The 48,430-nt window shown below is 56.3% G+C and carries 39 protein-coding genes and 1 pseudogene; 32 read left to right on the top strand and 8 right to left on the bottom strand.

What is annotated here, in order from left to right; all coding sequences use genetic code 11:
- Positions 1 to 837: 837 nt before the first annotated feature.
- Complete coding sequence (locus B5E84_RS15505; RefSeq protein WP_143469255.1) at positions 838 to 1,821, bottom strand: radical SAM protein; 984 nt, start codon at positions 1,819 to 1,821, stop codon at positions 838 to 840.
- Between the two features lie 113 nt (positions 1,822 to 1,934).
- On the opposite strand from B5E84_RS15505, the gene B5E84_RS15500 reads away from it, so the two are divergent.
- A complete protein-coding gene (locus tag B5E84_RS15500; protein WP_087224376.1) occupies positions 1,935 to 2,657 on the top strand; it encodes an AzlC family ABC transporter permease in 723 nt (240 codons plus the stop codon).
- Positions 2,638 to 3,006 carry a branched-chain amino acid transporter permease gene (locus tag B5E84_RS15495; protein WP_087224374.1) on the top strand — a complete coding sequence of 123 codons (369 nt, stop codon included), beginning with the start codon at positions 2,638 to 2,640 and terminating at the stop codon, positions 3,004 to 3,006. The genes B5E84_RS15500 and B5E84_RS15495 overlap by 20 nt, the downstream gene beginning before the upstream one ends.
- Positions 3,007 to 3,184: 178 nt before the next feature.
- Here the strand turns inward: B5E84_RS15495 and B5E84_RS15490 are convergent, their stop codons facing one another.
- Both B5E84_RS15490 and B5E84_RS20875 read right to left on the bottom strand, forming a co-directional pair.
- The gene (locus tag B5E84_RS15490) at positions 3,185 to 4,543 is read right to left on the bottom strand and encodes an MATE family efflux transporter (protein WP_087224372.1); all 1,359 of its coding nucleotides are present in this window, start codon (positions 4,541 to 4,543) and stop codon (positions 3,185 to 3,187) included.
- A gap of 223 nt (positions 4,544 to 4,766) precedes the next feature.
- Complete coding sequence (locus B5E84_RS20875; RefSeq protein ID WP_204248600.1) at positions 4,767 to 4,943, bottom strand: hypothetical protein; 177 nt, start codon at positions 4,941 to 4,943, stop codon at positions 4,767 to 4,769.
- A gap of 145 nt (positions 4,944 to 5,088) precedes the next feature.
- Here B5E84_RS20875 and ftsH point away from each other — a divergent pair, with 145 nt between their 5' ends.
- Positions 5,089 to 7,206: an ATP-dependent zinc metalloprotease FtsH gene (gene ftsH, locus B5E84_RS15485; protein ID WP_087224370.1), complete on the top strand. Its 2,118-nt coding sequence runs from the start codon at positions 5,089 to 5,091 to the stop codon at positions 7,204 to 7,206.
- A 177-nt stretch (positions 7,207 to 7,383) separates the two neighbouring features.
- Complete coding sequence (locus B5E84_RS15480; RefSeq protein WP_087224368.1) at positions 7,384 to 8,478, top strand: DUF362 domain-containing protein; 1,095 nt, start codon at positions 7,384 to 7,386, stop codon at positions 8,476 to 8,478.
- A 281-nt stretch (positions 8,479 to 8,759) separates the two neighbouring features.
- Here the strand turns inward: B5E84_RS15480 and B5E84_RS15475 are convergent, their stop codons facing one another.
- A complete protein-coding gene (locus B5E84_RS15475; protein WP_087224366.1) occupies positions 8,760 to 10,238 on the bottom strand; it encodes a DUF1846 domain-containing protein in 1,479 nt (492 codons plus the stop codon).
- A 331-nt stretch (positions 10,239 to 10,569) separates the two neighbouring features.
- Between B5E84_RS15475 and B5E84_RS15470 the strand changes: the two genes are divergently transcribed.
- The 10 genes from B5E84_RS15470 (at position 10,570) to B5E84_RS15425 (ending at position 20,976) form a co-directional block, all read left to right on the top strand.
- Positions 10,570 to 11,256 carry a DNA alkylation repair protein gene (locus B5E84_RS15470; protein WP_087224384.1) on the top strand — a complete coding sequence of 229 codons (687 nt, stop codon included), beginning with the start codon at positions 10,570 to 10,572 and terminating at the stop codon, positions 11,254 to 11,256.
- A gap of 19 nt (positions 11,257 to 11,275) precedes the next feature.
- A complete protein-coding gene (gene map / locus B5E84_RS15465; protein WP_087224364.1) occupies positions 11,276 to 12,028 on the top strand; it encodes a type I methionyl aminopeptidase in 753 nt (250 codons plus the stop codon).
- 146 nt (positions 12,029 to 12,174) lie between these two features.
- Positions 12,175 to 13,920 (top strand): putative glycoside hydrolase, encoded by a 1,746-nt coding sequence (locus B5E84_RS21240; RefSeq protein WP_087224382.1) that lies wholly within the window; start codon positions 12,175 to 12,177, stop codon positions 13,918 to 13,920.
- Between the two features lie 60 nt (positions 13,921 to 13,980).
- A complete protein-coding gene (locus B5E84_RS15455; RefSeq protein WP_087224380.1) occupies positions 13,981 to 14,661 on the top strand; it encodes a DUF1653 domain-containing protein in 681 nt (226 codons plus the stop codon).
- 3 nt (positions 14,662 to 14,664) lie between these two features.
- The gene (uvrC, locus tag B5E84_RS15450; RefSeq protein WP_087224362.1) at positions 14,665 to 16,521 is read left to right on the top strand and encodes an excinuclease ABC subunit UvrC; all 1,857 of its coding nucleotides are present in this window, start codon (positions 14,665 to 14,667) and stop codon (positions 16,519 to 16,521) included.
- A gap of 79 nt (positions 16,522 to 16,600) precedes the next feature.
- A complete protein-coding gene (gene hprK, locus B5E84_RS15445; RefSeq protein ID WP_087224360.1) occupies positions 16,601 to 17,527 on the top strand; it encodes an HPr(Ser) kinase/phosphatase in 927 nt (308 codons plus the stop codon).
- Between the two features lie 21 nt (positions 17,528 to 17,548).
- A complete protein-coding gene (murB, locus tag B5E84_RS15440) occupies positions 17,549 to 18,520 on the top strand; it encodes a UDP-N-acetylmuramate dehydrogenase (RefSeq protein ID WP_087224358.1) in 972 nt (323 codons plus the stop codon).
- 331 nt (positions 18,521 to 18,851) lie between these two features.
- On the top strand, positions 18,852 to 19,727 hold the full coding sequence (gene rapZ / locus B5E84_RS15435) for an RNase adapter RapZ (protein ID WP_087224356.1): 876 nt from the start codon (positions 18,852 to 18,854) through the stop codon (positions 19,725 to 19,727).
- An 8-nt stretch (positions 19,728 to 19,735) separates the two neighbouring features.
- Positions 19,736 to 20,695, top strand: a complete 960-nt coding sequence (gene whiA / locus B5E84_RS15430) for a DNA-binding protein WhiA (RefSeq protein ID WP_087224354.1) — start codon at positions 19,736 to 19,738, stop codon at positions 20,693 to 20,695.
- Between the two features lie 26 nt (positions 20,696 to 20,721).
- Positions 20,722 to 20,976: an HPr family phosphocarrier protein gene (locus tag B5E84_RS15425; protein WP_087224352.1), complete on the top strand. Its 255-nt coding sequence runs from the start codon at positions 20,722 to 20,724 to the stop codon at positions 20,974 to 20,976.
- Positions 20,977 to 21,143: 167 nt separating this feature from the next.
- On the opposite strand, the gene B5E84_RS15420 is transcribed toward B5E84_RS15425, so the two are convergent.
- Entirely contained in the window at positions 21,144 to 21,851 is a 708-nt protein-coding gene (locus tag B5E84_RS15420) for a response regulator transcription factor (RefSeq protein WP_087224350.1), read from the bottom strand.
- A gap of 189 nt (positions 21,852 to 22,040) precedes the next feature.
- On the opposite strand from B5E84_RS15420, the gene B5E84_RS15415 reads away from it, so the two are divergent.
- The 18 genes from B5E84_RS15415 (at position 22,041) to B5E84_RS15330 (ending at position 43,619) form a co-directional block, all read left to right on the top strand.
- On the top strand, positions 22,041 to 23,102 hold the full coding sequence (locus B5E84_RS15415) for a Bug family tripartite tricarboxylate transporter substrate binding protein (protein WP_143469254.1): 1,062 nt from the start codon (positions 22,041 to 22,043) through the stop codon (positions 23,100 to 23,102).
- Positions 23,103 to 23,115: 13 nt separating this feature from the next.
- On the top strand, positions 23,116 to 23,637 hold the full coding sequence (locus tag B5E84_RS15410) for a tripartite tricarboxylate transporter TctB family protein (RefSeq protein ID WP_087224346.1): 522 nt from the start codon (positions 23,116 to 23,118) through the stop codon (positions 23,635 to 23,637).
- A 12-nt stretch (positions 23,638 to 23,649) separates the two neighbouring features.
- Positions 23,650 to 25,155: a tripartite tricarboxylate transporter permease gene (locus tag B5E84_RS15405; protein WP_087224344.1), complete on the top strand. Its 1,506-nt coding sequence runs from the start codon at positions 23,650 to 23,652 to the stop codon at positions 25,153 to 25,155.
- A gap of 96 nt (positions 25,156 to 25,251) precedes the next feature.
- Complete coding sequence (locus B5E84_RS15400) at positions 25,252 to 25,515, top strand: hypothetical protein (protein ID WP_087224342.1); 264 nt, start codon at positions 25,252 to 25,254, stop codon at positions 25,513 to 25,515.
- Positions 25,516 to 25,531: 16 nt separating this feature from the next.
- Positions 25,532 to 27,745 carry a sensor histidine kinase gene (locus B5E84_RS15395; RefSeq protein WP_087224340.1) on the top strand — a complete coding sequence of 738 codons (2,214 nt, stop codon included), beginning with the start codon at positions 25,532 to 25,534 and terminating at the stop codon, positions 27,743 to 27,745.
- Positions 27,742 to 28,779 carry a Bug family tripartite tricarboxylate transporter substrate binding protein gene (locus tag B5E84_RS15390; protein ID WP_242963406.1) on the top strand — a complete coding sequence of 346 codons (1,038 nt, stop codon included), beginning with the start codon at positions 27,742 to 27,744 and terminating at the stop codon, positions 28,777 to 28,779. Before B5E84_RS15395 ends, B5E84_RS15390 begins: the two co-directional genes overlap by 4 nt.
- Before the next feature lie 135 nt (positions 28,780 to 28,914).
- Complete coding sequence (locus B5E84_RS15385) at positions 28,915 to 32,397, top strand: DNA polymerase III subunit alpha (protein ID WP_087224338.1); 3,483 nt, start codon at positions 28,915 to 28,917, stop codon at positions 32,395 to 32,397.
- A gap of 50 nt (positions 32,398 to 32,447) precedes the next feature.
- Positions 32,448 to 33,422 carry a 6-phosphofructokinase gene (pfkA, locus tag B5E84_RS15380; RefSeq protein WP_087224336.1) on the top strand — a complete coding sequence of 325 codons (975 nt, stop codon included), beginning with the start codon at positions 32,448 to 32,450 and terminating at the stop codon, positions 33,420 to 33,422.
- A gap of 180 nt (positions 33,423 to 33,602) precedes the next feature.
- Positions 33,603 to 34,046: a transcription antitermination factor NusB gene (gene nusB, locus B5E84_RS15375; RefSeq protein WP_087224334.1), complete on the top strand. Its 444-nt coding sequence runs from the start codon at positions 33,603 to 33,605 to the stop codon at positions 34,044 to 34,046.
- A gap of 4 nt (positions 34,047 to 34,050) precedes the next feature.
- Entirely contained in the window at positions 34,051 to 35,256 is a 1,206-nt protein-coding gene (gene xseA / locus B5E84_RS15370; RefSeq protein WP_087224332.1) for an exodeoxyribonuclease VII large subunit, read from the top strand.
- Between the two features lie 118 nt (positions 35,257 to 35,374).
- Complete coding sequence (gene xseB, locus B5E84_RS15365; RefSeq protein WP_087224330.1) at positions 35,375 to 35,611, top strand: exodeoxyribonuclease VII small subunit; 237 nt, start codon at positions 35,375 to 35,377, stop codon at positions 35,609 to 35,611.
- Positions 35,611 to 36,495 carry a polyprenyl synthetase family protein gene (locus tag B5E84_RS15360; protein WP_442911401.1) on the top strand — a complete coding sequence of 295 codons (885 nt, stop codon included), beginning with the start codon at positions 35,611 to 35,613 and terminating at the stop codon, positions 36,493 to 36,495. Before xseB ends, B5E84_RS15360 begins: the two co-directional genes overlap by 1 nt.
- A 32-nt stretch (positions 36,496 to 36,527) precedes the next feature.
- Positions 36,528 to 38,390: a 1-deoxy-D-xylulose-5-phosphate synthase gene (gene dxs / locus B5E84_RS15355; RefSeq protein ID WP_087224326.1), complete on the top strand. Its 1,863-nt coding sequence runs from the start codon at positions 36,528 to 36,530 to the stop codon at positions 38,388 to 38,390.
- 78 nt (positions 38,391 to 38,468) lie between these two features.
- Positions 38,469 to 39,374 (top strand): TlyA family RNA methyltransferase, encoded by a 906-nt coding sequence (locus B5E84_RS15350; RefSeq protein ID WP_087224324.1) that lies wholly within the window; start codon positions 38,469 to 38,471, stop codon positions 39,372 to 39,374.
- 7 nt (positions 39,375 to 39,381) lie between these two features.
- Positions 39,382 to 40,248 (top strand): NAD(+)/NADH kinase, encoded by an 867-nt coding sequence (locus B5E84_RS15345; RefSeq protein WP_087224322.1) that lies wholly within the window; start codon positions 39,382 to 39,384, stop codon positions 40,246 to 40,248.
- A 15-nt stretch (positions 40,249 to 40,263) separates the two neighbouring features.
- Positions 40,264 to 40,710, top strand: a complete 447-nt coding sequence (locus B5E84_RS15340) for an arginine repressor (RefSeq protein WP_087224320.1) — start codon at positions 40,264 to 40,266, stop codon at positions 40,708 to 40,710.
- A gap of 20 nt (positions 40,711 to 40,730) precedes the next feature.
- On the top strand, positions 40,731 to 42,395 hold the full coding sequence (recN, locus tag B5E84_RS15335) for a DNA repair protein RecN (RefSeq protein WP_087224318.1): 1,665 nt from the start codon (positions 40,731 to 40,733) through the stop codon (positions 42,393 to 42,395).
- 330 nt (positions 42,396 to 42,725) lie between these two features.
- Complete coding sequence (locus B5E84_RS15330) at positions 42,726 to 43,619, top strand: helix-turn-helix transcriptional regulator (protein ID WP_087224316.1); 894 nt, start codon at positions 42,726 to 42,728, stop codon at positions 43,617 to 43,619.
- Positions 43,620 to 44,526: 907 nt separating this feature from the next.
- On the opposite strand, the pseudogene B5E84_RS21425 reads toward B5E84_RS15330, so the two are convergent.
- The 3 genes and pseudogenes from B5E84_RS21425 to B5E84_RS15315 all read right to left on the bottom strand — a co-directional run.
- Positions 44,527 to 45,075: pseudogene (locus B5E84_RS21425) on the bottom strand (manganese catalase family protein); the annotation flags it as partial.
- Between the two features lie 22 nt (positions 45,076 to 45,097).
- Entirely contained in the window at positions 45,098 to 46,555 is a 1,458-nt protein-coding gene (locus B5E84_RS15320; protein WP_087224314.1) for a recombinase family protein, read from the bottom strand.
- 523 nt (positions 46,556 to 47,078) lie between these two features.
- Positions 47,079 to 48,116, bottom strand: a complete 1,038-nt coding sequence (locus tag B5E84_RS15315) for an Abi family protein (protein WP_162612875.1) — start codon at positions 48,114 to 48,116, stop codon at positions 47,079 to 47,081.
- Positions 48,117 to 48,430 lie beyond the last annotated feature (314 nt).

The following is a 48,430-nucleotide window of genomic DNA, read 5'->3' as shown; positions in this document are numbered from 1 at the left end:
CCCATATCATTACCCCCCAACATCCCCTCATTTTCCCAGTCAATACCTCGGTAAATTATCAAAATATTCAAACAAAAACCAAGAATATATCCATAAAAATAGAGCATAAATTTAAAAAATACAAACAAAAATATACAAATCAATCTTAATATCAAAAAAGAATAAAAATATAGCGAAAAAGTGTTGACAAATATCGTTTACAGCGTTATACTAAAACCATCAAAAGAGAGAGAGATTAGAAGATGAGAGAAAGAAATGACAAAAAATAAAAGAAGGAGGTACAAACCACCGGAGACTTAAATGAAGTTTCACTTCCATAGAAGAAGTTGGAACATAGGAAAACTCGGAATCCGGAGATAGATAAGAACATAACTGACAGGATCCTATAGGAATTGTAAACCTACCATTTATTATATGACGAGAAAGTATAGTAGATTCGTAATTTGCAATCCATAGGCAAGAGAATGAAAGGAATGTCAAAAAGGAACTTAAAAGCCCGGAGAAAGAGAAAAGTGAATATGGATGAAAAATAGAATAAAGAAAGGAAAGCAGTCCAATGGATGAGATAGCTTGAAGGCGGATGTCGAAAGTCGTAAAAAGATTCGATATCCGCCTTATTCGTTGTGTTATGAAAAACGCTGTTCCGCCGATTTACGAATCGTGGTGGAAACCGCAACAAAAACGTCTTTCTAGCATTTCTCTTTCATACTGGCTTTTGTTTCTTGGATACAAATGCCTTCTAACGGACGGATATACGTATTCCCATGGGAAACAGGCTGCCGTTGCTGCCATAGCCATATTCCGGCAAGAGTATGAACGGGAAACCCACCCGCCGTGTCAAGTTGAGGCAGTTTCTGAGGGGGCAGCGTTGGGATAGGTTTCATGAGAGGTTTGGGTTTCCGTGTTCTTCATCTGGGAGGGAGAGAGGCCCTGCAGCTGGAAGGGAGGGGTGTACTCCTCTCGGGCGCTGCTTTTTTTCTGCATATATCCATCTGTAAGGTTTCGGGAAATAGCGTAGTCCAGCACCTGATTGTACTCATAGGTGGTGATCCTCCGGTTGATTTCCGGAAACTCCTGGCTGCGGTAAAAAGGAGTGTACTGGCTCATCAGGCTGATGAGAAACTGCCCCTTCGGCAGGGTATCGGCGATCCAATCCAGGAGCGCTTTGGAGTCTTCCTTCTGACCAGGCAGTATCATGTGGCGGAGGATGACTCCCTTTTTCAGCAGCTGGCAGCCGTCTTCCTGAGAAAATACCGGAACTCCCGTCTGGCGGATCATAGCCGGAATCGCCTGGGAGGCCCAGTAAAAATAATCGGGAGCCTGGGAGTAACGGGCGGAGAGGACGGTACTTTTATATTTCAGGTCCGGGAGATAGATGTCCACATATCCATTTAAGGCGTCGATGGTTTCCGGCCGCTCGTAGCCGCCGCAGTTGTAGACCACAGGGATGGAAAGGCGGTGTTTGACCAGATCCAGAGCCTTCAGAATGGAGGGAAGATACTGGGTGGGAGTTACCAGGTTGATGTTATGGGCACCCTGGGCCTCCAGCTCCAGAAAAATGTCTCCCAGCCGCTCCGCTGTCAGTTCCATGCCGAAACCGCCGCTGCTGATCTCGTGGTTTTGGCAGAAACAGCACCGCAGGGTGCAGCCGCTGAAGAACACGGTTCCGCTTCCACGGATGCCGCTGATACAGGGCTCCTCCCACTGGTGCAGGGCAGCCCTGGCCGCTTTGGGAACGGGCCGGCAGCGGCAGAAACCAAGGCTTTCATATCGGTTCACCCCGCACATCCTGGGGCAGAGGGTACAAGCGCTGTAGTCCATACAAAATCCCCCTTTGAATTGACAAATTCAGAAATAGTCGCTACAATAAGATACAATTTTAGGGAAAAGGGATGGATTTGTCAAGACAGATCCGGAAAAGGGAGGAAAAGAGGATGAAAGAGCGGAAAACAGAGCTGGAGTACGCCTTTCCCAAGACCGTGCCGGTGATGGCCGGCTACCTGGTGCTGGGAGCGGCTTACGGGATATTGATGGCGGACAGCGGATTTGGACCGGTGTGGTCCGTGGCCATCAGCATTGTGGTTTATGCGGGCAGCCTGCAGTATTTAGGCGTATCCCTGTTAGCCACAGCAGTAAATCCACTGTACGGGTTTCTCATGTCCTTTATGCTGAACGCCAGACATTTGTTTTATGGCATTTCCATGCTGGACAAATACAGGCCGGTAAAACGGTTTAAGCCTTATCTGATCTTTGGGCTGACGGATGAGACGTTCTCTGTGCTGTGCGCCGAGGAGCCGCCGGCGGAGATGGACCGGGACAAGGTGTATTTCTGGGTTTCGTTCCTGGATCAGTGCTACTGGGTACTGGGGACGCTTTTAGGTGCCGTGCTGGGCAGCTTTCTCACGTTTAACACGGCGGGAATGGATTTCGCGCTGACGGCCCTGTTCGTGGTGATTTTCGTGGGCCAGTGGGAGGACCGGCAGGGCCATCCCTCAGCCCTTCTGGGATTGACGGCCACAGCGATGTGTCTGCTGCTGTTTGGCCAGGACAATTTTATCATTCCGGCCATGGCAGTGATTTTGCTGGTGCTGTTCGCGGCGTATCAGAGGACTCGCACGGGAAAGGGGGAGATGGAAAATGGGAACATTAGGAATTGAAATTGGAATTGTGGCGGCAATGGTGGCGGCCACCGTTCTCAGCCGTTTTCTGCCGTTTTGGGTATTTCGAGGCGGAAGAAAGACGCCGCCCTTCGTAGATTTTCTGGGGAAAACCCTTCCTTACGCCACCATCGGCCTGCTGGTGATCTACTGCCTGAAGGCCCCCATCCTGTCGGTGAAGGCCCAGATTGCCGGCGGAGGAAACGGAGGCGCGGCCGCCTGGGGCCTTCCGGAGCTGATCGCCGTGGCTGCCGTCGCCCTTCTGCATAAATGGAAGAAAAATTCTCTGCTTTCCATTGGCGCCGGGACCGTGCTTTACATGGTGCTGGTGCAGGTGGTATTTTCCTAGGAAAGGGGAAAAACAAATGAAAAACCGCGGGACAGCCGATCCCGCGGTTTTTTCATCCTTGTAGGAAACAGCCGTTCCCTATGGCACAAAAGCCTCCAGTGGGAACCGCGCTCCGGCGCGGGAATGGCTGGCGCGCACGCTTTTTAATATAGAAGAAACAGCTCTCTCCATCTCGGTTCTACACCAGAGCCTTGGTTTTCCACGTTCCCTTCCGGTAGCGGTAGACGAAAAAGGCGGACCGCACCCACCAGTCTAAAATCATGGCCATCCACACGCCGAACACACCGAATCCCAGATACTGGCCAAAGATGTAGCTGAACACGATCCGGCAAATCCACATGGACGCGATGGAGGTGATCATGCAGAACCGCACGTCACCGGCCGCCCGCAGGGTGGATGGCAGGGAGAAGGCAATGGGCCAGATGATGGCGGCGGAAATCCCGTGCATGAAAAAGATCTTGATGGCCTCTGCCGCCGTAATGTCAGACAGGTTGTAGGCCCAGGTGATCAGGTGGGACGCGGCCAGCATCACAGACACCGTTACCAGCACGAAAAGGTATGTAAGCTTTAACAGTTTTTTTGTATAATACTGTGCCTGCTCATAGTCATGGGCCCCCACGCACTGGGAAATCACCGTGGTGATCGCCAGGTTTAAGGCCATGCCCGGCAGAATCTGGAAACTGGCGACGACGTTGGAAACCGCGTTGGCGGCGATGGCGTAGGTGCCGAAGGTGGAAACCAGGCTGAGCACGATGATCTTTCCCAGCTGGAACATACTGTTTTCCAGGCCGTTGGGAACGCCGATCTGCAGGATCTTTTTGACCATTCCCGGCTTAAAACGGTAGCGGAAGGAACGGCGGATGTGCAGCTGTTGATTCTGGTTTAAAAGCAGGATGGTGATCAGGATGCCGGCCACCATTCTGGAGACCAGGGTCGGGATGGCCACGCCCTCGGCTCCCCGGTGGAAACCGTAGATCAGGATGGCGTTCCCGCACACGTTGATCAGGTTCATCAGGATGGACACCTTCATGGATACCTTAGAGTTGCCCATGGAGCGGAAGATGGCCGCGCCCGCGTTGTAGAGGGCGATAAAGGGGATGGAGGCGGTGACGATGAGCAGGTATACGTTGGCGTGATACATGACGTCCGCGTCGATCTGTCCAAACACCACATGGAGAATAAATCGTTTCCCCAGGTACATAATGGCCATAATGGCCACCGCCAGGATGGTCACGAACCATACCAGCTGGTTGGCGGCCTCGCAGGCTCGTTTCTGGTTTTTCTGGCCCAGATACTGGCCGGCTACCACGGCTCCTCCTGTGGCCAGAGCCTGGAAGGCATTGATCAAAAGCAGCATGACGCTGTCCACCAGGGATACGCCCGATACGGCGGCCTCGCCCACGCGGGCGATCATAATGGTGTCAGCCATGCCCACCAGCACATTTAAAAGCTGCTCGATGATGAGCGGGATGATGAGGGCCGTCAGCGCCCGGTTGGAAAACAGGTAGGAGCTGCGGTCCACGGCTGTCGTTTTCATAATACAGATTCCTCTCTTTGGTTAAATTGATTCCCGGCGTGAAATCTAACTATTTATTATAGTACGGTTGTGAATGAGGAACAAGATGGAATTTCGAGAATTTAAACAGATTTTTAACGCCGTTTCCTGGTATATTTTTAGAAGTTTTCAAAAATGTTTAGAGAAAATTTGACGCGCCGCCCGGAATCCGGCTGGCTCTGGGCGGCGCGGGGCGGTGACGCGGTTATTTCGCGTTGGCGGATGCCCGCGGCAGGTAGGAGTACAGCTCATCATAAAATTCCAGCTCTGCCTCCGACGACGGGAGGGCCGGAATCAGCCCTGTGCAGTCCATAGCGGAACCAGAACGGCTTAAGTCTGAATCCGTGTGCTCCCGGTAGTCAATGGTTTCTTTATCCTTCATGTCATCACCTCTGTATTAGTGTTGCGGAAAACTGGTGAGAAATACATGGGAAAATTTTATCTTTTCTTTATTGATTTCTCTATATGATGACATTATAATAAGGTGGGATAGGAGAGGATCCTGTCCGGAATGGAGAAAAGCATATATGAACAACAACCAGCAGAACAACAATGGCAAGACGCCTAAGAGCAACCAGACGATCACCATTCTACTGATTGCGGCTCTGATCACCTTTGCCACTGTTTATTTCATGAAAAATGCTCTCGCCAGCAGCTCGCAGGAAGAACTTTCCTACAACCAGTTTATCGAGATGGTGGACAGAGGGCAGATCGAATCCGTGGCGGTGAGCAACTCGGAGATTGAGATTCACCCGAAGGCGGACGTGGACGGCTACACGCCTTTGAAACGGTACTATACTGTGCGGATGGAGGGCGATGACCAGCTGACCATGCGGCTGGAGGATCACGGGATTGAGATCCGGAAACTGGAGCAGACCAGCAGCCTGATGATTGACATTATCGGCTCTCTGCTGTGGTTCGGATTCCTGGTATTTCTGATGACTACCATGATGCGCCGGCTCGGCGGAGGCGGGATCATGGGCGTAGGCAAATCCAACGCCAAGGTTTACGTGCAGAAGGAGACCGGCGTCACCTTTAAGGACGTGGCGGGAGAGGATGAGGCGAAGGAGTCTCTGACGGAGATTGTGGATTTCCTCCACAACCCGGCGAAATATACGAAAATCGGCGCGAAACTGCCCAAGGGCGCCCTCCTTGTGGGCCCGCCCGGAACGGGAAAAACCCTTCTGGCGAAGGCTGTGGCGGGAGAGGCTCATGTGCCTTTTTACTCCCTGTCCGGTTCTGACTTTGTGGAAATGTTTGTAGGCGTGGGTGCCTCCCGTGTCCGCGACCTGTTCAAGCAGGCGCAGGAATCGGCTCCCTGCATCATTTTTATCGACGAGATTGACGCCATCGGAAAGAGCCGGGATTCCCGGTTTGGCGGCGGCAATGACGAGCGGGAGCAGACGTTAAACCAGCTGCTCTCCGAGATGGATGGTTTCGACTCCTCCAAGGGACTTCTGGTGCTGGGGGCTACGAACCGGCCGGAGATCCTGGATCCGGCGCTGCTGCGCCCGGGGCGCTTTGACCGGCGGGTAATCGTGGACAAGCCGGATTTAAAGGGCCGTGTAAATATTTTAAAGGTGCATTCCAAGGACGTGCTTTTAGACGACACGGTGGATTTTGAGGAAATCGCCCTGGCTACTTCCGGGGCCGTAGGCGCCGACCTGGCGAATATGATGAACGAGGCGGCCATTATGGCGGTAAAGAACGGCAGAAAGGCCGTTTCCCAGAAGGATCTGTTTGAGGCCGTAGAGGTGGTTCTGGTGGGTAAGGAAAAGAAGGACCGCATCCTCAGCAAGGAGGAGAGGCGGATCGTATCCTACCACGAGGTGGGCCACGCCCTGGTGGCGGCTTTGCAGAAGGACGCGGAGCCGGTGCAGAAGATCACCATCGTGCCCAGGACCATGGGCGCTCTGGGCTACGTGATGCACGTGCCGGAGGAGGAAAAATACTTAAATACGAAAAAAGAGATCGACGCCATGCTGGTGGGATTCCTGGCTGGGCGGGCGGCGGAGGAGCTGGTGTTTGACACCGTTACCACCGGCGCGGCCAACGATATTGAGCAGGCCACCAGAGTGGCCAGAGCTATGGTGACCCAGTACGGGATGTCGGAGCGGTTTGGGCTGATGGGTCTTGCCACCCAGGAAAACCAGTATCTGAGCGGGCGGGCGGTGTTAAACTGCAGCGATAAGACGGAGGCGGAAGTGGATGAGGAAGTAATGCTCATCTTAAAGAAGGCCTACGCTGAGGCGAAACGTCTGCTGTCGGAGAACCGGGAGGCCATGGACAAGATTGCCGAGTTCCTCATCGAACAGGAGACCATTACGGGAAAAGAGTTTATGAAGATTTTCCGGGAGGTGAAAGGGCTGCCGGAGCCGGAGGAAAACGGCGGCGAGACCGGAGGCCGTGTGACAGAGCGGCCGGCGGAGCGGGAGACCGGGGATGGCCAGAGCCAGGAGGCACAGCCTGAGGCGGAAACGGATACACCGGCGGCAGAGAATGTGCCGGAACCGGAGACACCGGAAAAGGAAATCCATGACGAGCAGCCGGCCGGGACGGAGACGCCGGCTGTGGAAACTCCGGATGGAGATACCGGGGCGGAGACGCCTGTGAAACTGCCGGATGCGGATACGGATCACGAATAATCTGGAGATAAAAATGAGAAGAACAGGAGCCGATGCAGCCTGACCGCGCTGCGCCGGCTCCTCTTTTCTTCCTAAGAACCGTCCCATTTTTTTCCCTCATCCCTTGCCCGTCAACCAGTCAGGTGCTATAATAGACGGGACAAAATCAGGAAAAAGGATACCGGCGGAGGAAAAGGGATGAATCGAGATGATATTATTATCATACATGGAACGAATTACAAAGAGATGGCCAAGCAGGTGCTGGATCGGGCCGGAGTGGCGGATGAGATCGGCGACCGGAAGAAACGGGTGGCGTTAAAGCCAAACCTGGTGGTAGCCAGAGACCCGTCCAGCGGCGCCACCACCCACAAGGAGCTGCTGGAGGGAGCGGTGGAATATCTGCGGGAGAACGGCTTTGAGAATGTGGCCATCATGGAAGGCTCCTGGGTGGGAGACAATACCCAGTCCGCCTTCACCGCTGCCGGATACCGGGAGATCAGCAAGAAATATGGGGTAGAGTTGGTGGATCTGCAGCGGGATTCCTTCCAGGAATACGAGGCCAGGGGAATGAAGATCAGCCTCTGCGACCGGGCGGCCAGCGTGGATTACATGATCAATATGCCGGTGCTGAAAGGCCATTGCCAGACCACCATCACCTGTGCCCTGAAAAACAACAAGGGCGTGATCCCCAACAAGGAGAAACGCCGTTTCCACACCATGGGCCTTCACAAGCCCATCGCCCACTTAAACACCATCGCCCGCAATGATTTTATTCTGGTGGATAATATCTGCGGGGATCTGGATTTTGAGGAAGGGGGAAACCCGGTGGTGATGAACCGGGTGCTGGGTTTTAAGGATCCGGTGCTCTGCGACAGCTATGTGTGCGACTGCATGGGGTATTCTGTGGACGATATTCCCTACATCCGCATGGCGGAGAGGCTGGGCGTGGGCAGTACGGACACGGCCAATGCCAACTTCATTTACCTCAACGAGGACAAGGCGGGAAGGACCAAATTCCGCATGAGCCACCGGGTACAGGGGCTGGCGAAATATACAGACGCAAAGGACGCCTGCAGCGCCTGCTACGGCTCCCTGATCTACGCTTTGGACCGGTTAAACGACGCCGGCGAGCTGCGGGGGAAGAAGACACAGATCTGCATTGGACAGGCCTATAAAGGGCAGACAGGAGAGATTGGCGTGGGGCAGTGCACCTGCGGGTTTCAAAAGAGCCTGAAGGGGTGCCCGCCGAAAGCCATTGACATGGTGCGGTTTTTGGAGGAGGAGTGGAGCTGAGACTCCCATAATAGAATTGAGGCAATAAAACAGGCACAGCGGAAATGGAAAACCGCGGTGCCTGTTTTTTGTAGTAGGAACCTGCGTTCCCTATGACACAAAAGCCTCCGGCGGGAAACGCACTTCGCGCAGAGGAATATAGCTGTTTACGCAGCCGCGCTCCGGCGCGGGTGTGCGCAGCTGCGCACACTTTTTATTTTTTTATGCTACAGGAAATGACATTTCCCATACCTTTCCCAACGCTTTTCGCCGAAACGCACTTCAATATCCCCAGTTTCAAATCAATGATAGATCTTTCTCTCCTCATAAACCGGCTCGGAGGTCAGGTCCACGCCCAGCTTTTTAAACACGTTGATGTCCACGTCGGAGAGCATCACGGAGGTGTGCACCTGGCAGCCTTTCAGCTTGGAGAGCTGGTTTAAGGCGTTCTGGGCTGTCGGATCGGTGGCGGCGCACATGGACAGGGCGATGAGCACCTCGTCGGTGTGCAGCCTGGGGTTTTTGCTGCCCAGGTAGTTGACCTTCAGTTTTTGAATGGGCTCGATGGCGGAGGGGGCGATGAGGTGAACCTCATGGCCGATATTTCCCAGGGCCTTCACCGCGTTCAGGATCAGGGCGGCGGAGGAGCCTAAGAGGTTGGAGGTCTTGCCGGTGACGATGGTGCCGTCCGGCAGCTCCATGGCGGCCGCGGGGGCTCCTGTGGCTGCCGCCAGATCGTTGGCCGCCTGCACCGTCGTTCTCATATCCACGGAGATCTTGGCCTGTTTCATCAGCAGCTCGATCTTGTAGACCTCGTTGGGATTTCCCTGCTCCTTGGCTTTGCGGTTGAGGGCCTGGTAGTAGCGGCGGATGATCTCCTGGCAGGAGGCCTCCTTGCAGGCCTCGTCGTCAACGATGCAGTTGCCTACCATGTTTACACCCATATCCGTGGGGGATTTATAGGGGCTTTCCCCGTAAATGCCCTCAAAGATGGAGTTGAGCACCGGGAAGATCTCCACGTCACGGTTGTAGTTTACGGTGGTGACGCCGTAGGCCTCCAGGTGGAAGGGGTCGATCATGTTGACATCGTTTAAGTCCGCGGTGGCCGCCTCGTAGGCCAGGTTCACCGGGTGCTTGAGGGGGATGTTCCAGATGGGGAAGGTCTCAAATTTGGCGTAGCCGGCCTTAATGCCCCGCTTGTTCTCGTGGTAGAGCTGGGAGAGGCAGGTGGCCATCTTTCCGCTGCCCGGTCCGGGGGCGGTGATGATCACCAGAGGCTTGGTGGTCTCGATGTAGTCGTTTTTGCCGTAGCCCTCGTCGCTGACAATGTGGGAGATGTTGTTGGGATAGCCCTCGATCACGTAGTGGCGGTATACCCGGATGCCCATATGCTCCAGCTTGGTCTTGAACAGGTCTGCCGCAGGCTGGCCGCTGTACTGGGTGATGACCACGCTGCCCACGTAAAGGCCCTTGTCCGTAAACGCCTGAATCAGGCGCAGCACGTCCACGTCGTAGGTGATGCCCAGATCATAGCGCACCTTGTTTTTCTCAATATCCGCCGCGTTGATGGCGATGACGATTTCCGCCTGATCCGCCAGCTGCAGAAGCATCCTCAGTTTGCTGTCGGGAGCGAAACCAGGGAGAACTCTGGACGCATGGTAGTCGTCAAACAGCTTTCCGCCGAACTCCAGGTAGAGCTTGTCCCCAAACTGGCCGATTCTCTCCTTGATGTGCTCCGACTGCATTTTCAGATACTTTTCATTGTCAAATCCAATTCGCATATCCTGCCTCCATCTATGGTAAATTAATAACAGTTCATAAATTAATAATATAGCATAACCGTGCTGGTGGAATCAATGAAAATTTGAGAAATTTGGCGAAATAGGGAAAATAGGGGGAACTGTCCAGCTATCTGTTTCCATCAGGGACGCCTGGGATGAAGGATTTGACGGCTGTTCCCGGTTTTCGCGGGCGGATTTTTGTGAAATCCGTCAAATGATGAGGGATATGGCTGAATTGCCGCAAATAGGGAAAAACGGCGGGCGTAGGTATTCCCTGGACCGGGGGGATGTGGTACAATAAGGGCATTTGATGGGAAAGGACGGACGAAATATGGACGTAAAAAAACGGCTCCTGGAGCTGGCGGAGCCGGAATACCGGGAGTTTCACGGCAAGCTGCTGCCTGGGGTAGATGATATTCTGGGCGTGCGGGTGCCGGCTCTGCGGAAACTGGCAAAGGAAATCATTTCCTCCGACTGGAGAGCCTTTCTGGAAGAAAATGCGGGGGAAACCTATGAGGAACGGCAGCTTTTGGGCCTGGTGACCGCCGGGGCCTGGAAAAAGATGGACCTGGAGGAGCTGCTTGCCCGCACGGCGGCCTTTGTGCCGAAGATTGACAACTGGGCGGTCTGCGACGTGTTCTGCGGCTCCTACAAGGCGGCGGACGGCGCTTGTTCCGCCGCGGTCTGGGAGTTTTTGCAGCCCTATTTTCAGAGTGAGCGGGAATATGAGCTTAGGTTCGCGGTGGTGATGGCTCTGTCCCACTACTGCGACGGGGAGCACGCGGATGAGGCCTTCCGCCTCTTTGACGGAATCCGGAGTGAGGCTTACTACGTGAGAATGGCGGTGGCATGGGCCGTTTCCGTTTACTTTGTGAAACTGCCGGAGCGGACCATGGAGTATCTGAACAAATGTGAGCTGGACGACTGGACGTTTAACAAGGCGCTGCAGAAAATCACGGAATCCTACCGGGTGGATCGGGAGACGAAGGACAGGATTCGCCGGATGAAACGGAAATAACGGGAAGGGGGAGCATAAAATGAAACCGATTATCAAAACGCCGGAGCAGGTGGAGAAGATCCGCCGGGCCGGGGAGATCAATACGAAGGTGTTAGACGCGGTGGAGGAAATGATCCGGGCGGGCATTTCCACGGAGAACATCAATCAGGTGGTCCACAAAAAGACTCTGGAGCTGGGCGGAATCCCCGCCCCCTTAAACTTTGAGGGCTTTCCAAAGAGCGTGTGCACCTCCTTAAACGACGTAGTCTGCCACGGAATCCCGTCGGAGGATGTGATCTTGCAGGATGGGGATATTATCAACGTGGACGTGACCACCATTGTGGACGGATATTACGGGGACGCCTCCCGGATGTACTGCATCGGCCAGGTGAGTCCTCAGGCCAGGAAACTGGTGGACGTGACGAAGGAGTGCCTGGAATTAAGCCTGAAGGCGGTGCGGCCCGGCGGCTACTTAAACGAGATCGGTGCCATCATCCAGGAGCACGCGGAGAAAAACGGCTTTTCCGTGGTGCCGGACATCTGCGGCCACGGAGTGGGTCTGGATTTCCACGAGGAGCCGCTGGTGTTCCACGTGAAACGGCGGGGCCGGGGGCCAAAGCTGGAGCCGGGGATGATTTTCACCATTGAGCCTATGATCAACGCCGGATCCCCCGACTGGTTCATCGACGCCGACGACGATTGGACGGTGTGGACGGAGGACGGCAGCCTGTCGGCTCAGTGGGAGTACACGGTGCTGGTGACGGAGGACGGATACGAGATCCTGACGAAATAGGGACGGGTCACACCTTCGCGGATTCTTTGCGGGGACAAGGACGTAAAGCGTAAAGCGCAGCCGTTTCCCCGCCCTTGTCCCTTCGCCGGAAATGTGATAAAATAATGAGGATATTCTGACGAAAAATGAACGGAAAGGTGGATAACATGAAAAAGTGGCTGTTGGTGGGACTCTGTCTGCTGACCCTGGCGGGATGCAGGCGGTACGGCGCGCCGGAGGACATTACGTCCCCGCCGGAGGAGACGACGGAGATGGATGCCGCGGAGGCGGGCCTGGGAAGTGACGGGGCCTCGCCCATAGCGGTTTCTGCCGCGGAGACGGAGGAGGAGACGGAGCCGGTTCCGGAGAAAACACCGGTGAAGGTGAAAGGGATCTATCTGAGTGCCCCGGCAGCGGGGAGCGGGGAGGTGATGGACGGGATCCTCGCCCAGCTGGCGGGCACGGAGATTAACGCGGTGGTCATCGACTTAAAGGATGACAATGGACGGGTGACCTGCGCCATGGATTCCCCTCTGGTGACGGAGACGGAGGCCAGCAAGGCCTATGTGTCCGATATGCCCGGGCTGATCAAACGGCTGAAGGAGGATTACGGCCTGTACGTGATCGCCCGCGTGGTGGCGTTCCGGGATCCCTGGCTGGCGGAGAAAAAGCCGGAATGGTGCTTAAAGCTGCCGGACGGCTCTGTGTTCCGGGACCGCTCCGGTCTGGCCTGGATCAACCCCTATAAGCAGGAGGTCTGGGACTATCTGGTAGAAATCGGGACCCAGGCGGCGGCCATGGGGTTCGACGAGGTGCAGTTTGACTACATCCGTTTCTGTACGGAGAAGGGCGTGGGAGACGTGGTATTTGACGAGGCGGACACGAGAGGCCGCTCAAAGACGGATGTGATCACGGAGTTTACGGCCTATGCCTATGACCGGCTGTCGCCCCAGGGGGTGTTTGTGGCGGCGGACGTGTTCGGCGCCATCATCGGCAGTGAGATCGACGCCCAGTCTGTGGGACAGGTCTACGGGGAAATGGCCAGCCATCTGGACTACATCTGTCCTATGATCTACCCCTCCCATTACGGGGACGGAAACTTTGGCATTGAGCATCCCGACATGGAGCCCTACCGCACCATTCTGGCGGCTCTCCAGGGATCGGCGAAGGAGCTGTCCGCCTACGGGCAGGACGGGAGAAGGCTGGCGACGGTGCGGCCCTGGCTCCAGGATTTCACCGCTTCCTATTTGAAACACTACATCAAATACGGCCCGGAGGAGATCCGGGCGCAGATTCAGGCCACCTATGACGCCGGATATGACGAATGGCTGCTGTGGTCGGCGGCCTGCCGCTATACCTGGGGCGGAATCAAGAGCCAGGAGGACGCGGCGGCGGAAGCAGAGGCCATCGCCCAGTCCAGGGCGGCCGCGGCGGAGTCAGCGGCTGCGGCGGAAGCTGCCTCACGGGCAGAGTCAGAGGCAACGGCCCAGGCGGAGCGGGAGGCAGCGGAACAGTCCGCGGCCCAGCCGGAAGGTTCCTCGGGAGAAAGCACGGGCGAAGGCCAGATCGAGGACGGCATTCAGGACGGAGCGGCCGCGGATCCGGAGGCGGCGCAGCAGGCGGACGCTCTTTCGGGAGGCGGAAAAGCGGCCCGTTTTGCGGCAGGAAGAACCGGTGGGACGGGAGAGACCGGCGGGAGCGGAGGGGAAAACTCCGCAGCCGGGGACGAGCCGGCTCTGGCATCGGAGCAGGAGGCCGGGGGGAATGACGACGGTTCCCTCTACGAGATCGACGGGCCGGCGCCGGCCCTGGAGTCTTTGCCGGAACTTCCGGCCCATATTTCCCCTGCCGGTTCCTCTGGAAAGGACGGAACCGGGGTTTCCACGGTGATTCCCCAAATGCAGATGAATTGACGGGAAAGGGCCCGGGACGGACAGGAGGATGGAACTTTGACGGAAAGCAGAAGAAAACCTATGCCGGGAGAATGTTACCGGCATTTTAAGAATAAGCTGTACCAGGTGATCGCTGTGGCGGAGCACACGGAGACGGGGGAGGAGCTGGTGGTGTATCAGGCCCTCTACGGGGATTTTCGGGTGTACGCCAGGCCTTTAACCATGTTTTTAAGCCCGGTGGACCGGGAAAAATACCCGGATGCCGGACAGACCTACCGGTTTGAGCCGGTGGACAAGGCGTCCCTGGCATCTCCGGAGGAGAGCCGGCCGGATGGGGGATACGGGAGAGGAGAGCTGTCTTGGAGAGACGGGACGCAGTCAGGCCGCGGGGAAACCGGAAGGTTCCGGGAGACGGCTCCTTGCTCTGGCTGGGAGACTCCCATGGAACCGGATTTCCTTGGCAGTTCCTCTCAGGCCAGGACGGATGGTGCGGCTGGAGAATCCCCTGTGGACGCTGTGCCAGGCGGCGGTTCCCAGCCCCCGGAATCCTTCCTCCTCCGTTTCTTCGACGAGGAGAGCTTTGAGGGAAAATGGCGGCTGCTGGACCGGGAAGGGGAACGGCTCACCAGGGAGACCCTGGAGATTATCTGCGGCGGGATGGAGATCCCCTGCGGCGGCGGAGACGCCCAGGAGCTGCTCTACAGCCTGAAACGGTGGCTGGAGACGCAGATGAAATTTGACGGCAACCGGCTGAGGAGGTAGGCCATGTTCAATATTGAGGAAGAACTGAAAAAGCTGCCGGCCCAGCCGGGCGTCTACCTGATGCACGATGACAAGGACGAGATCATCTACGTGGGAAAGGCCATCAGCCTGAAAAACCGGGTGCGCCAGTATTTCCAGAGCAGCCGGAACAAGACGGCGAAGATCGAGCAGATGGTGTCCCGGATTGCCCGGTTTGAGTACATTATCACCGATTCGGAGCTGGAGGCCCTGGTGCTGGAGTGCAACCTGATCAAGGAGCACCGTCCCCGGTACAACACCATGCTAAAGGACGACAAAACCTACCCCTACATCAAGGTGACGGTGGGGGAGGCCTTTCCCAGGGTTCTCTTTTCCCGGCAGATGAAAAAGGACAAGAGCAAATATTTCGGCCCATACACCAGCGCCGGGGCGGTGAAGGATACCATTGATTTAATCCACAAGCTGTACAAAATCCGCACCTGCAACCGCTCCCTGCCGAAGGACATCGGAAAGGAGCGGCCCTGCTTAAACTACCACATCAAGCAGTGCGACGCCCCCTGCCAGGGCTATATCAGCGAGGACGAGTACCGGGAGAACGTGGAGCAGGTGGTGGAGTTTTTGAGCGGAAAGTACGACACCATTTTAAAACGGCTGGAAAAGGATATGATGGCTGCCTCCGACGCCATGGATTTTGAGAAGGCCATCGAGTACCGCGACCTGCTAAACAGTGTGAAAAAGGTGGCCCAGAAACAGAAGATCACCAGCAGCACCACAGACGACCGGGACGTGATCGCCATGGCCAGAGACGAGGAGGACGCGGTGGTGCAGGTGTTTTTCGTCCGGGAGGGAAAGCTTATCGGACGGGAGCATTTCCACCTGCGGACGGCGGTGGAGGAGGACGTTTCCCAGGTGCTCACCTGCTTTGTGAAACAGTTTTACTCCGGCACTCCCTTCGTGCCCAGGGAGCTGTGGGTCCAGGAAAAGCTGGAGGACGAGGAGACCATCCGCCAGTGGCTTTCCACGAAAAAGGGACAGAAGGTGCGCATCGCCGTGCCCCAGAAGGGGGAGAAGGAGCGGCTAGTGGAGCTGGCCCAGAAAAACGCCGCCATGGTGCTGGAACAGGACAAGGAAAAGATCAAGAGGGAGGAGCTGCGCACCATCGGGGCCATGAACCAGATCGGGGATTGGCTGGGACTGAAATGGGTGCGCCGCATCGAGGCCTACGACATTTCCAATATCAGCGGTTTCGACTCCGTGGGCTCCATGGTGGTCTACGAGGACGGCCGTCCGAAACGGAACGATTACCGGAAATTTAAGATCAAATGGGTCAAGGGGGCCAATGACTACGCCTCCATGCGGGAGGTGCTGACCCGCCGCTTTTCCCACGGCCTGGAGGAGCACGAGCTCTTAAAGGAAAAGGGAGTGGGAGAGGAGTACGGCAGCTTTACCCGTTTTCCGGATCTGATCATGATGGACGGCGGCCGCGGCCAGGTAAACGTGGCCCTGGAGGTGTTGGGAGAGCTGGGGCTGGAGATCCCGGTCTGCGGCATGGTAAAGGACGACAACCACCGCACCAGGGGCCTTTACTACCACAACGTGGAAATCCCCATCGACCGCCACTCCGAGGGCTTTAAGCTCATCACCAGGATTCAGGACGAGGCCCACCGCTTTGCCATCGAGTACCACCGGAGCCTGCGCAGCAAAGGCCAGGTCCGCTCCATTTTAGACGACATCGAGGGCATCGGGGACACCAGGAGAAAGGCGCTGATGCGTCATTTCAAGTCCATCGAGACGGTGAAGGAGGCGGATGTGGAAACCCTCAGCCAGGTGCCGGGCATGAACCGGCGGGCGGCGGAGAGCGTCTGGAATTTTTTCCACTGACGGTTTCCGTAATGACAACGGCGGCGATTTATGATAGGATAAAACACAGGAAGAATCAAGGATAAAAGGAGGATGCCAAATGCACGGAGTTATGATCACAGAGCTGATCAACAAATTTCAGCTGAAAAATATTACCCCGGATATTGACACGGAGAAGATCGTGCTCACTCACCCGGAGGTGAACCGCCCGGCGCTGCAGCTGGCCGGATTTTTTGACCATTTTGACAATGAAAGGGTGCAGATCATCGGGTACGTGGAGCAGGCCTATATTTCCACCATGGAGCATGACGTGAAGGTGAAACGGTACGAGCAGCTGGTCTCCAGCAAGATCCCCTGCCTGCTGTACAGCCGCGGGATGATGCCGGATGACGAGATGATCACGGTCTGCAATTACTACGGCGTTCCCTGTCTGGTATCGGAGAAACCCACCTCCGACCTGATGGCGGAGGTGATTCGTTGGCTGAAGGTGAAACTGGCTCCCATGATCAGCATTCACGGCGTGCTGGTGGACGTATTCGGCGAGGGCGTGCTCATCATGGGCGAGAGCGGCATCGGAAAGAGCGAGGCTGCCCTGGAGCTGATCAAGAGAGGCCACCGTCTGGTGACGGATGACGTGGTGGAGATCCGCAAGGTGAGCGACGACACCCTGGTGGGAAATGCCCCGGATATTACAAAACATTTCATTGAGCTGAGGGGCATCGGCATCATCGACGTCAAGGCTCTGTTCGGCGTGGAGAGCGTAAAGGACAGCCAGCAGATCGACATGGTCATCAAGCTGGAGGACTGGGATAAGGACAAGGAGTACGACCGCCTGGGCCTGGAGGACCAGTACACGGAGTTTCTGGGGAACAAGGTGGTCTGCCATTCTATCCCCATCCGTCCCGGCAGAAACCTGGCCATCATCGTAGAGTCCGCCTCCGTCAACTACCGCCAGAAGAAAATGGGCTACAACGCGGCCCAGGAGCTGTACCGCAGGGTACAGGCCAATTTCGCTCACACGGACTGAGCTGGGAAATGAAGGAGAATTATGGATAGATTGTTGGAGGAGCTGATCCTGGCGGCGGGAAGGGAAAATGTGAAAACCAAGGAACCCATGGGGCCCCACGTCACCTTCCGCGCCGGGGGAACGGCGGACTATTTTGTCACCCCGGATGGGGAAACGGCCCTGTCGGCGGTGGTGCGGGCCTGCAATGCCAGCCAGGTTCCCTATTACGTCTTAGGAAACGGCAGCAACCTGCTGGTGGGGGATCTGGGCTATCACGGTGTCATCATCCGCATGGGAGAGCCCTGGGCCTTCTGCCAGTTTCAGGGGAACACGGTCCGGGCCGGAGCGGGGATCCTGCTGTCAAAGCTGGCGAGGGAGGCGTACCGGCGTTCTCTCACCGGGCTGGAGGCGGCGGGGGGGATTCCCGGCAGCCTGGGCGGAGCTCTGGTGATGAACGCCGGGGCTTACGGCTTTGAGATGAAGGACGTGGTCCTGCGGGCCAGGGTCATGGACCGGGAAGGCGAGGTAAAGGAGCTGTCCCTGGAGGAGCTGAAACTGGGCTACCGGAGAAGCTGTATCCCGGAAATGGGCTATACGGTGCTGGAGGCGGAGCTTTCCCTTTCTCCCGGAAACCAGGAGGAGATCCTGGCGAAAATGGAGGAGCTCTCCGCCCGCCGGAAGGAAAAACAGCCTCTGGAGTACCCCAGCGCCGGCAGCACCTTTAAGCGGCCGGAGGGGTATTTTGCCGGAAAGCTCATCCAGGACGCCGGTCTTCGGGGCTACCGGGTAGGCGACGCCCAGGTGTCGGAGAAACACTGCGGCTTTGTGATCAACCGCGGCCAAGCCACTCCCGGGGAGATCCTGCGCCTGTGCCGGGACGTGCAGAGGCGGGTGAAGGAACAGTTCGGCGTTTCCATGGAGCTGGAGGTGCGCACCCTGGGAGAATTTTCCCTCCCGGAGGAGGAGACGGACCGCGCGCCGGAACCGTCCGGCACGCCGGAGAACGGCGGCTAGCCGGTTTCGCCTTTCGCGGGAAACCGGGTTTCCTGTGAAACATAAGTTTTCGGCGGATGGGGCATTTGCGCAGATATATCGGCGTCATCCGGGGCATTCAAAGTAAACGGACATGACCGCTAACGCGGTCATCCCAAATCATGAAAGCCAGATGGCTCCACGCCTACGGCGTTCCCGCCATCTGCCGACGGTATTCGAAATCCGGGCTGCCGCCCTCCTTTCTCATACCGTCTTGCCCGTCTGATGCCGATATATCTGTGCGTGCGAGCACGCCCATCTATATCGTCGCCATCCGGGGCTTTCAAAGTAAATAGGAGAAAGGAACTTACAGATGAAACTGGTGATCGTAACGGGAATGTCGGGGGCGGGAAAGACTGTGGCCTTGAAAATGTTTGAGGACCTGGGCTTTTACTGTGTGGACAATATGCCCGTCCCCCTGTTGGAAAAATTCGCGGAGCTTTTGCGGGACAATCCGGGAGAGCCGGAAAACGTGGCCATGGGCGTGGACATCCGCAGCGGCGCGGAGCTGCCCCAGCTGGAGGAGATCCTGGACCGGTGGCGGGCGGGAGGAATGCCCTTTCAGATCCTGTTCTTGGACGCCGGGGACGAGGTGCTGATCAAGCGGTACAAGGAGACCCGCCGGAGCCATCCTCTGGCTGGGAACGGCCGTCTGGACCGGGGAATCGCCAGGGAGAGGGAGCAGGTGGCATTTTTAAAAAAGCAGGCGGACTACATTCTGGACACCAGCACGCTGCTTACCAGGGAGCTGCGGGAGGAGCTGGCCCGGATCTTTTCCGGCGGCCAGAAGTACGAAAACCTGTTTGTGACCATCCTCTCCTTCGGGTTTAAGTACGGGATCCCGGTGGACGCGGACCTGGTGTTTGACGTGCGCTTTCTCCCGAACCCCTACTATGTGGACGAGTTAAAGTACAAGACCGGTGAGACTGCCCAGGTGCGGGAGTACGTGATGCAGGGCGGCACCTGCGGCCTGTTTCTGGAAAAGCTCTACGATATGATGGAGTTTCTCATTCCCAACTATATAAAGGAAGGGAAAAATCAGCTGGTGATCGCCGTGGGCTGCACCGGCGGGAAACACCGCTCCGTCACAGTGGCCTCCGCCCTCTATGAAAAACTGAAAGTGCGGAGCGAGCTGGGCATTAAGCTGGAGCACCGGGATATTGAAAAGGATAATAAGCGGATGGGCTGAGGTGAGCGATGTCATTTTCTTCCAGAGTAAAAGAGGAACTTTCCAGGCAGATCAGTCCTGCCAGGCACTGTCAGATCGCGGAGATCGCGGCGATCCTCAGCCTTTGCGGACGGATCCAGATCTCGGAACAGGACCGGTATTGTATTAAAATCCATACAGAAAATGTGGCAGTTGCAAGAAAGTACTTTACATTATTGAAAAAAACATTTAATATAGTTACGGATGTCTCCATACGCCGTAACTCGTATCTGAAGAAGAACCGGGTCTACACGGTGATTGTGCAGGAACACGAGGACGCGTACCGGGTACTGAAGGCCACAAAGCTTTTGGACGCCGACGGGGAGATCCGAGAGGATCTGTCCGTGGTGCGGAGCGTGGTTACCCAGCAGGCCTGCTGCCGGAGGGCGTTCCTTCGCGGGGCGTTTTTGGCGTCTGGTTCCATCAGCGATCCGGAGCGGTTTTATCATTTTGAGATCGTGTGCGCTGCCGAGGCCAAGGCCAGACAGCTGAAGGAGATTATGGGAACCTTCGGGCTGGATGGGAAGATCGTGCTGCGAAAGCGGTACTACGTGGTGTATATCAAGGAAGGCAGCCAGATCGTGGACGTTTTAAACGTGATGGAGGCCCCCGTTTCCCTCATGGAGCTGGAAAATATCCGCATCCTGAAGGAGATGAGGAACAGCGTGAACCGCCAGGTAAACTGCGAGACTGCCAATATTAACAAGACGGTGGCTGCTTCCGTAAAGCAGATAAGGGATATTGAGTATATCCGTGATACAATGGGCTTTGAGAGTCTTCCTGAAAATCTGGAGGAGATGGCACAGGTAAGGCTGTTGAAGCCGGATGCAACACTAAAGGAGCTTGGGGAAGCTCTTGACCCGCCTGTGGGGAAGTCTGGAGTAAATCACAGACTCCGCCGCCTCAGCGAAATCGCGGAAAGGCTGAGGGAGCAGGCACCGGAAACGTAGGTTTCCATGGAATGAGGAGGATGATTATGACTAAGAAGACGATCAGGATTGAACTCGCGTCAGGACTTGAAGCAAGACCGGTAGCTATGCTGGTGCAGATCGCCAGCCAGTATGAGAGCAGCATTTATGTGGAGAACGAGGGCGCTCGTTTCAACGCAAAGAGTATCATGGGCATGATGACCCTTGGCCTGGCCAGCGGCGAGGAGATCACCGTGAGCGCGGACGGCAGGGACGAGGAAGCTGCAATCAGCGAGATTGAGAAATACCTCAGCACGAAATAAGAAAATACAGGCCGGAAAAGAGCTTGAAAAAGCCTGCGGATCCTATGAATTGTTCGGAGACAGTGTGACGCTGTCTCCTTTTTTGTGTCATAGAAGGAAACGGAAACTGTGTGTCCTATGACACAAAAGCCTCCTCCAGCCAGCATTCATCCCCCTCTGTTTTCATATCATAAGCCAGTCCCGTCCTTCACAGCCAGCTGGTAGCCGATTCCCCGAATGGTCTTTAAATACACGGGATGATTGGGATCATCCTCAATCTTCATGCGCAGGCGGCGGATGTGCACCATGATGGTATTGTCGTCGATGATGCTGTCGTTCCAGACGTTGGAGTAGATCTGTTCCTTTGTGAGAATCCGGTTGGCGTTGCTCATAAAATACTTCATGAGCAGGGCCTCTTTGCTGGACAGCGGGATTTCTTCCCCGTTTTTATACAGTTTCATCTCATCGCATACGTAGCGGAAGACACCGGCCGTGAGCTCCGTGTGTCCGCCTGGGGCGGACAAAGAGATGCGCCGCAGGCACGCTTTCACTTTGGCGCAGAGTACCATGGTGCTGAATGGCTTGGTGATGTAGTCGTCGGCTCCGATGCCTAAGGCCAGCACCTTGTCGGTTTCCGCCTGTCTGCCGCTTAAGACAAACACCGGTGTCAGGATGCCGTGGGCCCGCAGATAGTTGATTACCTGAAATCCGTCCATATCCTCCATGATCAGGTCCAGAATGATCAGGGAATAAGGCTGGCTTTCCGCCTTGTGGACGGCCTCCAGGCCGCCGCAGGCTTCCTCCGTGGAGAAACCTTCGCTGCTGAGGACGCGGCAGATGATGCGGCGGATGGCCGGATCGTCGTCTACGACCAGGATCGTTTGTAGTTCGGACATGGGGGTTCCTCCTTCTTTCGTGCAATTCTGTGCCATAGTATAGCATAAACTCCAGGGAAAATCAGCAATCTGCACGAACCTTACAAAAATTTAAGGTAAGATGAACGCTCAGTTAAGATGGATAAAGTATAATCGCCTCAAATGAAAAAATTGTGCATAATACACAATTTTAGAAAGAGAGGGTGTTATATGAAAAAGAAAATGTTGAAACTGGCATCCCTGGCAATGGCGGCAGTTATGACTCTGTCCCTGGCAGCCTGCGGAGGCGGATCCAGCTCCGGCGGTTCTGACAGCGGCAACGGCGGGGAGGCCGGCGCAGAAGGCTGGGAGTGGGAGCGCAAGGTAACCATTGTCTGCCCGTGGGGCGTAGGCGGCGGCGCGGACGGTACCTTAAGACCCCTTCAGACGGTTCTGGAGGATGAGTTAGGCGTACCGGTGGAGATCGTGAACGTGGAGGGCGCCGGCGGCGCCAACGGCGTCAACTATGCTTACAAGCAGCCGGCAGACGGCTACACCTACGTGCTGGGCACCCAGTCCCTGGTGATGCTGGATCTGCAGAAGATCCTTCCCATGGACTTTAAAGAGGAATTTATTCCCGTTTCCAAGCTGGTACATTCTATCCTGATCGTCAGCTCCTCCAAGAAGGGCATGGAAGGAAAGTACACGAACTTTGAGGAGTTTATTGAATATGCAAAGTCTCATCCCCAGGAGTTAAGCTGTGGAATGCTTACGGCGACGGGAGCGGATTCCGTAGCGATGAAACAGACCCTGGCAGGCGGCTTAGGCTGTGACGTGACCGAGGTGGAGAACTATGTGAAGATCGTCAGCTACTCCAGCGGTTCTGAGATGAGTTCTGCCATGGCAGGCGGACACATCCACATCAGCATCAGCGGCGCGGACGAGATCAAGGGCCTGATCGACTCCGGCGACATTGTTCCCCTGATCTCCCTGTCTGAGGAGAGAATGAGCTCCTATCCGGACATCGAGTGCACCGGCGAGCAGGGCATCGACTCCTACATCGGCACCTGGCGCGGAATTTTCTGCCGCACAGACACACCGGCAGCGGCTGTGGAGGCTATGGACAAGGCCATCAAAGCGGCCTGGGAGACCGACACCTACCAGGAGTTCTTAAAGAACGCTTCCTACCTGGACCGCGACGGCTATGAGACCGGAGCTGATTTCCAGACACTGATTGACGAGGAGTACGTCACCTTTGAGGAGTATTTAAAGAACGCTGGCCTGATTCAGTAAGGGGATATGAGATATGGCGATTGAACTCATTGTAAATGTATTATTGCTTGGTTTCAGTATATTTTGCTACGTCTATGTGGGCTCCACCATGCCGGAATCGGCGGTGAATGAGCTGGGGGCGGAGCAGTGGCCTCAGGGCATTCTGATTCTGCTGATTATCGCGATCCTGTACAACATTTTCAAGTTCTTCCGGAAAAATAAGATGGACGAGATCGCGGCGGCGTTTCAGGGTTTCCCGGCGGCGATTGTGGACTTTTTAAAGAGCAAGCTGTTTATCGGCATGGTTCTGGTGGTGGTGATGGCCATGGCCTACGAGCCCATCGGATTTATGCTCACCAGCTTTGTGTTCCTGATGGCCTACGGCTATCTTTTGGGACAGAGACGGATTGGATTTTTGGTGTTGACCTCTCTTTTGATCACAGTTATTCTGTATATTGGATTTTCCGTTTTCCTGGGAGTGATGCTTCCCAGAGGCCAGGTATCCTTCTTAAGAGAGTTTGCGCTGTTTGTGGAATCTCTGATTCCGGCGTTCTAAGGGAGGTGCCGTATGGAATTATTGACAAGTGGAATGGCTGTGGTATTTCAGCCGACGATGTTTCTTCTGATTATTCTGGCTGTATTCCTGGGGACCCTCTTTGGGGCGCTCCCCGGCGTGTCGGCCACGATGGCAGTTACCCTGGGAATTCCGTTCACCTATAAAATGGACGCGGTGAGCGCGATCGCGTTCCTGGTGGCAATCTACTGCGCGTCCATCACCGGCGGCGGTATGACGGCGATCTTATTTAAGATCCCCGGCGTTCCGTCCAGTGCCCCGACGACCTACGACGGCTACCCCATGGCCCAGAGAGGCGAGGCGGGAAAAGCGCTGGGAATGCAGTTAGTCTGCTCCGCTATCGGCGGAATGTTCGCGGCGATCTGTATGCTGCTTTTGAGCCCGCAGCTCACCCAGGCGGCCTTAAGCTTTGGCCCGTCTGAGCTGTTTGCCATCTCCTTCATGGGTCTGTCCATTCTGACCAGCCTGGAAACGGATAATATCTGCCGCACCATTATCTCCGGACTTTTAGGCCTGCTGCTTGCCTGCATCGGCCTGGATCCGCTGCTGGGTGTGCCCCGTCTGACCTTTGGAACGAGACTGCTCACCTCCGGCATTGAGATGATCCCGGTGATGATCGGATTCTTCGCCGTGACCGAGGTATTAAAGCAGACGTCAAAGCCGTCCAAGCTCACCGCGGTGGGCGGAAACGGCAATATGTCCGCGAAACTGCCCAGCCTGAAGGAGTTCCTTTCCGTAAAATGGATTGTGGCCAGATGCTCCGTAGTGGGAACCATCATCGGTATCCTGCCTGGCGCCGGCGCCACCATCGCCTCCTTCATGTGCTATTCCATGGAGCAGAAACTGTCCAAGCACCCGGAGAAGTTCGGAACAGGCTGTCTCGACGGTATTGCCGCTCCTGAGACGGGAAACAACGCGGCTACCGGAGGAGCCATGGTACCGCTGCTGTCCTTAGGTATTCCCGGAGGAAACGCGGCAGCCATCATGATGTCCGCCCTGGTGCTTAAGGGCGTAACCATGGGCCCGCTGCTGCTCATTGACCAGCCGCAGTTTTTATCTGCTACCTTCGCGTCCATGTTCGTGTCCAACATCATCATGGTATTCGCGGCGATCATCATCGCCAAGGTGTTCGTGCAGATCTTAAAGATCCCGTACAGCATCCTGGGACCGACCATCATCATGATGGCCACCATCGGCGCCTATGCCACGAAGAACACGGCAGTGGATGTGCTGCTGATGGCAGTGTCCGGACTGGCCGGATTCCTGTTTGTGAAATGTAAATTCAACAGCTCCGCCATGATCTTAGGGCTGGTGCTGGGAACCATCTGTGAGTCCAACCTGCGCCGCGCGGTGACCATCGTTCAGGGCGATACCCTGGCTCAGGCATTCTTGAACCTGGCGAAACGCCCGGTGACCGGAATTGTGCTGGTAGTCTGCCTGGTGGTACTGGTGTGGCCGGTGATCAAGCCTATGATCGCGAAACAGAAGGCTGAGAAATAAGACGACCAAAAAAGGGTAAATATGGAGAGGGGACGCTGCGAACGGAGGCTTACGGCCTTCCTCGCGGCCCCCTCTTTTGGAGTAGAAGGAGAAATGATGGAAAAACGCTGGTTTAAGTACAAAATGCCCCTTACCGCAGTAAAGCCGGTCTGTATCGTGGCGGTGCTCTGCGGCATTTTCTTTTTTGCGGCAGGCCGGTGGGCGGCGGCGCTCTGTATGCTTTTAGGGGCTTACCTGCTGGAGCGGGGGATGTACCGGTGTCCGTCCTGCGGAAAGAAACTGGACATGAAATATCCTCTGTTTCGCGGCTGCCGCTGCCCGTTCTGCGGCAAAGAGCTGCGGGAGAGGAAAAACGGGTAAAAGAGGACGCTTGAATATGGGAAAAAAACTGATCGTACCGCTGATCGGGTTTCTGATCGCTCTGGTGGTCTACCTGATGGAGGTGACCTATTCCGCCTACACCGGCCTGGCGATTCAGGAATGCCAGGAGAACCTGCTCCAGGTCTCCCGCGCCGTCTCCGGGAATCTCCAGACCTTTTTCTCCGAACAGATCCGGAAAGTGGACATCCTGACGCAGACGCCGGGATTTTTGGAGGGATTTGAGGAGTATTACGAGAACGGAGATACGTCGGTCATGAAGGAGTACATTTTCTCCTACATGGTATCCCATCAGCAGGGCCTGGCCAGCATTTACGTGCTGGATCAGGACGGGGAGCCGGTGTTTCACTATGACCAATACCCGTTTGTGGGCCAGTTTGACGGGGAGGAATTGAACCTGGAGCAGTACGGCAACGCCGGGGAGAGCGGAATCGGAGAGCTCATCGGCGGGCCCGGGGAAAAGTACGGGGTGACGCTGGTAAACAGCATTTACGGCGGCCAGGGGTATCTGGGCGCCGTGGTGAGCGTTCTGGATATGAAGGAGATTTATAACCAGTGCGTGGAGCTTTTAAGCCCGGAGCGGGGCGGCTATATCATGGTGCGGGACGGGGAAGGCACGGTGATCATGCACCCGGAGACGGAGCTGCTCCATTTTAACTGTGCCAGGGACCTGGAGGGGTTTGAGACCCTGGCCAGGTACGAGAGCCTGCGGTGGATCCTGGAAAAGCAGTATAGCGAGGAGGAAGGCAGCGGCATCTACACCGACTACACCAACAACATTCTGCCGGCGGAGCAGCTTTTGACCTCCTTTTCCCGGATGAATTTAAATGGGGTGTCCTGGTATGTGTCGGCGGTAATGCCCTACCAGACGGCCATCCGCATTGAGACGGACAGCCTGCGCCATCTGGGCGTGCTGGCGGTGGCCATTTTCATCCTGCTGCTGACGGGAGGCATGGTCATCTACGGGCAGCAGCGGGAGCGGCAGAAATTAAAGATTGAGACCCGGTATCTGCGGGATATGAACAGGACGCTGGAGGAGCTGCACCAGAGCCAGGAGCAGATCCGCCATTATCAGAAACTGACCACCATCGGGATGCTGGCCGGAGGCATTGTCCACGAGTTCAACAACCTGCTCACCCCCATTATGGGCTATTCCGAGTTCCTCATGGAGCGCCTGGGAAAGGACAATGAATACTACGGCGACATGGAGGAGATTTACAAAGCGGGAGCCAGAGGAAAGGAGATTGTGGAGCAGATCCTACCCTTCAGCCGGAAGGAGATGGAGACCTCCGTCTTTGCCCCGGTGAGCATTGACGCGGTGGCGAAGGACGCGCTGAAGGCGGTGGCCCTTTTAAAGCCCTCCAACGTGCAGGTGGTGGAACGGCTGGACGCGGCCGGGGTCAACGTCTACGGCAGCTCCACCCAGATCCACCAGGTGCTCCTAAACCTCTATTCCAACGGCTGCCAGGCCATGGAACAGAACGGAGGCACGCTGACGGTGGAGACAAAACGGGTGTCCAGAGACCAGATTCCCGCCCAGTATCAGGGGGTGGCGGATTCCGACTATGTGGAGGTGGTCATTTCCGACACCGGCTGCGGTATGGAAAAGGAGACGCTGCGGCAGATTTTCGAGCCCTTCTTTACCACGAAGGGGGCAGGCACCGGCCTGGGCTTGTCGGTGGTAAAAAATATCATGGTGAACCATGGAGGCTTTGTGCTGGCGGAGAGTGAGGTGGGAAAAGGGAGCCGGTTCCGGCTGTATTTTCCTGCCACAGAGCTGTCCGTGCCCGGCATTGGCCGTGGGCGGGAGGAAAAGCGGCACACGGGAAAGGGCTCTGTCCTTCTGGTGGATGACGATGAGCAGATCGTGAAGTATCTGAGGAAACGGCTGGCCCTTCGGGGCTACCGGGTGGACGCCTACACCGATGCCCGCAGGGCCATGGAGGTCCTGGGGCGGCGGGAAGGAGGCTGGCAGCTTATGATTGTGGACGACACCATGCCGGGATACCGGGGGATCACCCTGGCGAGGAAGGGCCGGCAGCGGTTTGGCATGGGGATCATTCTCATCACCGGCCTGGTGGGCCGGGATACCATCCTGATGAAGGAACAGGGGATCATTGACGAAATACTGGTAAAACCGATCCGGTTTAAAGAGCTTCTGACTCTGATGGAACGGATCACAAACGAGAAGGACGGGGGAGATACAGATTGAAATGGGTTTGGAAGGCGGGAAAGAAACTGTCTGTGCTTTTGGCCGCGGTATTCCTGGCGGTCATGCTGCTCAGCTGCGCCCAGAGGGAGGCGGGCCCGCAGACGCAGGCGGAAATGGAATATCCAAAGGAGGCGGTGGAGATGATCGCCCCGGCGGGACGGGGCGGTGGCTTTGATCTGACCATACGGGCGGTGTCCCAGTGCCTGATCAGCTCCGGCCTGGTGTTCGTGCCCCTTCCGGTGACGAACAAGCCGGGAAACGGAGGCAGCGCGGCGCTGGAATACCTGGCGAAAAAGCGGGGCTCGGATACGGTGCTGTCCATATTTTCCCCGCCCATCTGCCTGATCCATCTGAACGGGACGACGCCTTACAATTACAAGGACAATACCACTCCGGTGGCGAAGCTGCTGGTGGACTACGGCTGTTTCGCGGTGCGCAGCGACTCGCCCTATGAGAGCATCGGGGACGTGATGGAGGCGCTGAAGGCGGACCCCACCTGCCTGAAGGTGGGCGGGACCTCGTCGGTCTGGTCCATGGATCACGTGCAGTTTCTGGTGATGGCCAAGGCGGCGGGGGTGGAACGCCTGGATCAGATTCCTTACGAGGGCTATGAAAATGGCGGGGCCGCGTCCCAGCTCATGGGCGGGCGTATCGACGTGCTCTCCGCCGGGATCAGCGATGTGATGGGCCTGTTGGAGAGCGGGGACCTGCGGGTTTTGGCGGTGACCTCGGAGGAACGGATGGAAAACGGGCTGATGGCGGAGGTGCCCACCTGCAGAGAGGAGGGGATCGACCAGGTCTTTTCCAACTGGAGAGGCTTATTCGGGCCGGAGGATATGCCGGACTACGCCCTGAGCTACTGGGAAGAAACTCTGGAAAAGATGGTACACACAAAGGAGTGGCAGGAATACTGCGAGCAGTACGGCTGGACTATGGACTATCTGGGCCACGAGGAATTTGAAACCTTTCTGGACGAGACAAACGAGGAGTACCGGCAGCTTTTGGAGGAAGTGCGGGGGATGCCGGCGTACTAGGCGGGGCGGAAACGGACATGATCGCGTTAGCGGTCATGTCCGTTTTCTTGCAAGAAACCGCTTTTGCTGCGGCGGGAAGTGTGGTAAGATGAAGGTATGGCAAATTGACAGATTGACGACGGAAGGAGAGGGACGATGGCATTTACGCATCTGCACGTCCATACAGAATACAGCCTGTTAGACGGCTCCAGCAAAATTGAGGAGCTGGTGGCGCGGGCAAAGGAGCTGGGTATGAACAGCCTGGCGATCACGGATCACGGAGTGATGTACGGCGCCGTGGCCTTTTATAAGGCGGCCAAGGCAGCCGGGATCAAGCCCATCCTGGGAAGCGAGGTCTATGTGGCCCCGGGCTCCCGGTTTGACCGGGAGGCGGGAGGCGGAAAGGACAAGTATTACCACCTGGTGCTGCTGGCGGAGAACGACACCGGCTACCACAACCTGATGAAGATCGTGTCCAAGGGCTTTGTAGACGGTTTCTACTACAAGCCCAGGGTGGACTACGAGGTGCTGGAGCGGTATCACGAGGGAATTATCTGCCTGAGCGCCTGCCTGGCGGGGGAGGTGCCCCGGTATTTGGAGCGGGGGCTTTATGACAAGGCCAGGGAGGCGGCCCTGCGCTATGAAGGGATTTTTGGAAAGGGGAATTTCTTCCTGGAGCTGCAGGATCACGGCATTCCCGCCCAGAAAATGGTGAACCAGGGCCTGCTGCGCCTGAGCCGGGAGCTGGGCATCGACCTGGTGGCCACCAACGACATCCACTACACCTTCGACAGCGACGTGGACGCCCACGACATCCTGCTGTGCATCCAGACGGGCAAAAAAGTGGCGGACGAGAACCGGATGCGCTACGAGGGCGGCCAGTATTACTGCAAGTCGGAGGAGGAGATGCGCCGTCTCTTTCCCTACGCCCAGGAGGCCATTGACAACACCCAGAAGATCGCCGACCGCTGCGACGTGGAGATCGAGTTCGGCGTCACCAAGCTGCCCCGGTACGAGGTGCCGGAGGGCTACGACTCCTGGGGGTATTTAAACCACCTCTGCGACGAGGGGCTGAAAATGCGGTATCCGGAGGATGACGGCACGTTAAAGAAACGGCTGGACTACGAGCTGGACGTGATCCACACCATGGGGTACGTGGACTATTTCCTCATTGTGTGGGACTTCATCCACTTTGCCAAATCCCACGGCATCAGCGTAGGCCCCGGCCGCGGCTCCGCCGCGGGAAGCATCGTTTCCTACTGCCTGGAGATCACGGACATCGACCCCATCCGCTACAACCTGCTCTTTGAGCGGTTTTTGAATCCGGAGCGGGTGTCCATGCCGGATATTGACGTGGACTTCTGCTTTGAGAGACGGCAGGAGGTGATCGACTACGTGGTCCAGAAGTACGGCAAGGACCAGGTGGTGCAGATCGTCACCTTCGGTACCTTCGCCGCCAGGGGCGTGGTGCGGGATGTGGGGCGTGTGCTGGATCTGCCCTACGCTAAGTGCGACGCCATCGCCAAGATGATCCCCAAGGATCTGGGCATCACCCTGGACAAGGCGCTAAAGAGCAGCCCCGACCTGCGAAACGCCTATGATACAGACGACGAGGTAAAATATCTGATCGATATGTCAAAACGGCTGGAGGGCCTGCCGAGACACACCTCCATGCACGCGGCGGGCGTGGTGATCAGCCGCTTAAGCGTGGACGAGTACGTCCCCTTATCGAGAGGGGCGGACGGCACCATCACCACCCAGTTTACCATGACGGAGCTGGAGGAGCTGGGGCTTTTGAAAATGGATTTCCTGGGCCTGCGGACCCTGACGGTGATCCAGAACGCAACCAGACAGGCGGAGAAGAACCACCACATGAAACTGGACCTTCTCCACATCGACTACAACGACCCGAACGTGATGGACATGATCGGCAGCGGAAAGGACGAGGGAGTGTTCCAGTTGGAGAGCGGCGGCATGAAAAGTTTCATGAAGGAGTTAAAGCCCCGCACCCTGGAGGACATCATCGCCGGCATTTCCCTCTACCGCCCCGGCCCCATGGACTTTATCCCCAAGTACCTGAAGGGGAAGAATGACCCGGCCTCCATCACCTACGACTGTCCCCAGATGGAGGAGATTCTGGAGCCTACCTACGGCTGCATCGTCTACCAGGAACAGGTGATGCAGATCGTGCGGGAGCTGGCCGGCTACACCATGGGCCGAAGCGACCTGGTGCGCCGCGCCATGTCGAAGAAAAAGGCGTCGGTGATGGAAAAGGAGCGTCAGAACTTCGTCTACGGCAACCTGGCGGAGGACGTGAAGGGCTGTGTGGCCAACGGGATCGACGAGAAGACGGCCAACCACATTTACGACGAGATGATCGACTTCGCGAAGTACGCCTTCAACAAGTCCCACGCCGCCTGCTACGCGGTGGTTTCCTACCAGACGGCATATTTGAAATACTACTATCCCCAGGAGTTTATGGCGGCCCTGCTCACCTCGGTGCTGGACCGGGTGGACAAGATTTCCGAGTATATTCTCACCTGCCGCCAGATGGGGATCGGCATTCTGCCGCCGGACATCAACGAGGGGGAGAGCGGCTTTTCCGTTTCCGGAAACGCCATCCGCTACGGCCTTTCGGCCATCAAGAGCATCGGCCGCAACGTGGTGGACGCCATCGTGCGGGAGCGGGAGCTAAACGGATCCTTTACCTCCCTGGACGATTTCATCGGCCGGATGAGCGGCAAGGAGATCAACAAGAAAACGGTGGAAAACTTCATCAAAGCCGGAGCCATGGACAGCCTGCCGGGAAACCGCAGGCAGAAACTCCTGGTGGTGCCGGAGATGATGGATCAGAAAAACAAGGAGAGAAAGACCTCCCTGGAAGGGCAGATGAGCCTGTTTGACTTCGCTGCGGAGGAGGACAAGCAGAATTTCCAGATCACCCTTCCCAATGTGGCGGAGTTTCCCAGAGAGGAGATGCTTTCCCTGGAAAAAGAGGTGCTGGGCGTGTATGTAACCGGCCATCCCTTGGAAGAATATGAGGAAGGATGGCGGAAGAATATCACCGCCATGACCACGGACTTCATCGTAGACGAGGAGACGGACGAGGCAAAGGTGGCCGAGGGCCAGTTTGTGACCATCGGCGGCATGGTGAGCGGAAAAACCGTAAAGATCACCAAGACAGGCAAATACATGGCCTTTCTGACGCTGGAGGACCTGGTGGGCTCTGTGGAGGTTCTGGTGTTCCCGAAGGATTACGAGGTAAACCGGGACATTTTGGAGGAGAACGCTAAGCTGTTTATCCGGGGCCGTGTCTCTTTGGGGGATGAGCCTGCGGGAAAGCTGATCTGCGAGCGGATCATTCCTTTTTCCCAGATCCCCAAGGAGCTGTGGATCCAGTTCCCTGATAAGGACGCCTATCTGGCGGCGGAGCGGGAGCTTTTGGAGATCTTAAAGCCGGCGGAGGGAAACGACCAGGTGATCATCTATCTGAGGCAGGAAAAGGCGAAGAAAATTCTGCCGCCGGGGTGGCGGGTTCAGGCAGACAGGCAGCTTTTGGCAAAATTGTCTGAATTATATGGTGAAAAAAATGTCAAGGTTGTAGAAAAAACTATTGAAAAGATAGGGAAAATGAATTAGAATAGCACTGATTGATGTATATAAATTCGAACAATATGGAGGGATTGGCTATGGCAAAAGAGGTAAAAACGATTGGTGTATTAACGAGCGGCGGTGATGCACCGGGCATGAATGCAGCAATCCGCGCAGTAGTCAGAACCGCAATAAATAAAGGCTTGAAAGTAAAAGGAATCATGAGAGGCTATGCCGGCCTGCTCCAGGAGGAGATCGTGGACATGGACGGCTTAAGCGTGGCGGATACCATCAACCGCGGCGGCACCATTCTCTACACGGCAAGATGCCAGGAGTTTACCACCGCCGAGGGCCAGCAGAAGGGCGCGGAGATCTGCCGCAAGCACGGCATCGACGGCATCGTGGTCATCGGAGGCGACGGCTCCTTTAAGGGCGCCGGAAAGCTTTCCGCCCTGGGAATCAACACCATCGGCGTGCCGGGCACCATCGACCTGGACATCGCCTGCACGGATTACACCATCGGCTTTGATACCGCTGTGAACACGGCGATGGAGGCCATTGACCGGGTAAGAGATACCTCTACCTCCCATGAGCGCTGCAGCATCATCGAGGTTATGGGGCGCAACGCTGGATATATCGCACTGTGGTGCGGCATCGCAAACGGCGCGGAGGACATCCTCCTGCCGGAGAAATACGACGGGGACGAGCAGCAGCTCATCAACCGCATTATCGACAACCGCAAGAGAGGCAAGAGACACCACATCATCATCAACGCCGAGGGAATCGGGCATTCCGCGTCCATGGCAAAGAGAATTGAGGCGGCCACCGGCATTGAGACGAGAGCCACCATTCTGGGCCATATGCAGAGGGGCGGTACCCCCACCTGTAAGGACCGGATGTACGCGTCCATCATGGGCGCCAAGGCGGTAGAGCTTCTGGCGGCCGGAAAGAGCAACCGTGTGGTAGCCTACAAGGGCGGCGAGTATGTGGATTTCGACATCCAGGAGGCGCTGTCCATGACAAAGGAGATCCCGGAGGATCAGTACGAGATCAGCAAGATCCTGGTGAGATAATAGGCGGAAGGAGAGAGCGTTTCCCAGAAAGGGCTGGGGGACGCTCTCGTTGTCTTTTTGGGCTGCGAAAACGCGCCGCGGCCCACACTTTTTTGCATAAACCTTGCATAATACCCGCTGAAATGGTATAATGTGAGAACTTCAAACAACAGATTGAGAACACATTCAGGAGGAAAAAGCATGACCAGACGAGAGCTGAGGGAGCATTGTTTTAAAATGCTGTTCTGTGCTAATTTTTACGATACAAAAGAGGCGGAGCAGCAGCTGGAAAGCTATTTTGACGCTCCTGCGGAGGACGAGACGGATGAGGAGGGAAAACTCCAGGTCATCCATCAGGTCGGACTGGAGGAGAAGGATAAGGAGTATCTCCACGGCCGTGTGGAGAGCATCATGGAGACCATTCCGGAGCTGGACGAGTGCCTGAACCAGGTGGCAGAGGGGTGGAAGACCCGCCGTATGGGAAAGGTGGAGCTGACCATTCTGCGTCTGGCCCTCTATGAGATGAAACATGACGACACCGTTCCGGAGAAGGTGGCGATCAACGAGGCGGTGGAGCTGGCGAAAAAGTTTGGCGGCAGCGATTCTCCCGCCTTTGTAAACGGGATCTTGGCAAAGCTGGTGTAATCCTATGGCCAGCGTGTATTCCGTATCCCAGGTGAACGCTTACATCAAAAATATGTTTCTGCAGGACTTCGCCTTAAGCCGGATTTCCGTGCGGGGGGAGGTCTCAAACTGCAAATACCACACATCAGGTCACATCTATTTCACATTGAAGGACGGGGGCAGCGCCATTTCCGCGGTGATGTTCGCGGGAAACCGGGGCGGCCTGGATTTTAAGCTCCAGGAGGGGCAGCAGGTAGTGGCCTCCGGCTCTGTGGACGTGTACGAGAGGGACGGACGGTATCAGCTCTATGCCAGGCAGATCGCCTTAGACGGGGCGGGAGACCTCTTTCTCCGGTTCCAGAAACTGAGGGATGAGCTGGAGGAGATGGGGATGTTCGCCCAGGAGTACAAGCAGCCCATTCCCCGTTACGCCAGGACCGTGGGCATCGTCACCGCCAGCACGGGGGCAGCCATCCGGGACATCATGAATATCGCCAGACGGCGAAACCCCTACGTACAGCTTGTGCTCTGTCCGGCCCTGGTGCAGGGGGAGCAGGCAAAATACAGCATTGCAAAGGGCATTGAGACCCTGGATGCCATGGGGCTTGACGTGATCATCGTGGGCCGCGGGGGCGGCTCCATCGAGGATTTGTGGGCGTTTAACGAGGAGCTGGTGGCGCGGGCCATTTTCAACTGCCGGACGCCGGTGATCTCGGCGGTGGGCCACGAGACGGATGTGACCATCGCCGACTACGTGGCGGACCTGCGGGCGCCCACGCCCTCGGCGGCGGCGGAGCTGGCGGTCTTTGACTACTGGCAGTTTGAGGAGCAGCTGCGGCTGGATAGGGAGCGGCTGGAGCGGGCTATGGACAGGACCCTGGAGCGGAAACGGTTCCAGGTGCGGGATTTTGAGTACCGGCTGAAACTGCGCCATCCGGAGCGGCAGTTAAATGAGAAACGCCAGCTTCTGGCGGACTGGGAGGATCAGCTCCGGCTCCTGATGGAGAGCCGTCTGGAAAACCACAGGCACCGGCTGGCCCTCCTTGCGGGACGGCTTTCCGGCCTGTCCCCTCTGGATAAAATCAGCAGCGGCTATGGCTTTGTGACGGACATCCAGGGGAAACGGCTGAAGTCCGTGACCCAGCTGGAGGTGGGAGACCGGTTCCGGGTGCACCTGGCGGACGGGAGCGTCACCGCAGAGACGGTGGAGAAGATGGTTTCTATGAAATAAACCTGCCGGCTGGGACGCGTTTCCCGGGGAGAGAGCTGCCGGCTGGTACGGTTTGGGAAATCTGAGGATACAGGCGCCGTTTCCGGCGGCGGAAAGCAATGACGCAAAGGAGAGAGGTATGTCACCGAGAAAGAAAGCGGGAGAGGAGGCGGCTCCGGAGGAGGAGCTGTCCATCGAGGAGACCTTCGCCAGGCTGGAGGAGGTTCTCGCCCATATAGAAGAAGGAGAGTGCTCCCTGGAGGAGACTTTTCAATATTATGAAAAGGGAATGAAATTAGTAAAGGCGTGTCACGACAAGATCGACCGGGTGGAGAAACAGATTCAGGTGCTCGGCGGGGAAGGAGAGGAATCATGATGGGAGAGGAGCGGCTGATCCGGGAGACGGCAGAGACAGAGGCCATTGTGAAAAAGTACCTGCCCCCTGTGGAAGGGTTCCAGAAAACGGTGCTGGACGCCATGGATTACAGTGTGAACGCCGGGGGAAAACGGCTCCGTCCGCTGCTGATGCGGGAGAGCTACCGCCTCTTTGGCGGAACGGGGGAGAAGATCGAGCCGTTTATGGCGGCCATGGAGATGATCCACACCTCCTCCTTGATCCACGACGACCTGCCCTGCATGGACAATGACACCCTGCGCCGGGGAAAGCCCACCGCCTGGGTGAAATACGGCTACGACATGGCTGTGCTGGCGGGGGACGGGCTGATGATCTACGCCTTTGAGACGGCGGCGAAGGCCCTGGCCCTGGGCGGCGACCCGGCGAAGGTGGGCCGCTGTATGGGCATTCTGGCGGAAAAGACAGGCATCTACGGGATGATCGGCGGTCAGACGGTGGACGTGGAGCTGACGAACCAGCCCATTCCCAGGGAAAAGCTGGATTTTATCTACCGGCTGAAGACGGGAGCCCTTTTGGAGGCGTCCCTGATGATCGGCGCCGTGCTGGCGGGAGCCGGTGAAAAGGAGGTCAAGATCATGGAGGAGATCGCCTCCCTGGTGGGCCTGGCGTTCCAGATCCAGGACGACATCCTGGACGTGACGGGGGACGCCAAAGAGCTGGGAAAACCGGTGCTCAGCGACGAGAAGAACAATAAGACCACCTACGTCACCCTGGAGGGACTTCAGAAGGCCAGGGAGGATGTGAAGGCCATTTCCGCCCGCGCGGTGGAGCTTTTGGCATCCCTGGACAGGAGAAATGAATTCCTGGAGGAACTGATCAATATGCTGACTGACCGGAGAAAGTAACACCCGGGGACAGGGAAGAAGGGTACATTGATATGATACTGGAACAGATACAGAATCCGGAGGATATAAAGAAATTGGATTTAGAGGAGCAAAAGCTCCTGGCCCAGGAGATCCGGGACTTCCTGATCGAGAAGATCAGCGTCACCGGAGGACACCTGGCCTCAAACCTGGGGGTGGTGGAGCTGACCATCGCCATGTTTTTAAGCTTTGACCTGCCGGAGGACAAGATCATCTGGGACGTGGGCCATCAGGCCTACACCCACAAGATTTTGAGCGGCAGGCGGGAGATGTTTGACGAGCTGCGCCAGTATGGGGGAATCAGCGGATTTCCAAAGAGAAAGGAAAGCCCCTATGATGCCTTTGATACGGGGCACAGCTCCACCTCCATCTCCGCCGGCCTGGGAATGGCCCAGGGCAGGGATATTTTGGGGCAGGACCACTATGTGGTTTCCGTCATCGGAGACGGGGCCCTCACCGGCGGCATGGCCTATGAGGCGTTAAACAACGCCGCCCGCATGAACCGGAATTTCATCATTGTGCTCAATGACAACAATATGTCCATCTCCGAAAACGTGGGAGGAATGTCCCGGTATTTAAACGGCATCCGCACGGGAGAGGGCTACAATGATCTGAAACGGCTGGTGAACAACAGCCTGGAGAAGGTGCCGGTGATCGGCCGTCCCCTCATTGACAAGATCAGCCGCACGAAAAACGGCATCAAGCAGCTCCTCATTCCGGGGATGCTCTTTGAAAATATGGGGATCACCTATTTGGGGCCGGTGGACGGCCATGACATCCGGGCCCTGCGGAAGGTGTTTCGGGAGGCGAAAAAGCTGGATCACGCGGTGCTGGTGCACGTGAGGACGAAGAAGGGGAAGGGATACGCCCCGGCGGAGAGAAATCCCTCCCGTTTTCACGGAATCAGCCCCTTCGACGTGGAGACGGGAAAGCCGAAGGCGGAGAAGAAATACCCGGATTACACTGACATTTTCGCAAAAAAACTCTGCCAACTGGCGGAGAAGGACGAGCGCATCGTGGCGGTGACGGCGGCCATGCCGGACGGCACCGGGTTAAGCCATTTCGCGAAACGGTTCCCGAAACGGTTTTTCGATGTGGGAATCGCCGAGGAGCACGCGGTTACGTCGGCGGCCGGCATGGCCGCGGCGGGGCTGCGGCCGGTGGTGGCGGTGTATTCCTCCTTTTTGCAGAGAGGATATGACCAGATTGTCCACGACGTCTGCATTCAGAACCTTCCGGTGCTGTTTTGTATTGACCGGGCGGGGTTAGTGGGGAGCGACGGGGAAACCCATCAGGGGATTTTTGACTATTCCTATCTGACCTCTGTCCCCAACATGAGTGTGATGGCCCCCAAAAACCTGTGGGAGCTGCGGGCCATGCTGGACTTTGCCATGACCTACGACAGGCCGCTGGCCATCCGCTATCCCAGAGGACAGGCGTACCGCGGCCTGAAGGAGTTTGCGGCCCCTGTGGAGTACGGAAAGGGAGAGCTCCTGTACGAGGAGGAGGACTGCGCCCTGCTGGCGGTGGGCAGCATGGTGAGCACCGCGGAGCACGTGAGGGAGAAGTGGAAGGAGATGGGCTATGCCTGTTCTCTGGCAAACGGCCGGTTTGTGAAACCGGTGGACACGGACCTCATCGACCGGCTGGCTGAGAAACATGGGAAACTGGTGACGCTGGAGGAAAATGTGCTCCAGGGCGGATACGGCCTGGCGGTGACGGCCTACGTGCACCGGCATTATCCCCAGATTCAGGTGTTAAATATTGCCCTTCCCGACGCCTACGTGGAGCACGGAAACGTGTCAAAGCTGCGGGAGGGACTGGGAATCGACAGCGATTCGGTGATCCGGAGGATGAAGGAGTTTTTCCGGATGTAGTCCGGAAGGCAGGAAACCTGGGGGAGGAGGCCCCCGGGAAAACGGTTTCCGGATCAGGATGACAAGGAGAGACGAGAAATGAAGGAACGGTTAGACGTTTTGATGGTAAACCGGGGCCTGGCGGAATCCAGGGAGAAGGCGAAGGCCATTATCATGTCCGGCATCGTGTACGTGGACGGGCAGAAGGAGGACAAGGCCGGGAGCACCTTTGAGAGCACAGCTCAGGTGGAGGTGCGGGGCCACACCCTGGCTTACGTGAGCCGGGGCGGCTTAAAGCTGGAGAAGGCGATGAAGGAGTTCGGCGTAAGGCTGGACGGGAAGGTCTGCATGGACGTGGGCGCCTCCACCGGCGGTTTTACAGACTGTATGCTCCAGAACGGGGCGGTAAAGGTGTATTCCGTGGACGTGGGCCACGGCCAGCTGGCCTGGAAACTGCGCAACGATGAGCGGGTGGTCTGCATGGAAAAGACCAATATCCGCTATGTGAAACCGGAGGACATCGCCGACCGGCTGGATTTTGCGTCCATTGACGTGTCCTTTATCTCCCTGACGAAGGTGCTGGGGCCGGTAAAGGCCCTGTTAAAGGAGGATGGCCAGGTGGTCTGCCTGATCAAGCCCCAGTTTGAGGCGGGGCGGGAAAAGGTGGGAAAGAAGGGTGTGGTGCGGGAAAAAAGCACCCATCTGGAGGTGATCCGCATGGTAATGGACTTTGCCCGCAGCATTGGCTTTGAGCTGCTGAACCTGGACTTTTCCCCCATCAAGGGACCGGAGGGGAATATTGAGTATCTGCTGTATCTGCAGAACCACGGGGACGCCGGTTTGGCAAAGGACAGCCCGCAGGAGGCGGACGCAGGCGCGGCGGCTGCCGTGACAGGTGCACAGAAAGAGGAGGCAGCAGAAGTGCCCCGCGGGGATGAAACCTCGGCGGCGGGGACGATGCCGGACCCGAAAACCGTGGTGGAAATGGCGCACAGGAGCTTATAGGAGACAGATGAAAAAATTTTACTTGATAGCAAATAAGGGAAAGCAGAATACCAGGAGGGCGCTTAAGCGGATTGAGGAATACCTGACCCTGAAGGGGGCCTCCTGTCTGGTGAGCGAGAGCGAGGAGATGGAGGAGGGCCGCCGGGCGGGAAACGGGTTTAAGTACACGGACCCGGCGGGGATTCCTGGGGATACGGACTGCGTGATCACCCTGGGCGGGGATGGAACCCTGATCCAGGCGGCCAGGGACCTGGCGGGCTTAAATATCCCCATGCTGGGGATCAATCTGGGGACGTTAGGCTACCTGACCCAAGGGAGTGACGGGGAGATTCCGGAGCTACTGGACGCCCTGCTGGAGGATCGCTATGTGCTGGAGCGGAGGCTGATGCTGGAGGGCAGAATGGAAGGGCGGGACGGGACCCGTTTCCGGGACGTTGCCTTGAATGAGCTGGTGGTGACCAGAAAGGATTCCATGAAGGTGACCAAGCTGTCCATCAGCGTGAACGGCCGCTTTTTCAGCAGTTACACCGCCAACGGGGTGATTTTGTCCACCCCCACCGGCTCCACCGCCTACAACCTGTCGGCAGGCGGCCCCATTTCCGCCCCCAACTGCAGGATTATGATCCTGACTCCCATCTGTTCCCACACTCTGAATCTGCGCAGCATTGTGCTCTGCGGGGACGATACGGTGCGGATTGAGATTGTGGACGGCGAGGACGGCGAGCAGGCGGCGGTATTTGACGGAGACACGGCGGTGGATATGTCCAGGGGAGATGTGATTGAGATCAGCCGGTCGGCGGTGGAAACCACCCTGGTAAAGCTGAACGACATTTCTTTTATGGACAATCTGAGACGGAAAATGGCAGGAATTTAGGCGAGGAGGAAAAGGATGAAGCTGGAAAGACACAGCAAGATCGTGGAGCTGATCGGAAAGTATGAAATAGGGACCCAGGAGGAGCTGGCGGAGTATTTAAACAGGGCGGGATTTAACGTGACCCAGGCCACCGTCTCCAGAGACATCAGAGAGTTAAAGCTGTCCAAGATTCAGACGGAGGGCGGAAGGCAGCGCTACGCGGTGCTTCAGAGCCAGGATTCCTTCAGCGACAAGTATATCCGGATCCTGAGAGACAGCTATATGTCTATGGACATGGCCCAGAATATCCTGGTGATCAAGACGGTGGAGGGAATGGCCATGGCGGCGGCAGCGGCTCTGGACGCCATCCATTTTCACGAGATCGTGGGCTGCGTGGCCGGGGACAATACGATATTCTGCGCGGTGCGCAGCGTGGATGACACCATCATTTTGATGGACAAGCTGAAAAAGATACTGGTATAGACAGAAGAAACGGAGGGACTATGCTTTTAGAGCTGCACGTGCGCAATCTGGCCCTGATTGAGAGGGCTGACGTGGAATTCGGCGCGGGGTTAAACATCCTCACGGGAGAAACCGGATCGGGAAAGTCCATTTTCATGGGCTCCGTGAATATGGGACTGGGCGGAAAGGTGCCTAAGGACATGGTGCGCAGGGGGGCGGAGTACGCTTACATTGAGCTGATTTTCTCTGTGGACGGGGAGAAGGGAAGAATTCTGAGGGAGATGGGGGTAAACCCGGACGAGGACGGGACTCTCATTATTTCCAGAAAGATCATGCCCTCCCGCAGCGTCAGCCGCATCAATGATGAGACGGTGACCATCGGCAGGCTGCGGGAGATCACCGGGCTTTTGCTGGACATTCACGGACAGCACGAGCACCAGTCCCTGCTTTATAAATCAAAGCATCTGGAGATTTTAGACTGTTTTGCCGGGGCGGAGAAACTGAAGAAGTCCCTGGGGGAGGAGTACCGCCGCTACTGCGGCCTGGCGGAGACGGCCCAGGGATTCTGCGCCGATGAGGAGACGAGGCGGCGGGAGGCGGATTTCCTCCGGTTTGAGGTGGATGAGATCGAGGGGGCGGCCCTGAAAGCCGGTGAGGAGGAGGAGCTGACGAAGGCCTACCGCCGGTTTATGGGCAGCCGCAGGATCGTGGAGGCCCTGTCCGCCGCCTACAGCGCGGTGACGGCTGTGGATGTGGGAGAGGCCAGGAAGGGCGTGGAGCGGGCCGCCGAGTACGAGGAGGAGCTGGACAAGCTGAAGGATCAGCTCTTTGACGCGGAGGCCATTTTAAACGACGTGGCCCACGGCATTTCCTCTTATCTGGACAGCATGGTGTTTGACGAGGAGGAATTTCACCGGGTGGAGGAGCGGCTGGACGTGATCCACGGCCTGGAGGCGAAGTACGGGGCCGGGACGGAGGCGGTGCTCCAGGCTCTGGAGGAGAAAAAACGCCGCCTGGACGAGCTGGAAAACTATGACGGGCTGCGGCTGAAGGCGGAGCAGGAGCTGCGGGAGAGCAGAGAGCGGCTGGAAGGACTGTGCGCCCAGCTGTCCCAGGTCCGTCAGAAGGCGGCGGAAGGCCTGGCGGAGCGGATCAAAAAGAGCCTGCTGGAGCTGAATTTCCTGGATGTGGAGTTTGAGATCGCCTTCCGGAGGCTGGAAAAGTACACGGCCCACGGGTTTGACGATGTGGAATTCCTCATTTCCACCAACCCGGGGGAGAGTGTGAAACCGCTGGGAATGGTGGCCTCCGGCGGTGAGCTTTCCAGAATTATGCTGGCGATCAAGACGGTGCTGGCGGACACGGACGATGTTCCCACCCTGATATTCGACGAGATTGATACGGGAATCAGCGGGCGGACGGCTCAGAAGGTGTCGGAGCAGCTGGCGGTGATCTCCGGCAGCCGGCAGGTCATCTGCATCACCCATCTGCCCCAGATCGCGTCCATGGCGGACTGCCATTTTGAGATGGCGAAGGAGCCGAAGGATGCCAAGACGGTGACCACCATTCGCCGTCTGGACGGGGAGCAGCAGATCGTGGAGCTGGCCAGGCTTCTGGGCGGTGTGGAGATCACAGGAGCGGTTCTGCAAAACGCCAGGGAGATGAAGGAGCTGGCGGAGGAGACGAAAAGCCGGGTGCGGGAATAGAGAGTGAGAACGTGAGAGAAGGCGGAGTGGTCCGGGGGCGGGCGGCTCCGCCTTTTCCTGTGGGTCGGATAGAGCCGGTTGAGTATGCTGGAGATTCTTAGCGGAGAGACGGAAACGTGGGAAACTGCGTTCCTTATGGAACAAAAGCCTCCGGCGGGAGGCGCGCTCCGCGTGAAGGAAACTGGCTGCTGGCGCAGCTGCGCTCCGGCGGGAGTGTGCGCTGCTGCGTATGCTTTTTCGAGGTGGCGGGGTGGGAAAAAGAAAATGGGCAATAATATTGACAATAAATGTCAGTGTTTTTATAGTGAAAAAAGAAGGGGGGAGACCAGGATGAAGGAGAGCAGGCTGTTTCAGATTCTCTATTTTTTATTGGAGCGGGGGCATACGACGGCGCCGGAGCTGGCGGAGCGGTTTGAGGTGTCGGTGCGGACCATTTACCGGGATCTGGATGCCTTAAGCGGCGCGGGGATTCCCATTTACGTGACCACCGGGAGAAAGGGGGGAGTACAGCTTTTGGATCAATACCGCCTGGACCGGTCTCTGTTTTCCGACGGGGAAAAGCGGGAGATTCTGGCTGTTCTGCAAAGCGTCGCGGTGAGCGGGGCCTATGAGAGGGAGCTGCTGACAAAGCTGTCGGCGTTGTTTGGCGTCCGTTCGGATTCCTGGTTCGAGGTGGATTTTTCCCGATGGGGAAATGGCGCCAGGGACAAGGCCTTATTTGAGACGCTGAAGGATGCCGTCCTCTCCCGAAACGCGGTGGAGCTGGTTTATGTGAACTCCTGTGGGGAGAGGAGACGAAGGCGGATTTATCCCCTGAAACTTTTGTATAAAGGGGTGGCGTGGTATGTGAAGGCTTACTGCGCGGAAAAGGAGGATTTCCGCATTTTCAAGCTGAACCGGATGACAGAGGTTCAAGTGCTGGAGGAGACGTTTCCTCCCATGGAATATCCGGAGACGGAGGAGGGGCCGAAGGTGCCCTATTCGAAAATTACCTTCCGGGTGCCGGGAGAGCTGGCCTACCGCGTTTATGACGAGTTTGCGGCGGAGGAGATCACGGCGGAGGAAAATGGAACGCTGGTGGTGTCCTGCGAGATGCCGGAGGATGAGTGGCTGGTGGGGTATCTTCTCTCTTTCGGGGCGCGGCTGGAGGTACTGGAACCGGTTTATCTGAAGGAGGTGCTGGCGGAGGAAGGGCGGAAGATTTGTGAGGGGAATAGGATGTGAGGGAAGATGTAAGGGATGTTAGGGGGCTGATGGAATGGGGCGGGATTTCTATGTTGCGGGTGGTGTGAAGTTGGTAGGGGAATGCTGCGAGAGACGGGGGATTTTTGCGGAGATGATGGGAAGGGGACAGCGGTGAGAGATGTTTTGAGAGCTGCCGCTCTCTGCCGGTATTTGGACCGGCAGGGGGCGGCAGTTTTTGTATGGGAATAACGGGTGTCTGCCAGGAACATCAGCGGCAGTTCATGTTCTGGCCGCAGGTCCCAGCGCAGTTCATGCGGGCAGCCTGGTGATTGGCCTGCGTTCCGCTGGATCGGGAGGCAGTTCCCTGGGATCTGGCCTGCGTTCCGGCGGTGAGGGAGGAATTGCCCTGGGCGTTTGTCTGGGTTCCCATTTGAGTCTGCCCCATGGATGTCTGGCCGGTGGACGCCTGGTTGGAGGTCATGGGGGTGCGGGTTGACTGGTTGGAAATCATTTGATTTCGGGTCATCTGGCCTGGGGTGACCGGGGGCCTTGGGGTGCGGGCGGCTGGCTGGGTCATCTGGGGTTGGGAGGTCATTTGAGGTTGGGTCATTTGGTTTTGGGTCATCTGATTTTGAGCTATTTGATTTTGGGTCATTTGATTTTGGGCAGCCTGGTTTCTCGCCATTCTGGTGCGGGCCATCTGCTCGGCGGCCATCTGGCCCTGGGTCATCTGGTTCTGGGTCATCTGGCCGGCGCCGTTTTGGGAGTCCGTCATCTGATTTCCGCCCATGAGGAGCTGTTCGCAGTCCGGCAGCTCCGGCATGGAGGGCAGATTTCCCTGGGGCGGTGTGGAGGGGGTGCTGTCCTGGGGCGGTGTGGCAGGAGGAACGGGGGTGGAAGGCTCTATGGGAGTGGAGGGAATGGAAGGCTGCTGCGTCTCTGGCCGGTCAAACGCCGGGTTGAAGGCGTAGAAGTTCCGGAAATCCAGCTGATCCTGGGTGATGCGCAGGGCTTCGCCGAAACGCTGGAAGTGTACGATTTCCCGTTCTCTCAGATAGCGGATAGGATCACATACATCCGGGTCTTTGACGACGCGGAGGATGTTGTCGTAGGTGGTGCGGGCTTTTTGTTCTGCTGCCATATCCTCAAACAAATCCGTAATCGGATCCCCCTTCGACTGAAATTCACTGGCGTTAAACGGCACGCCTCCCGCCGCCTGGGGCCAGATGCCGGTGGTGTGGTCGATGTAGTAGGGGCCGAATCCGCCGGTGGTGACCTCCTCCGGCGTCAGGTTCCGGGTAAGCTGGTGGATGATGGCCGCCACGATCTCCAGGTGGGCCAGCTCCTCCGTTCCGATGTCCGTGAGTACGGCCTTGCACTGGTTGTAGGGCATGGCGTAGCGCTGGGAGAGATAGCGCATGGCGGCGCCCATTTCGCCGTCTGGCCCACCGTATTGCTGAAACAGATAATGACGGAAAAACCTAGGCTTTATCAGGCTTTTGGGGAATTTGTTGGCATTAGGAGCTGAAATAATAGGTAAACGTGAACGTATCCTCGGAGCGGTTATAGATGATTTTTTTGATCACGCTGCGGGCAGCGGTGCCCTTGAGTTCGTAGCTGACGGAGGGGTCCGACAGGATTGCATAGGCGTCCCGGATGGCGGAGAGCACCTGGGAATCATCCGGGGCAGGAGCGGCAGAAACGGCGGCAGCCAGGGCAGCGGCCTGGCGTTCCAGCTCCTGGCGTTCTTCCTGGAGGCGGGCTTTGTTCTGGCGGAATTCTTCCAGGGTGTCAATTTCATTTTCGTAGGCCTCCCGGATGCGCCGTTCTTTGATTTTCAGGCGGGCCAGAGCCTCCTGGATCAGGTCGGCCTCACTGGTTTGGACGGCGTCGGTGTGGGGGACATATTCGTAGGTCACGGATCCAGTTTTCAGGATGTCCTCCATAGACTGCAAGATGGCGGCCTCTGCCCGCCTGGCGGTGATGGCGCAGGAACCGGGGTGATAGCCTTTGGCGTATTTCCAGCACTGGAAGGTGGGGGGATGCTTTTTGGGGTCGTTGGAGCGGTTGTAGGAGAGGGTAGCACCGCAGATGCTGCAATACAGCAGGCCGGAGGCCCAGTGGGCGCAGGAGGAGGTGTCCCGCCGGCGCAAGGGGCGGTACTCCCGGCGGATGCGTTCCTGCACATCGTCAAAGATGTCTGTGACGGAAGGCCGGGTTTCGTGGGTACCCTGAAAGCTGTGGCCGTTCCATTCCACGACGCCCTCGTAAAAATGATTTTGCAGGATCCGGCTGATGCTGCGGCGCTCAAAGGGGTTGCCGCGCTGCGTTCTCCAGCCCCGGTCATTGCAGCTGCGGGCGATTCGGGTCATATCGGCGCCGGAGTGGTAGGCCCGGAAGATGTACTCCACGATTTGGTATTGCGGCTCATTGATGGTGAAGGGCTGGCCGTCGCCGACGGCGCTGTACCCCAAACAGGGGGCGGACTGGTAGCCGTTGCGCAGGGCTTTTTCGGTCATGCCCCGCAGGACCTCTCCGGAGAGATTGTAGGAATAGTATTCGTCAAACCATTCGATGATGGTCTCGATCAGGCGGCCGAACATCCCTTCCATGATGGGTTCGGATACGCTTTTGATCTCTACGCCGCATTTTTTCCGCAGGATTCCCTTGTAGAAGGTACTTTCCTCCTGGTTTCTGGCAAAGCGGGAGAATTTCCATAGGTAGAGCCGGGAGAACGGGGCCGGTTTCTGGGATTTTGCGGTGGCGATCATCCGCTGGAATTCCGGCCGGTTCTCCGCCCGGCGGCCGGATATGCCGCGCTTTTCAACAAATACAAACTCCGCTGGGATTATGTAGCCGTCCGCTTTGGCAGTTTTCTGGATTTCCCGGAGCTGGGCGTCCGGGGATAGCTCGGTCTGATCGTCGGTGCTGACGCGGATGTAGGCGGCGCCGATCTCTAAAGTCTTTCTTGACATGGTATCATCTCCTTGTGCATTGTACGATTTTTGGGTACAAAAAATACGCCCTCTTGACCGGGGCGCTCCAGGGATGATATAATGAACATTGCAAAATCCATTATATATTCTCCTGGAGTGATCCGGTAAGAGAATCTATGTGAAAGCCGGTTCCTGTTGGCGCAGGGGCCGGTTTTTACGTTTGACAAATAATTTGAATTGACATATAATATACTTAACAAGACAGCCGACGAGTAGGTGCACACTACCCGACCCGGCGAATCAGATTAACTTTACCAAGTAAAGCCACCCATCCGGCCAAGGAACAGGGCGGCTTTACTTATTTTTCAGATTCAGAATTGCTACGATTAAACTGGCCACGGTCAGAATTATCATAAATTCCTCATATGTACTCATAAGCATTTTCCCCTTTCCGCAAGACTCGGATCGGGTAATGAGCCGCCTCTGTCGGCTGTCCGGGTAAGTATATTATGTTGTCAAGGTTGCGGGGCTCCTGGCGGGGCAGGGGGCCAGTTTTTATTTACTAATGTATACATTTTTTGCAAGGTGTAAAACCTAATTGACGAGCCTTTTCCAAATCTAACTGCTTTGCATTTTTTAATCCGCTGCAATGTTGGTTGGCATGATATTTATTGCTTGTCGCTGATGTCCATACGATTTGGTGGGATGTTATGTTAATATCAAGTATCTTAGCAAGGTATGTAATATCCTGCGGGAAAGCACTGCAATGCCTATTTAATTCTCGATCTAAGACTCTGTTTAAATACTGGAAGGGTGCCTGGTAATTTATTAAATTTAATAAATGTAAAAGTAGACTAAATCCCTTGGTAAATTGTTCGTTTCCTGGAAAATTTAATTCTCTATTGCACTGGTAATTATAAATGCGTCCTCCATGAGCAGCAGTATTGCGATATTCAAGTGCTATGAACAAGGTATCCATCATTAATTTAACTTTGTCTGTATCTGAAAGTGATAAAGAGGAGGGATACAGCTTTTTAATCATCATATTTTTCTGTGGTGCTTTTAACTGATCGATAAAATTCACTATTGTACTAAAGTAAACGCTTTTGAATAAAATCCATGGTGGAACAATTCCATATTTTGTTTGATAATGGTAAATAGGTTCCTTATCAGTTTCTAACGTATCTCGTAGTTTCTCTAAAATCCCGGTAAGTGTAAAACGATATTTGGATTTGCGTTTATTTTGGTAATTTCTAAATTGCAAATACTGATCTTGGTTAGTACCGAAAGATTGAGCGATCACGTCAGCTGCTGTTTCTTTGATGTATTCTTCTAAATCTAACATAGATGCCATAACGGCAATTCGTAAATTTTTATCCAGGGTATACAGCGAAAATACTTGCTCAAAAGTAACATCTGATCGAAAAAATTTTTGATTATCCTTTGTGATAACGTAGGGGTCTCGATAGCTTTTTATAACATTGGAATATCCATATACGGTAAGAACTCTTTGGGCCGAATTTTCGTTACGAATAATGAGATTCCGTTTCTTTAATTTTTCAATTTGTTTATCGGTAGATGCGTATTCTAAAGTACTCATAAATCCTCCGTTAATACAAAAAGAGCCTTGGAACACTGTCCAAGACTCCTTTTGCGACCGCACAGCAGTCATTCGCTAATACTAGCATTATAGCATATGCGAAAATCTTGTCAAGTATTCGCTGGAATAAAAATTTACTTAGAATATGTAATTATTGTCAAGGTTGTTGGGCCCCTGGCGGGGCAGGGGCCGGAACGGGCATTTGACAGTTGAACAAAAAGAAAAATCCTCGCAGGCCGCATAAAGCCTGCATTTTTTTGTCAAATTTTTCATTTTTCTATTGAGTACTTTTGAGTGTTGTGTTATACTATAAA

This window comes from Lachnoclostridium sp. An14, assembly GCF_002160755.1.
In the GTDB taxonomy this organism is placed as follows: domain Bacteria; phylum Bacillota; class Clostridia; order Lachnospirales; family Lachnospiraceae; genus Lachnoclostridium_A.
Note: the sequence above shows the minus strand (reverse complement) of the source record. Positions and strands in the feature narration are given on the sequence as shown.

Coding starts and splice junctions, on each gene's coding strand:
- B5E84_RS15480 (WP_087224368.1), top strand. CDS start 7,384: ATGAATCGAGATGATATTATTATCATACATGGAACGAATTACAAAGAG.
- whiA (WP_087224354.1), top strand. CDS start 19,736: ATGTCATTTTCTTCCAGAGTAAAAGAGGAACTTTCCAGGCAGATCAGT.
- B5E84_RS15455 (WP_087224380.1), top strand. CDS start 13,981: ATGCCGGGAGAATGTTACCGGCATTTTAAGAATAAGCTGTACCAGGTG.
- B5E84_RS15385 (WP_087224338.1), top strand. CDS start 28,915: ATGGCATTTACGCATCTGCACGTCCATACAGAATACAGCCTGTTAGAC.
- B5E84_RS15415 (WP_143469254.1), top strand. CDS start 22,041: ATGAAAAAGAAAATGTTGAAACTGGCATCCCTGGCAATGGCGGCAGTT.
- pfkA (WP_087224336.1), top strand. CDS start 32,448: ATGGCAAAAGAGGTAAAAACGATTGGTGTATTAACGAGCGGCGGTGAT.
- B5E84_RS15410 (WP_087224346.1), top strand. CDS start 23,116: ATGGCGATTGAACTCATTGTAAATGTATTATTGCTTGGTTTCAGTATA.
- B5E84_RS15425 (WP_087224352.1), top strand. CDS start 20,722: ATGACTAAGAAGACGATCAGGATTGAACTCGCGTCAGGACTTGAAGCA.
- uvrC (WP_087224362.1), top strand. CDS start 14,665: ATGTTCAATATTGAGGAAGAACTGAAAAAGCTGCCGGCCCAGCCGGGC.
- B5E84_RS15505 (WP_143469255.1), bottom strand. CDS start 1,821: ATGGACTACAGCGCTTGTACCCTCTGCCCCAGGATGTGCGGGGTGAAC.
- B5E84_RS15320 (WP_087224314.1), bottom strand. CDS start 46,555: ATGTCAAGAAAGACTTTAGAGATCGGCGCCGCCTACATCCGCGTCAGC.
- dxs (WP_087224326.1), top strand. CDS start 36,528: ATGATACTGGAACAGATACAGAATCCGGAGGATATAAAGAAATTGGAT.
- B5E84_RS15340 (WP_087224320.1), top strand. CDS start 40,264: ATGAAGCTGGAAAGACACAGCAAGATCGTGGAGCTGATCGGAAAGTAT.
- B5E84_RS15490 (WP_087224372.1), bottom strand. CDS start 4,543: ATGAAAACGACAGCCGTGGACCGCAGCTCCTACCTGTTTTCCAACCGG.
- B5E84_RS15350 (WP_087224324.1), top strand. CDS start 38,469: ATGAAGGAACGGTTAGACGTTTTGATGGTAAACCGGGGCCTGGCGGAA.
- B5E84_RS15330 (WP_087224316.1), top strand. CDS start 42,726: ATGAAGGAGAGCAGGCTGTTTCAGATTCTCTATTTTTTATTGGAGCGG.
- B5E84_RS15360 (WP_442911401.1), top strand. CDS start 35,611: ATGGGAGAGGAGCGGCTGATCCGGGAGACGGCAGAGACAGAGGCCATT.
- B5E84_RS15405 (WP_087224344.1), top strand. CDS start 23,650: ATGGAATTATTGACAAGTGGAATGGCTGTGGTATTTCAGCCGACGATG.
- recN (WP_087224318.1), top strand. CDS start 40,731: ATGCTTTTAGAGCTGCACGTGCGCAATCTGGCCCTGATTGAGAGGGCT.
- B5E84_RS15470 (WP_087224384.1), top strand. CDS start 10,570: ATGGACGTAAAAAAACGGCTCCTGGAGCTGGCGGAGCCGGAATACCGG.
- murB (WP_087224358.1), top strand. CDS start 17,549: ATGGATAGATTGTTGGAGGAGCTGATCCTGGCGGCGGGAAGGGAAAAT.
- B5E84_RS15400 (WP_087224342.1), top strand. CDS start 25,252: ATGGAAAAACGCTGGTTTAAGTACAAAATGCCCCTTACCGCAGTAAAG.
- B5E84_RS15345 (WP_087224322.1), top strand. CDS start 39,382: ATGAAAAAATTTTACTTGATAGCAAATAAGGGAAAGCAGAATACCAGG.
- hprK (WP_087224360.1), top strand. CDS start 16,601: ATGCACGGAGTTATGATCACAGAGCTGATCAACAAATTTCAGCTGAAA.
- B5E84_RS15395 (WP_087224340.1), top strand. CDS start 25,532: ATGGGAAAAAAACTGATCGTACCGCTGATCGGGTTTCTGATCGCTCTG.
- B5E84_RS15495 (WP_087224374.1), top strand. CDS start 2,638: ATGGGAACATTAGGAATTGAAATTGGAATTGTGGCGGCAATGGTGGCG.
- B5E84_RS20875 (WP_204248600.1), bottom strand. CDS start 4,943: ATGAAGGATAAAGAAACCATTGACTACCGGGAGCACACGGATTCAGAC.
- B5E84_RS15500 (WP_087224376.1), top strand. CDS start 1,935: ATGAAAGAGCGGAAAACAGAGCTGGAGTACGCCTTTCCCAAGACCGTG.
- xseB (WP_087224330.1), top strand. CDS start 35,375: ATGTCACCGAGAAAGAAAGCGGGAGAGGAGGCGGCTCCGGAGGAGGAG.
- ftsH (WP_087224370.1), top strand. CDS start 5,089: ATGAACAACAACCAGCAGAACAACAATGGCAAGACGCCTAAGAGCAAC.
- rapZ (WP_087224356.1), top strand. CDS start 18,852: ATGAAACTGGTGATCGTAACGGGAATGTCGGGGGCGGGAAAGACTGTG.
- B5E84_RS15315 (WP_162612875.1), bottom strand. CDS start 48,116: ATGAGTACTTTAGAATACGCATCTACCGATAAACAAATTGAAAAATTA.
- B5E84_RS15475 (WP_087224366.1), bottom strand. CDS start 10,238: ATGCGAATTGGATTTGACAATGAAAAGTATCTGAAAATGCAGTCGGAG.
- B5E84_RS15420 (WP_087224350.1), bottom strand. CDS start 21,851: ATGTCCGAACTACAAACGATCCTGGTCGTAGACGACGATCCGGCCATC.
- nusB (WP_087224334.1), top strand. CDS start 33,603: ATGACCAGACGAGAGCTGAGGGAGCATTGTTTTAAAATGCTGTTCTGT.
- B5E84_RS21240 (WP_087224382.1), top strand. CDS start 12,175: ATGAAAAAGTGGCTGTTGGTGGGACTCTGTCTGCTGACCCTGGCGGGA.
- map (WP_087224364.1), top strand. CDS start 11,276: ATGAAACCGATTATCAAAACGCCGGAGCAGGTGGAGAAGATCCGCCGG.
- xseA (WP_087224332.1), top strand. CDS start 34,051: ATGGCCAGCGTGTATTCCGTATCCCAGGTGAACGCTTACATCAAAAAT.